This is a genomic window from Streptomyces sp. NPDC000345 (assembly GCF_042898825.1).
Lineage (GTDB): Bacteria > Actinomycetota > Actinomycetes > Streptomycetales > Streptomycetaceae > Streptomyces.
This window is the reverse complement of the sequence record NZ_JBIAZE010000001.1, coordinates 847,346-904,002: the sequence shown is the minus strand read 5'-3', so window position 1 is coordinate 904,002 and position 56,657 is coordinate 847,346. Positions and strand designations below refer to the sequence as shown.

At 71.6% G+C, this 56,657-nt stretch carries 49 protein-coding genes, 1 pseudogene and 1 riboswitch (1 of these 51 cut by a window edge); of the genes and pseudogenes, 32 read left to right on the top strand and 18 right to left on the bottom strand.

Translation table 11 applies throughout. From position 1 onward, the window contains the following. Nucleotides 1-15 precede the first annotated feature (15 nt). The 5 genes from ACFY30_RS04170 to ACFY30_RS04150 all read left to right on the top strand — a co-directional run bounded on the left by ACFY30_RS04170 (nt 16) and on the right by ACFY30_RS04150 (nt 5,074). Nucleotides 16-1,692 carry a serine/threonine-protein kinase gene (locus ACFY30_RS04170; protein WP_390843578.1) on the top strand — a complete coding sequence of 559 codons (1,677 nt, stop codon included), beginning with the start codon at nt 16-18 and terminating at the stop codon, nt 1,690-1,692. A gap of 11 nt (nt 1,693-1,703) precedes the next feature. Continuing rightward, nucleotides 1,704-2,249, top strand: coding sequence for a hypothetical protein (locus ACFY30_RS04165; protein WP_390843577.1), 546 nt, complete (start codon nt 1,704-1,706; stop codon nt 2,247-2,249). 78 nt (nt 2,250-2,327) lie between these two features. Then, nucleotides 2,328-3,188: a prepilin peptidase gene (locus tag ACFY30_RS04160; protein ID WP_390843576.1), complete on the top strand. Its 861-nt coding sequence runs from the start codon at nt 2,328-2,330 to the stop codon at nt 3,186-3,188. 73 nt (nt 3,189-3,261) lie between these two features. Further along, nucleotides 3,262-4,461 (top strand): cyclic dehypoxanthinyl futalosine synthase, encoded by a 1,200-nt coding sequence (gene mqnC / locus ACFY30_RS04155; RefSeq protein WP_390843575.1) that lies wholly within the window; start codon nt 3,262-3,264, stop codon nt 4,459-4,461. 7 nt (nt 4,462-4,468) lie between these two features. After that, nucleotides 4,469-5,074, top strand: a complete 606-nt coding sequence (locus ACFY30_RS04150; protein ID WP_390843574.1) for a hypothetical protein — start codon at nt 4,469-4,471, stop codon at nt 5,072-5,074. A gap of 27 nt (nt 5,075-5,101) precedes the next feature. Here ACFY30_RS04150 and ACFY30_RS04145 read toward each other — a convergent pair whose 3' ends face one another. Next, on the bottom strand, nt 5,102-6,139 hold the full coding sequence (locus ACFY30_RS04145; protein ID WP_390843573.1) for a chitinase: 1,038 nt from the start codon (nt 6,137-6,139) through the stop codon (nt 5,102-5,104). A gap of 405 nt (nt 6,140-6,544) precedes the next feature. Between ACFY30_RS04145 and ACFY30_RS04140 the strand changes: the two genes are divergently transcribed. From ACFY30_RS04140 to ACFY30_RS04125, 4 genes are read left to right on the top strand one after another with little or no spacing between them, the layout of a single operon-like run. Continuing rightward, a complete protein-coding gene (locus tag ACFY30_RS04140) occupies nt 6,545-6,844 on the top strand; it encodes a hypothetical protein (protein ID WP_390843572.1) in 300 nt (99 codons plus the stop codon). 19 nt (nt 6,845-6,863) lie between these two features. Continuing rightward, a complete protein-coding gene (locus ACFY30_RS04135) occupies nt 6,864-9,263 on the top strand; it encodes a bifunctional polysaccharide deacetylase/glycosyltransferase family 2 protein (RefSeq protein WP_390843571.1) in 2,400 nt (799 codons plus the stop codon). Beyond that, the gene (locus ACFY30_RS04130; protein WP_390843570.1) at nt 9,260-10,615 is read left to right on the top strand and encodes an acyltransferase; all 1,356 of its coding nucleotides are present in this window, start codon (nt 9,260-9,262) and stop codon (nt 10,613-10,615) included. The genes ACFY30_RS04135 and ACFY30_RS04130 overlap by 4 nt, the downstream gene beginning before the upstream one ends. 44 nt (nt 10,616-10,659) lie before the next feature. Continuing rightward, a complete protein-coding gene (locus ACFY30_RS04125) occupies nt 10,660-11,355 on the top strand; it encodes a demethylmenaquinone methyltransferase (RefSeq protein ID WP_390843569.1) in 696 nt (231 codons plus the stop codon). 84 nt (nt 11,356-11,439) lie between these two features. Here the strand turns inward: ACFY30_RS04125 and ACFY30_RS04120 are convergent, their stop codons facing one another. Together ACFY30_RS04120 and ACFY30_RS04115 are read right to left on the bottom strand one after the other, a co-directional pair. Beyond that, nucleotides 11,440-11,754 (bottom strand): PASTA domain-containing protein, encoded by a 315-nt coding sequence (locus ACFY30_RS04120; RefSeq protein WP_390843568.1) that lies wholly within the window; start codon nt 11,752-11,754, stop codon nt 11,440-11,442. A 145-nt stretch (nt 11,755-11,899) separates the two neighbouring features. Beyond that, nucleotides 11,900-12,415 carry a GNAT family N-acetyltransferase gene (locus ACFY30_RS04115; RefSeq protein WP_390658028.1) on the bottom strand — a complete coding sequence of 172 codons (516 nt, stop codon included), beginning with the start codon at nt 12,413-12,415 and terminating at the stop codon, nt 11,900-11,902. A gap of 97 nt (nt 12,416-12,512) precedes the next feature. On the opposite strand from ACFY30_RS04115, the gene ACFY30_RS04110 reads away from it, so the two are divergent. Beyond that, nucleotides 12,513-13,832: a geranylgeranyl reductase family protein gene (locus tag ACFY30_RS04110; protein ID WP_390843567.1), complete on the top strand. Its 1,320-nt coding sequence runs from the start codon at nt 12,513-12,515 to the stop codon at nt 13,830-13,832. Between the two features lie 60 nt (nt 13,833-13,892). Here ACFY30_RS04110 and ACFY30_RS04105 read toward each other — a convergent pair whose 3' ends face one another. The 3 genes from ACFY30_RS04105 to ACFY30_RS04095 all read right to left on the bottom strand — a co-directional run bounded on the left by ACFY30_RS04105 (nt 13,893) and on the right by ACFY30_RS04095 (nt 15,588). Continuing rightward, complete coding sequence (locus ACFY30_RS04105) at nt 13,893-14,342, bottom strand: DNA-binding protein (RefSeq protein WP_351920438.1); 450 nt, start codon at nt 14,340-14,342, stop codon at nt 13,893-13,895. Further along, nucleotides 14,336-14,578, bottom strand: a complete 243-nt coding sequence (locus tag ACFY30_RS04100; protein WP_157863495.1) for a hypothetical protein — start codon at nt 14,576-14,578, stop codon at nt 14,336-14,338. The genes ACFY30_RS04105 and ACFY30_RS04100 overlap by 7 nt, the downstream gene beginning before the upstream one ends. A gap of 191 nt (nt 14,579-14,769) precedes the next feature. After that, nucleotides 14,770-15,588 (bottom strand): C40 family peptidase, encoded by an 819-nt coding sequence (locus tag ACFY30_RS04095; RefSeq protein ID WP_390658030.1) that lies wholly within the window; start codon nt 15,586-15,588, stop codon nt 14,770-14,772. 711 nt (nt 15,589-16,299) lie between these two features. Here ACFY30_RS04095 and ACFY30_RS04090 point away from each other — a divergent pair. The 15 genes from ACFY30_RS04090 (at nt 16,300) to recQ (ending at nt 34,526) form a co-directional block, all read left to right on the top strand. Continuing rightward, nucleotides 16,300-16,659, top strand: coding sequence for an NADH-quinone oxidoreductase subunit A (locus ACFY30_RS04090; protein WP_007383963.1), 360 nt, complete (start codon nt 16,300-16,302; stop codon nt 16,657-16,659). Between the two features lie 13 nt (nt 16,660-16,672). After that, entirely contained in the window at nt 16,673-17,227 is a 555-nt protein-coding gene (locus tag ACFY30_RS04085; RefSeq protein WP_055635348.1) for an NADH-quinone oxidoreductase subunit B family protein, read from the top strand. Further along, on the top strand, nt 17,224-17,985 hold the full coding sequence (locus ACFY30_RS04080; protein WP_390843566.1) for an NADH-quinone oxidoreductase subunit C: 762 nt from the start codon (nt 17,224-17,226) through the stop codon (nt 17,983-17,985). Before ACFY30_RS04085 ends, ACFY30_RS04080 begins: the two co-directional genes overlap by 4 nt. Continuing rightward, nucleotides 17,982-19,304 (top strand): NADH-quinone oxidoreductase subunit D, encoded by a 1,323-nt coding sequence (locus ACFY30_RS04075; RefSeq protein WP_390843565.1) that lies wholly within the window; start codon nt 17,982-17,984, stop codon nt 19,302-19,304. The genes ACFY30_RS04080 and ACFY30_RS04075 overlap by 4 nt, the downstream gene beginning before the upstream one ends. Further along, nucleotides 19,301-20,188 (top strand): NADH-quinone oxidoreductase subunit NuoE, encoded by an 888-nt coding sequence (nuoE, locus tag ACFY30_RS04070; RefSeq protein ID WP_390843564.1) that lies wholly within the window; start codon nt 19,301-19,303, stop codon nt 20,186-20,188. Before ACFY30_RS04075 ends, nuoE begins: the two co-directional genes overlap by 4 nt. Next, on the top strand, nt 20,185-21,534 hold the full coding sequence (gene nuoF, locus ACFY30_RS04065; protein ID WP_390843563.1) for an NADH-quinone oxidoreductase subunit NuoF: 1,350 nt from the start codon (nt 20,185-20,187) through the stop codon (nt 21,532-21,534). Before nuoE ends, nuoF begins: the two co-directional genes overlap by 4 nt. After that, nucleotides 21,531-24,035 carry an NADH-quinone oxidoreductase subunit G gene (locus ACFY30_RS04060; RefSeq protein ID WP_390843562.1) on the top strand — a complete coding sequence of 835 codons (2,505 nt, stop codon included), beginning with the start codon at nt 21,531-21,533 and terminating at the stop codon, nt 24,033-24,035. The genes nuoF and ACFY30_RS04060 overlap by 4 nt, the downstream gene beginning before the upstream one ends. Beyond that, a complete protein-coding gene (gene nuoH, locus ACFY30_RS04055; protein ID WP_390843561.1) occupies nt 24,032-25,393 on the top strand; it encodes an NADH-quinone oxidoreductase subunit NuoH in 1,362 nt (453 codons plus the stop codon). Before ACFY30_RS04060 ends, nuoH begins: the two co-directional genes overlap by 4 nt. Beyond that, nucleotides 25,386-26,027: an NADH-quinone oxidoreductase subunit NuoI gene (gene nuoI / locus ACFY30_RS04050; RefSeq protein WP_390843560.1), complete on the top strand. Its 642-nt coding sequence runs from the start codon at nt 25,386-25,388 to the stop codon at nt 26,025-26,027. The genes nuoH and nuoI overlap by 8 nt, the downstream gene beginning before the upstream one ends. Further along, entirely contained in the window at nt 26,024-26,878 is an 855-nt protein-coding gene (locus ACFY30_RS04045) for an NADH-quinone oxidoreductase subunit J (RefSeq protein ID WP_390843559.1), read from the top strand. Before nuoI ends, ACFY30_RS04045 begins: the two co-directional genes overlap by 4 nt. After that, nucleotides 26,875-27,174 (top strand): NADH-quinone oxidoreductase subunit NuoK, encoded by a 300-nt coding sequence (gene nuoK, locus ACFY30_RS04040; protein WP_003974374.1) that lies wholly within the window; start codon nt 26,875-26,877, stop codon nt 27,172-27,174. Before ACFY30_RS04045 ends, nuoK begins: the two co-directional genes overlap by 4 nt. A 15-nt stretch (nt 27,175-27,189) precedes the next feature. Further along, nucleotides 27,190-29,103 carry an NADH-quinone oxidoreductase subunit L gene (gene nuoL, locus ACFY30_RS04035; RefSeq protein WP_390658039.1) on the top strand — a complete coding sequence of 638 codons (1,914 nt, stop codon included), beginning with the start codon at nt 27,190-27,192 and terminating at the stop codon, nt 29,101-29,103. A gap of 5 nt (nt 29,104-29,108) precedes the next feature. Next, nucleotides 29,109-30,680: an NADH-quinone oxidoreductase subunit M gene (locus ACFY30_RS04030; RefSeq protein ID WP_390843558.1), complete on the top strand. Its 1,572-nt coding sequence runs from the start codon at nt 29,109-29,111 to the stop codon at nt 30,678-30,680. After that, on the top strand, nt 30,677-32,335 hold the full coding sequence (nuoN, locus tag ACFY30_RS04025) for an NADH-quinone oxidoreductase subunit NuoN (RefSeq protein WP_390843557.1): 1,659 nt from the start codon (nt 30,677-30,679) through the stop codon (nt 32,333-32,335). Before ACFY30_RS04030 ends, nuoN begins: the two co-directional genes overlap by 4 nt. A 181-nt stretch (nt 32,336-32,516) precedes the next feature. After that, the gene (gene recQ / locus ACFY30_RS04020) at nt 32,517-34,526 is read left to right on the top strand and encodes a DNA helicase RecQ (RefSeq protein ID WP_390843692.1); all 2,010 of its coding nucleotides are present in this window, start codon (nt 32,517-32,519) and stop codon (nt 34,524-34,526) included. Between the two features lie 39 nt (nt 34,527-34,565). Here recQ and ACFY30_RS04015 read toward each other — a convergent pair. The 3 genes and pseudogenes from ACFY30_RS04015 to fahA form a co-directional block, all read right to left on the bottom strand. Further along, a pseudogene (locus ACFY30_RS04015) lies at nt 34,566-35,267 on the bottom strand (HEAT repeat domain-containing protein); the annotation flags it as partial. A gap of 21 nt (nt 35,268-35,288) precedes the next feature. Then, entirely contained in the window at nt 35,289-36,227 is a 939-nt protein-coding gene (locus tag ACFY30_RS04010; RefSeq protein WP_390843691.1) for a M56 family metallopeptidase, read from the bottom strand. Nucleotides 36,228-36,426: 199 nt separating this feature from the next. Continuing rightward, nucleotides 36,427-37,638 carry a fumarylacetoacetase gene (fahA, locus tag ACFY30_RS04005; RefSeq protein WP_390843690.1) on the bottom strand — a complete coding sequence of 404 codons (1,212 nt, stop codon included), beginning with the start codon at nt 37,636-37,638 and terminating at the stop codon, nt 36,427-36,429. A 273-nt stretch (nt 37,639-37,911) separates the two neighbouring features. Between fahA and ACFY30_RS04000 the strand changes: the two genes are divergently transcribed. Continuing rightward, nucleotides 37,912-39,150, top strand: coding sequence for a DegT/DnrJ/EryC1/StrS family aminotransferase (locus ACFY30_RS04000; RefSeq protein ID WP_390843556.1), 1,239 nt, complete (start codon nt 37,912-37,914; stop codon nt 39,148-39,150). Between the two features lie 124 nt (nt 39,151-39,274). Then, on the top strand, nt 39,275-41,416 hold the full coding sequence (locus tag ACFY30_RS03995; protein WP_390843689.1) for a lipopolysaccharide biosynthesis protein: 2,142 nt from the start codon (nt 39,275-39,277) through the stop codon (nt 41,414-41,416). Nucleotides 41,417-41,420: 4 nt separating this feature from the next. Here the strand turns inward: ACFY30_RS03995 and ACFY30_RS03990 are convergent, their stop codons facing one another. From ACFY30_RS03990 to ACFY30_RS03965, 6 genes are all read right to left on the bottom strand, one after another. Then, nucleotides 41,421-42,521 (bottom strand): glycoside hydrolase family 26 protein, encoded by a 1,101-nt coding sequence (locus ACFY30_RS03990; protein ID WP_390843555.1) that lies wholly within the window; start codon nt 42,519-42,521, stop codon nt 41,421-41,423. A gap of 65 nt (nt 42,522-42,586) precedes the next feature. After that, a complete protein-coding gene (locus ACFY30_RS03985; protein WP_390843554.1) occupies nt 42,587-43,120 on the bottom strand; it encodes a hypothetical protein in 534 nt (177 codons plus the stop codon). 33 nt (nt 43,121-43,153) lie between these two features. Beyond that, on the bottom strand, nt 43,154-45,028 hold the full coding sequence (locus tag ACFY30_RS03980) for a hypothetical protein (protein WP_390843553.1): 1,875 nt from the start codon (nt 45,026-45,028) through the stop codon (nt 43,154-43,156). Between the two features lie 92 nt (nt 45,029-45,120). Further along, the gene (locus ACFY30_RS03975; protein WP_390843552.1) at nt 45,121-45,876 is read right to left on the bottom strand and encodes a polysaccharide deacetylase family protein; all 756 of its coding nucleotides are present in this window, start codon (nt 45,874-45,876) and stop codon (nt 45,121-45,123) included. Nucleotides 45,877-46,184: 308 nt separating this feature from the next. Beyond that, nucleotides 46,185-47,459: a glycosyltransferase gene (locus ACFY30_RS03970; RefSeq protein WP_390843551.1), complete on the bottom strand. Its 1,275-nt coding sequence runs from the start codon at nt 47,457-47,459 to the stop codon at nt 46,185-46,187. Nucleotides 47,460-47,547: 88 nt separating this feature from the next. Continuing rightward, nucleotides 47,548-48,612, bottom strand: a complete 1,065-nt coding sequence (locus tag ACFY30_RS03965; protein ID WP_390843550.1) for a GNAT family N-acetyltransferase — start codon at nt 48,610-48,612, stop codon at nt 47,548-47,550. Between the two features lie 347 nt (nt 48,613-48,959). On the opposite strand from ACFY30_RS03965, the gene ACFY30_RS03960 reads away from it, so the two are divergent. Further along, entirely contained in the window at nt 48,960-49,784 is an 825-nt protein-coding gene (locus ACFY30_RS03960) for an HAD family hydrolase (RefSeq protein WP_390843549.1), read from the top strand. A gap of 9 nt (nt 49,785-49,793) precedes the next feature. Here the strand turns inward: ACFY30_RS03960 and ACFY30_RS03955 are convergent, their stop codons facing one another. Beyond that, nucleotides 49,794-50,255, bottom strand: coding sequence for a transglycosylase SLT domain-containing protein (locus ACFY30_RS03955; protein ID WP_390843548.1), 462 nt, complete (start codon nt 50,253-50,255; stop codon nt 49,794-49,796). Between the two features lie 3 nt (nt 50,256-50,258). Continuing rightward, nucleotides 50,259-50,484, bottom strand: a riboswitch (cyclic di-AMP (ydaO/yuaA leader). 400 nt (nt 50,485-50,884) lie between these two features. Between ACFY30_RS03955 and ACFY30_RS03950 the strand changes: the two genes are divergently transcribed. From ACFY30_RS03950 to ACFY30_RS03935, 4 genes are all read left to right on the top strand, one after another. Further along, on the top strand, nt 50,885-51,895 hold the full coding sequence (locus ACFY30_RS03950; RefSeq protein ID WP_390658056.1) for a polyprenyl synthetase family protein: 1,011 nt from the start codon (nt 50,885-50,887) through the stop codon (nt 51,893-51,895). A gap of 221 nt (nt 51,896-52,116) precedes the next feature. Next, on the top strand, nt 52,117-53,364 hold the full coding sequence (locus ACFY30_RS03945) for an outer membrane lipoprotein carrier protein LolA (protein ID WP_390843547.1): 1,248 nt from the start codon (nt 52,117-52,119) through the stop codon (nt 53,362-53,364). Nucleotides 53,365-53,414: 50 nt separating this feature from the next. Beyond that, nucleotides 53,415-54,353: an ABC transporter ATP-binding protein gene (locus ACFY30_RS03940; protein ID WP_390843546.1), complete on the top strand. Its 939-nt coding sequence runs from the start codon at nt 53,415-53,417 to the stop codon at nt 54,351-54,353. Next, nucleotides 54,340-55,227: an ABC transporter permease gene (locus ACFY30_RS03935; RefSeq protein ID WP_390843545.1), complete on the top strand. Its 888-nt coding sequence runs from the start codon at nt 54,340-54,342 to the stop codon at nt 55,225-55,227. Before ACFY30_RS03940 ends, ACFY30_RS03935 begins: the two co-directional genes overlap by 14 nt. Nucleotides 55,228-55,234: 7 nt before the next feature. Here the strand turns inward: ACFY30_RS03935 and ACFY30_RS03930 are convergent, their stop codons facing one another. Then, complete coding sequence (locus ACFY30_RS03930) at nt 55,235-55,819, bottom strand: flavodoxin family protein (protein WP_390843544.1); 585 nt, start codon at nt 55,817-55,819, stop codon at nt 55,235-55,237. Nucleotides 55,820-55,867: 48 nt separating this feature from the next. Beyond that, nucleotides 55,868-56,657, bottom strand: the 3' portion of a protein-coding gene (locus tag ACFY30_RS03925) for an amidase family protein (RefSeq protein ID WP_390843543.1). Its footprint extends 392 nt past the window's final position; the window shows 790 of its 1,182 coding nt (coding positions 393-1,182); its start codon lies beyond the right edge, outside the window; the stop codon is at nt 55,868-55,870.

Genomic DNA, 56,657 nt, shown 5'->3' with positions numbered 1-56,657 from the left:
GGAGAGGGGAACGTCATGCAGCCGCTCGGAGCCGACGAACCCGGTGCCGTCGGGCCCTACCGGCTGCTCGGCCGGCTCGGCGCCGGCGGGATGGGCCGGGTCTATCTGGGCCGCAGTGCCGGAGGACGCACGGTCGCCGTGAAGATCGTGCACCCGCACCTCGCGCTCGACGAGGAGTTCCGCGCCCGCTTCCGGCGCGAGGTCGAGGCCGCGCGCCGGGTCGGCGGGGCGTGGACCGCGCCGGTGCTGGACGCCGACTGCGAGGCCACGGTGCCCTGGGTGGCGACGGCGTACGCGGCCGGCCCGTCGCTCGCCGCGGCCGTCGCCTCCGCCGAGGGGCCGCTGCCCGAGCACACCGTGCGGGTGCTGGGGGCGGGGCTCGCGGAGGCGCTGGCGGCCGTGCACGAACTGGGCCTGGTGCACCGGGACGTGAAGCCCTCCAACGTGCTGCTCACGGTCGACGGCCCGCTGCTCATCGACTTCGGCATCGCCCGCGCCACGGACGGCACGGCGTCGCTCACCTCGACCGGTGTCTCCGTCGGCTCGCCCGGCTACATGGCCCCCGAGCAGATCCTCGGCAAGGGTGTGTCCGGCGCGGCCGACGTCTTCTCCCTCGGCGCGGTGCTGGCCTACGCGGCGACCGGACAGCCGCCCTTCCCCGGCGACTCGTCGGCCGCGCTGCTCTACAAGGTCGTGCACGAGGAGCCGGCCCTCGGCGCGTTGGGCACGGGAGAGCTGCGCGAGGTCGTCGAGGCCTGCCTGGCCAAGGACCCGTCGGCCCGGCCGGCCCCCGGCGAGGTGGCCCGGCGGCTCGCTCCGGAAGGGGCGGCGCGGCTGGTGGCGGCCGGCTGGCTGCCGGGCGCGCTGGTGGAACAGGTGGGGCGCAGCGCCGTACACCTGCTGAACCTGGAGGCGGCCGGGGCCGGGGCGGAGGCCGTCGCGTCCGGGCCCGTCGGGTTCAGCAGCGCGTCGGTGGGGACGGCGGAGCCGTCGGCCGTGGGGCAGTTCGGGCCGCCGCCGGTGATGGACGCGAGCCCGGCGGCCCTGGCGGGCGTGCCCGCGCCGCGGGACGCCGTGCCGGATGCCACGGGCGCCGGACGGCCCGGGAAGATGGCCGTCACCGTGTCGGCCGCCGCCACGCCGGGGGAGGGCGGCCGCGGGCGGCGGCTGAGCTGCACCGTCGCGCTGGCGGTCGCGGGCGCGCTGGCCGCGGTGACGGTCGGTTCGGTCTTCGTGTTCGACCTCCTGCCGGGCGGCGGCGAGAACTCCGACACCGCGAGCGGCGCCCGCCCCCCGACGCCGACGGCCGCGTCGAGCGCCGTCGACGGCGAGGCGCCCACCGCGCTCCCGGCGCGCTACGTCGGCACCTGGGAGGGCGAGGGCAGCGGGCTCGGCGGCACCCTCCCCATGGGCACCTTCCGGGTGACCCTCGAACAGGCCGGCGTGGGCGAGGCGCTGGGCGAACTGCGGCAGACCGATGTGCTCGGCGGGGTCTGCGTCGATGTGCTGACGCTGAAGAAGGTGACGGAGAACGAGGTCGTCGCCGACTCGAAGGGCGCGCCCGGCAACCACGCCGGCTGCAACCCGCAGCCCCACACGATCCGGTTCACCCCGACCGGCGACGATCTGACGTACACCTCGGACAGCAGCGCGGAGGGCAACCCGACGGCGCGCCTGTCCAAGGTGCGGTAGGCGGGCGGCCGATGGGCGGCGGGGAACCCTTCACGGCACGGGACGGCCTGCGGATCGCGGCGGCCGTCCTCTTCGGCGCGGTGGTCCTCGCCGTCGTCGTGCTCACGCTCGGAACGCTGAAACGCCTCGTACGGGCCGCCGCCCCCGCGCTGACGGACCTGCCCGGCGGCGGCTGGACGGCCGGCGCCGTCCTCGGGCTGCTGTCGGTGGCCGGGTGGGCCGGGGGCGTGTGGTGCGCCGCGCCGGAGCGGTCCCGCGGCCGCCGGGCGTACGCGGTCGCCGGCGCGGTCTGCCGGGCGCTGTCCTTCGGACCGGCGCTCCTCGTCCTCGGCGCGCTGCCCGGCCGCACCTGCTCGTCGGGTTCCGCGGTCTGCGCGTACATCCCGGGCACGGGCGGCGTGTTCGTGATGTACGCGGTGACGGTCGGGGTGGCCGTCCGGCTCCGGTACCGGGGGCGCCGGACGCGGACAAAGGCCCGCCGGGCCGAGCGGCAGGCCCGGCTGAGGAGGCTGCGCAAGAAGGGCAGGGGGAAGAGCCGTGCGGCCCGGACGCGGTAGGCGGGAGCCGGGAACGAGCCGCGGACGGCGGGCGGGTGGGCCGGTGGGCGGGCCCCGGGTCTCCTACCATCTCCGGTGATGAGCACACCGCCCAGTGACCTCACGCTGTCCGCCCTCGCCGCCGTGTGGGGCCTGCTGGCCGGGGCGCTGCTGCCCAGGGCCGCCTACCGGTTCTCCGTGCCCGCGGAGGAGGCCGACCGCGGCTGGCGGGACGCCTGTCCGGCCGGGCACCCGGTGCGCGGGTGGCTCGGGCGGGGGCGGTGCGGGCCGTGTGCCGGTGTCCCGGGCGCCCCGGCCGCCGGTCACCTGCCCGGGCCCGGAGCGGTGTCGTGCGCCGACCCCCTCCCCCCGCCCGTGGCCGCCGGCCGGCTCTCCCCGGCGCCCGCCACCCCGTCGTACGCCCCCGGCGCACTCCTCCTTCCCGTCGTCACCGCCCTCCTCTGCGCCGTCCTCGCCGCCGCCACCGGGCTCCGGCCCGAGCTGGCCGTCTGGCTGCTGCTGGCGCCCCTCGGAGTGCTGCTGGCCGTCGTCGACCTGCGCGTGCAGCGGCTGCCCGACCCGCTCACCCTTCCCCTCGCGGCCGCCGCCCTCGCTCTGCTCGGCCCGGTCGCGCTGCTGCCCGAGCACGCCGGGAGCTGGACGACGGCCCTGCTGGGTTCGCTCGTCCTCGGCGGCGGCCATCTGGTCCTGCACCTGGTCAACCCGGCCGGCCTCGCCTTCGGCGACGTCAAACTGGCCCTCGGTACGGGCGCCGTCCTCGGCTGGTACGGCTGGCCCACCGTCATGCTGGGCACCCTGGCCGCCTTCCTGCTCGGCGCGTTGTACGGCGGCGCACTGGTCGTCATGGGACGGGCCGGGCGCCGGACGGCGATCGCGTTCGGGCCGTTCATGCTCGCGGGAGCCTTCACCGGGCTGCTGATCGGCGCGTACGCGGCCTGAGGTGAGCCCCGGGAAAACGCTGGCGTAGGCTGGCTTGGTCCGTCCACAACCCTTGACGAAAGGGACGCTCCCGGTGACCGAGAAGGCCGACCTTCAGTCCGTCCTCGACCGCGCCGCCGCCGGTGGGCGGATCACTCCGGAGGAGGCGCTCGACCTCTACCGCGACGCGCCCCTGCACGCCCTGGGCGCCGCCGCCGACGCCGTACGCCGCCGCAAGTACGCCGGCACCGAGCACATCGCGACGTACATCATCGAGCGGAACATCAACTACACGAACGTGTGCGTCACGGCGTGCAAGTTCTGCGCCTTCTACGCGGCCCCCAAGGACAAGGACAAGGGCTGGACCCGCGACCTGGACGACATCCTGCGCCGCTGCGCCGAGACCGTCGAACTGGGCGGCACCCAGATCATGTTCCAGGGCGGCCACCACCCGGACTACGGCGTCGAGTACTACGAGAAGCACTTCTCCGCCATCAAGGAGGCGTTCCCGCAGCTGGTGATCCACTCGCTGGGCGCGTCCGAGGTCGAGCACATGGCGCGGATCTCCGAGGTGAGCGTGGAGGAGGCGATCACCCGGATCCACGCGGCCGGCCTCGACTCCTTCGCCGGCGCGGGCGCCGAACTGCTCCCCGCCCGCCCGCGCAAGGCCATCGCGCCCCTCAAGGAGTCCGGTGAGCGCTGGCTGGAGATCATGGAGACCGCGCACCGGCTGGGCGTCGAGTCGACGTCGACCATGCTCATGGGCACCGGCGAGACCAACGCCGAGCGCATCGAACACCTGCGGATGATCCGTGACGTACAGGACCGGACGGGCGGCTTCCGCGCCTTCATCCCGTACACCTACCAGCCCGAGAACAACCACCTGAAGGGCCGTACGCAGGCCACGCTCTTCGAGTACCTGCGGATGATCGCCATCGCGCGGCTCTTCATGGACAACATCCAGCACATCCAGGGCTCCTGGCTCACCACGGGCAAGGAGGTCGGACAGCTCTCCCTGCACTACGGCGCGGACGACCTCGGCTCGATCATGCTGGAGGAGAACGTCGTCTCCTCGGCCGGCGCCAGGCACCGTTCCAACCGGCTGGAGATCATCGACCTGATCCGCAAGGCGGGCCGTGTCCCCGCCCAGCGCTCGACCACGTACGAGCACCTCGTCGTCCACGACGACCCGGCGAACGACCCCGTCGACGAGCGGGTCATGTCCCACATCTCCTCCACCGCGATCGAGGGCGGCACCGCCCACCCCGAGCTGAAGCTGCTCGCTTCCAACTAGGGCCGCGTTGCTGACGATTCACGCCGACTCCCGTGGGCGGGCGCTCGTCGTCGACGGCGCCCTGATCGCTGCGGCCGGCCCGCTGGAGGAACTGGCCGCCGGGCGTCCGCGGGCGCGGGTGCGCCAGTGGCCCGGCATCCTCACCCCCGGACTGATCAACCTGCACGGCACCGAGCTGCTGGAGGAGGCGTACCACCCCGATCCGCGCGAGGCGGAGGAACTCGGCACCGCACCGCTGACCGGGGAGGCGCTCGCCGCCCTCGCCATGGACGACGCCCGCTGGGGTGCCGGCGCCCGGCGCGGGGTGCAGCGCATGCTGGCCCACGGCACGGTCGCCGCCGCCTGCGAGGAACTGCGCAACCGGGCCGTACGGGACGCCGTGCACCGCTCCGGCCTGAGGGTCGTGGGCCGGATCGGGCGCCCCGCCGGGGTGCCCTCGCTGGATCCGTACGCCTCCGGCCTGCCGGTGGAGTTCGCGTCCCCGAGAGAGCCCGGCTCCGCCGCCCGGTTCGCCGTGTTCGACGTCGCGGACGAGGCGGACCTCCCGGCGGCGGGCGCGTCCAGCTGCGTGGCCACGGTGGTCGAGGGCAGGCTGGTGTACCGGCGGCGCTGAGCAGCGTCGTATGGGCGGCGCCGAGGGCTAACCCGAGAACGCCTCCGCGAACTCCCCCGAACTCTGCTCCACCCCACTGCAGTTGGTGAGCGGGTCGTCCGTGTCCGTCCCGTCCTCGCACTGCCGGTCGCGGAACGTCGCCCACATCGACACCCACGCCACGCCCTTCTCCTCGGCGAACGCCCGCACCTGCGCCGCGTCGGCGAGGCCGAACGTCTCGTTGTCGACGTCGTTCGTCCCGATCATGGAGGTGAGCGCCATCGCCCCCCACGCGGTCGCGTCCGTCGTGCCGAACACCTCCTTCAACTGGGCCTGCGCGGCCTTCGCCGAGGTGATCGCGTACGCGCCCATGTCTCCGGTGTACGACTCGCCGTAGTTCATCGTCATCAGGTTGACGGTGGAGACCTGGACGTCGAACTTGTTCGCGGACGCCAGCAGGGCGAGGCCGTCCTCGTCCAGCCCGGACGGCATCACCGGGAGGGTGAAGGAGACCTCCAGGCCGGGCCGCTCCTCCTGGAGCAGCCGGATCGCCTCCGAGCGCAGGGCGACCGAGTCCGCGTCGGTCAGCTCGTCGCCCTCGATGTCGAAGTCGGCCTGGGTGGAGCCGGCCGCGTCAAGGGCCTCGCCGTACGCCTCCGCCAGCGCCGACGCGCTGTCACAGGTCGACGCCAGCTCCTTGCCGGAGGCCCCGCCGAAGGAGACACGGACCGTGGCTCCCGACTCCGTCAGCGCCGAGATCCGGGACGTCACCGCCGAGTCGTCGACGGCCTCCGTCCCGTTCCACTCCGGCGTACAGCTGCTGCCGTCGGAGATGACGAACGCCAGGTTGTACGCCGCCGGCGAGCCCGCGGAATCGTTGTCGGAGGCCTCCGTCGCGCTGACGTACGGCGCGTAGGAGGTGCCGGCCGAAGCCGCCTCCGCGGCCGTCGCGGAGGGGGACGCCGCGCTCGGCCCGGTCGACTCGGGTGCTGCGTCCGTACCGCCGTCGGACCCTGCGGAGCACCCCGCCGTGGCCAGGGCAAACAGGCAACTGAGCCCGGCCATCGGCTTCAGGAAACTCCTCATCGCACATGCACCCGCTCTCGTGATTTCTGTCTCAGGGAAAATCTGAGTACGTATTCCAAGTGAAAATGTCTCACACGACGACGTACAAATTTTGAACAGTGAACGCACAGGGCAGCCACGGCCACGTCATGGCAATAACGGACAATCACCCTCTCAAGAGGGGCATTCAACCCTGGCCTACGGGGTGCGGTCCGTGCAGGCTTTCCGGGACACTCTCAGGAAAGAGACAGGTTAAGAGCTTTCTCATGGGCCTCTCACATGGATTTCCGGGTTTCCGACACATAAAGACTCCCTAATATCCGGGGAATGCATTCCGAGTCTTCCGAGTCTGCCGTCGATCGTCGTGACGCCGTTCGCGGTCGCCGTCGCAAACGTGGCAGCAACGCCGCCGACGGGCCCGTGTTCGTGGACAACTCCGGACGCAGGTCCAAGCTGCTGCGCCGGGTCGGCATCCTCCTCGGCGTGGGCTGCCTCGCCTACGCGGCCGTTCTCGGCGCCGCCTTCATGGGCTGGGGCACGTCCCTCACGCCGTCCTCGCTGCTGCCGTTCGGCGGTGACGGCCAGAACGGTCAGGGACCCGGGGGCGGCATCCGCCCGAACGGGGGCATCGGCTACGAGGTCGGCGCGCCCGGCGGCACGGCCCCCTCGTCGCTGCCGACGGGCACCGCCTCCCCGTCCGCCTCCGCCTCCGCCTCCGCCAACTGACGGGACCGCCACCACCACCATGACGACGACGACTCCCTCCCGCGGGCGCCGCCGCGCCCCCACCCGCATGAAGCGGGCGGCGGGCAAGGCCGCTGCGCTGCAGAAACCGCGTGTCATCCTCGCCCTGCTGCTCCTGCTCGCGCTGACCAGCGTGATGCTGCTCGACGGCTATCTGCGCGCCGAGGTCGGCGGCGACCAGCGCGTGCGCACCGGCGCCAGCTCCAGCAAGGTCCCCGACGACGTCCTCGACGGCGGCCCGATCCTCACCTTCCGGGGCGGCCGGGCGACGACGGTCTCCGTCCCCGACAAGACCATCGCGCTCACCTTCGACGACGGCCCGAACCCGACCTGGACGCCGAAGGTCCTCGAGATCCTCGAGGAGTACGACGTACCCGGCACGTTCTTCGTCGTGGGCTCGATGGTCTCCCGCTACCCGGACATCGTGAAGGACATGGTCGACCAGGGGAACGAGGTGGGCATCCACACGTTCACCCACGTCGACCTCTCCTACCAGAGCGACGCCCGCGTCAACCGTGAGATGCAGCAGACCCAGCTCGCGCTCGCCGGCGCGGCCGGCATCACGACCACGCTCTTCCGCGCCCCGTACTCCTCCGAGACGGACGCCATCGACAACTACAGCTGGCCCGTCTACAAGGCGCTCGGCGAGGACGGCTACACCAGCGTCTTCATCGACACCGACAGCGACGACTGGAAGAAGCCGGGCGTCTCGAAGATCATCAAGTGGGCCACGCCGGAGGACGGCGAGGGCGCCTCGGTGCTCTTCCACGACGCGGGCGGCGAGCGGTCGCAGACCATCGCGGCGCTGCCGACGTACATCAAGAAGATGAAGGCGAAGGGGTACTCCTTCACCACCGTCAGCGGCGTGCTGCAGGAGCAGAACGCCGGCGGGCGGAACACGGCCGGCCGGCAGGCTTCCGGTTCCGGTGCGGGGGCCGTGGCGGGACAGCAGCAGGCGGCCGGTACGTCCGGTGCGGGCACCGCCGGCACCGGCGGGCAGTCCGGGGGCGTACCGAACGGTGAGGGCTACGGCGTCGGCGGGAACACCGGCACCGGCGACGGCACGGGCACCGACGCGGCGCGCAGCCCCCTCCAGGCGGCCCACCGCGAGGCCGGCGGCATGACCCTCTACGAGGGCAAGGCGCTCATCGCGGCGGTCGCGCTGGCCGAGTGGACGGTCCCGGCGCTGTCGGTGGGGCTCATGATCGTGGGCGTGGCGGTCATGGGCCGCTTCGGGATGATGCTCCTCCTCGCCCGCCGCCACTACCGGCAGCGCAACAAACGCCGCTTCAGCTGGGGGCCGACGGTCACCCGCCCGGTGAGCGTGATCGTCCCGGCGTACAACGAGAAGGAGTGCATCGCCAACACGCTGGAGTCGCTGGCGCAGAGCACCCACCCGATCGAGATCGTCGTGGTCGACGACGGCTCGACGGACGGCACGTCCGAGATCGCGCGCGCCGCGGCCGACAAGCTCGGCATGCACAACGTCCGGGTCGTCCGGCAGGAGAACGCGGGCAAGCCGGCCGCGCTCAACAACGGCGTCCGCAACGCCAGTTACGACATCGTCATCATGATGGACGGCGACACCGTCTTCGAGCCGGACGCCGTGCACCACCTGGTGCAGCCCTTCGCCGACCCGAAGGTCGGCGCGGTCGCCGGCAACGCCAAGGTCGGCAACCGCGACACGGTCATCGGCGCCTGGCAGCACATCGAGTACGTGATGGGCTTTAACCTCGACCGCCGCATGTACGACCTGCTGCGCTGCATGCCGACCATCCCCGGCGCGATCGGCGCGTTCCGTCGCGACGCCGTGCTGGAGGTCGGCGGCATGAGCGAGGACACCCTCGCCGAGGACACCGACATCACCATCGCCATGCACCGCGCGGGCCGGCAGGTCGTCTACCAGGAGCACGCCAGGGCCTGGACGGAGGCGCCGGGCTCGCTCAAGCAGCTGTGGTCCCAGCGCTACCGCTGGTCCTACGGCACCATGCAGGCGCTGTGGAAGCACCGCAAGTCCCTCACGGACAAGGGGCCCTCGGGCCGCTTCGGCCGGGTCGGCATGCCGCTGGTCGTCCTGTTCCAGATCGTCACGCCGGTCTTCGCCCCGCTGATCGACGTGTTCACCGTCTACTCGATGATCTTCATCGACTTCCAGGCGGCCCTGCTGGCCTGGCTCGCCGTCCTGGGCGTCCAGCTCGGCTGCGCGGCGTACGCGTTCCGGCTGGACCGGGAGAAGTACCGGTACCTGCTGATGATGCCGCTGCAGCAGCTGGCCTACCGCCAGATGATGTACCTCGTCCTCATCCACTCCTGCATCACCGCCCTCACCGGCGGCCGCCTGCGCTGGCAGAAGCTGAAGCGCACCGGCGAGGTCGGCACCCCGGCGGGGGTGAGCGGATGAGCTGGGAGCAGCAGCAGGGGTACGGGTACGGCCACCAGCCGTCGTATCCCCAGGGCCACGACGACGGGTACGGCCAGGAGTACGGGCAGCAGCAGTACGCGCAGCAGCCGTACCCGTACCCGTACCCGTACCCGTACCCGCAGGAGTACGGGAGGTACGGGGAGTACGGGGAGTACGGGCAGAGCGTCGCCGTCGAGGAGACCGCGCCGCTGCCGCTGCCGGTGCCGGAGCCGGAGCCGGAACCGGAACCGGAACCGGAGGCCCCGGCCGGGGTGGCCGCCGAAGAAGAGGAGTCGCCGTCTCCGCCCCGGCCCCGCGCCCCCCAGCGGGACCGCTACTTCGACACCCTCAGAGCCCTGGCCCTCATCAGGGTCGTCACCTACCACACCTTCGGCTGGGCCTGGGCCGGCATGGTCTTCCCCTCCATGGGGATCATGTTCGGCCTGGCCGGCACCCTCATGGCGAAGTCCCTGGAGCGTCCGCCGCTGAAGGTGGTGAAGAGCCGGTTCCGCCGCCTCCTGCCCCCCTTCTGGTTCTGGGGCGTCTTCGTCGTCCTGGCGATGCTGATCCACGGCTGGATGCCGAACTGGGAGATCGTCTACTGGATCGTCCCGCTGGGCGACCCCCCGGGCAACGCCTGGGGCGAGCAGGCCTGGGAGATCCTCTGGTACCTGCGCACGTACCTCTGGTTCGTCCTGCTCTCCCCGCTGCTGCTGCGCCTGTTCCGCCTCGCCCCGCTGCCGGTCCTCGCGCTGTCCCTCACACCGGTCCTGGTGCTGAACTTCGTCTGGTCGGGCCCGGACAACCGGCTCGGCACCCTGCTGTGGGACCTGTCGACGTACCTCTTCTGCTGGATGGTCGGCTTCGCGCACCGCGACGGCGTCCTGGAGCGGATGAAGCCGGCCGCCGTCGTCGGGCTCTGCCTCGCGGCGATCGGCTTCGGCGGCTGGTACGCCCTCGCGCACCAGACCGACTTCGGCACCTACGACCTGGACGAGAACCCGCTCGCGCAGGCCTACTGGTCGGCCGGCTGCGTGATGCTGCTGATGTGGGCGAAGGCGCATTTCCGGATCGACTTCGCCCGGCTCACCCGCTTCCCCCGGGCCGACCGCCTCGTCACCGTCTTCAACGCGCGCGCGGTCACGATCTATCTCTGGCACCAGATCGCGCTCGTTCTGGCCGTCCCCCTGATCGACCAGTTCTGGAACGTGCCCGCCTTCGAGAAGTACCTGCCGCTGGAGAGCCAGTGGTTCATGTTCGGGGTGGCCTGGGTGCTGATCGCGGTCTTCGTCCTGCTGTGCGGGTGGGTGGAGGACGTGGCGGCGAAGAAGAAGCCGCGGCTGCTTCCCTGAGGGTGTGCCGCGGTCCCGTCCGGGCGGGCTGCAACAATGGCGGCGTGACCCGCGCTTCCCTGAACAAGCAGCCCCATGAAGTCGCCTCGATGTTCGACCGCGTGGCGGAACGGTACGACCTGACGAACGACGTGCTGTCGCTCGGCCAGGACCGGAGGTGGCGCAAGGAGGTCGCGAAGGCCGTCGACGCGCGCCCGGCGCAGAAGGTCCTGGACCTCGCCGCGGGCACGGCAACCTCCTCCCTCCCCTTCGCGCAGACCGGCGCGTACGTCGTCCCCTGCGACTTCTCCCTCGGGATGCTCCAGGTCGGCAAGAAGAAGCACACCTGGCTGCCGTTCACGGCCGGGGACGCGACGCGGCTGCCGTTCAAGGACGACACCTTCGACGCCGTCACGATCTCCTTCGGCCTGCGCAACGTCCAGGACACCGACGCGGCCCTGCGCGAGATGTACCGGGTGACCAGGCCCGGCGGCCGCGTGGTGATCTGCGAGTTCTCGCACCCGACCTGGGCGCCCTTCCGCACGGTCTACACCGAGTACCTGATGCGCGCCCTGCCCCCGGTGGCCCGCGCGGTCTCCTCGAACCCGGACGCGTACGTCTATCTCGCCGAGTCCATCCGCGCCTGGCCCGACCAGCCCGCGCTGGCCGAGCGGCTGCGCAAGGCCGGCTGGTCCAAGGTCGCCTGGCGCAACCTCACCGGCGGCGTGGTGACCCTGCACCGGGGCTTCAAGGAGAGCTGACGCCGCGGGCCCGGTGAGGAGAGCCGACGCCGCGGGCCCGGTGAGGAGAGCCGACGCCTCGGCCCTGGGCCCTCGGTGCGGGGCTCATCGGCTGAGCGTCTCGAAGGGATCCCGGGCCTGGTCCAGCTCGCGCTGCAGCCCGCCTCCGCCCGGTTTCGGCACGCGCGGCTCCCGTACGCCGGCGCCTCCGCCGCCCTCGCCCTCGGCGAAGTCGAACCACACGGTGACGACGGCCCCGCGCGGCACCTCCACCCCGGGCGGCGGGTACTGCCGTACGACGTAGTCGACCACGGCTCGGTGGAAGTCGGGCCGGTCCGGAGCGGCCAGCAGCACACCGTGCGCCGCGGCCGCCTCGCGCGCGTCCACGGCCATCAGACCGACGAACCGCGGCACGCGCACTTCGGGTGTTTTGGGTGGTACGAGCACAGATGTCACCCCCAGCGGTACTGGAAGGGTAACCGCACGGGTGTGCCATCCGGAAGCGCTGCGTGGCTTTCCGCGACTTTTCGCTACTCAGCGTCACCGGTTCCGGGGTGGTGGGGTGTCATCGCGGTTCGAGGCCGAGCCGGTAGCAGTGCCCCTGGCGCTTCGACTCCGGGGTCGTGAAGACCTCCGCGAGCCGCATGCCCAGGCGCCGGGTGACGGCGATGGACCGCGCGTTGCGCGCGTCGACCATGGCCACCACCTCGGGCACACCGGCCGCCCGCACCCGCTCCAGCGTCATCTGCGCGGCCGCGGTGACGTACCCCTGCCCCCAGTACTCCCGCCCCAGCCGCCAGCCGATCTCGATCTCGCCCCTGGGCCCCCACTCCGCGGGCCACGGCTGCGCGCCCGTGAACCCGACGACCCTGTCGTCCTGGTCGAGCATCGTCCACAGACAGAAGCCGTGCTCGGCGTCGTGCCGGCGCTGGCGGGCGGTGAGCTCCTCGTAGGCGGAGAGTTCGGCGGACCTCCCGCCGTGGAACTCCATGACGTCCGGGTGGTCGAAGACCCGGTGCCAGGCGACCGCGTCCTCGTCCGTGGGGACGCGCAGCCGTACTACGGGGAGAGCTCGGTTCACGGGGCAGCCCTTCAGCCGGGTGATCAATTGTGCTGCATAGACTGCCCATGTCCAGTGCCGGTCGGCACGTAGATTCCGAACTTGGGGAGATCCCGCCGTGACCGTCGAGACCGAGCCCCACTCCGAGTCCGCCTCCGAGCCGTTCTCCGAGAACACCGCCGACGTCATCGTCGTCGGCGCGGGGCCGGCCGGCTCCACGACCGCGTACTACCTCGCGAAGGCCGGACTCGACGTACTCCTGCTGGAGAAGACCGAGTTCCCGCGCGAGAAGGTCTGCGGCGACGGCCTCACCCCCCGCGCCACCAAGCAGCTCGTGGCCATGGGCATCGACATCTCCGAGGAAGCCGGCTGGCTGCGCAACAAGGGGCTGCGGATCATCGGCGGCGGAGTGCGGCTCCAGCTGGACTGGCCGGATCTCGCCTCCTTCCCCGACTACGGCCTGGTCCGCAAGCGCGACGACTTCGACGAGCAACTCGCCCGCCAGGCCCAGAAGGCGGGCGCCCGCCTCTACGAGCGCTGCAACGTCGGCGCCCCCGTCGTCGACGACCGCACCGGCCGCATCACCGGCGTGCACGCCAAACTGGGCGAGGAGAAGCGCGAAGTCACCTTCCGCGCCCCGCTGGTGGTGGCCGCCGACGGCAACTCCAGCCGGCTGTCGCTGGCGATGGGCCTGCACCGCCGCGAGGACCGTCCGATGGGCGTCGCGGTCCGCACGTACTTCACCTCCCCGCGCCACGACGACGACTACCTGGAGTCCTGGCTGGAGCTGTGGGACCGCCGCGGCCCCGGTGAGGACCGTCTCCTGCCCGGCTACGGCTGGATCTTCGGCATGGGCGACGGGACGAGCAATGTGGGCCTGGGCGTGCTCAACACCTCCGACTCCTTCAAGGAGCTCGACTGGCGCGAGGTCCTCAAGGCCTGGTGCGCGTCCATGCCTCAGGACTGGGGCTACACCCCCGAAAACATGACCGGCCCGATCCGCGGCGCCGCCCTCCCCATGGCCTTCAACCGCAAGCCCCACTACACCAAGGGCCTGTTGCTGGTCGGCGACGCCGGCGGTCTGGTCAACCCCTTCAACGGCGAGGGCATCGCCTACGCCATGGAGTCCGGGCAGATCGCCGCCGACGTCATCGTCCAGGCCCACGCCCGCGCCACCCCCGCCCAGCGCGAACTCGCCCTCCAGCGCTACCCGCGGATCCTCGCCGACACCTACGGCGGCTACTACACCCTGGGCCGTGCCTTCGTGAAGCTCATCGGCAACCCGAAGGTCATGAAGATCGCGACGCAGCGCGGTCTGACCCACCCGATGCTGATGAAGTTCACGCTGAAGATGCTCGCCAACCTCACCGACCCCACGGGCGGCGACGCGATGGACCGCATCATCAACGGCCTGAGCAAGGTGGCACCCCGAGCTTGATGGTTCGACGCCGGGCCGCTCGTTGGACAGTCGAGCGGCCCGGCTCGTGGCGTTTGGCCGTCACACGTTGACGATCTTCACCTTCGGTGAGCCGGGAAGCTCCTCGGCGGCCTTGCACAGCGCCGGGATGTGCGACTTGTCAGAAGTGACGAGTAGTACCGGGGGAGTGCAGAGTGCGGCCGTGGCGACCACGAGGGCGTCCACGAGGCATTCGTGTCCGTCAAGGCCCGAGGCGTCCAGCAGTTTCGCTGCGGCGTCCGTCACCGCGTCGTTGACCGGTTTCACGTCGAACCGGGACAGCAGGAACTGGAGTCGCTTGGCGGCTTCCCCTGTCCGGCGCACCTCCAAGGGTGTCAGTGCGGACAGCGCCACGCGCCGGCCGCTCTGCTGAGCGACCTCGATGCGCGCACGCATCCCCTCGTCACCGTCGACGTGCAGTGAGAGCCCTTGGGCGTCCAGGACGAGCGTGCCCTCGCTCTTTGCCTTGATCTTGAGGCGCTTGCTTACCACTCCTCCTCCGCCTGCCGCCGCGCTTCGGCGGAGACGGGGCCGAACGCCTTGCGGTCGGCGGTCACGACTTCACGGAGCTTCTGCGCGGCGAGCCACTCCTCCAGAGCTTCGGCCACGACGGAGGAGAATCCGCTCTTGCCGGCGCGTTCCTCGACTTCCTTGATCAGTGACTGGGCGAGCGACACGGATCTCTTGCCGGCCCGCTCGACGGCCTGGGGTGCCACGTGACTGCTCATACCTAAAACGTAACACCGCCGGTAGGAAATTTCCCGTCCGATGGTTACCTCGGTGGAACCAAGGTGGCCCCGAAGGCCTGACCGGCGGACCTCCCTCCGGCCGCGGTCGCGGACGCGGGGGCAGCGCGAAGGGCCGCTGCCCCCGAGCGGCTGCGGCCCTTACGCGTGCGTGAGTGCTGTGGCGGCGTGTCTCAGAGGACGCGCACCGCACCCGACGCCGGGTATCCGGACAGGTCCTGGATGACGACGCCCTTGGAGGGGTTGGCCGCGTCCAGGTACTGGCCGTTCCCGATGTAGACGCCCACATGGTAGGCGGAACCCTTGGCACCCCAGTAGAGGATGTCGCCGACCTGGAGGTTGGACAGGGAGACGTCGGTGCCGACCGTCGACTGGTCCTGCGAGACGCGCGGCAGGTCGACGCCGACCTGCTTGAAGGCGGCCTGGACCAGGCCCGAGCAGTCCCACGCGTTGGGGCCGGTGCCGCCCATGACGTATGCGTCGCCCACCTGAGCCTTGAGGAAGGCGATGACCGTGGCCACGCTGCCGCTGGCGGGCGCGGAGACGGTCGTGGTGGACGTGGAGAGGGTGGAACGTCCCGCGGAACGGGAGGCGGCCTCCGCGGCGGCCTTGCGGGCCTCCTCCGCCTTCTTCTTCGCCTCGGCCTTCTTGGCGGCCGCGAGGTCCTTCTTGGCCTCCTTTGCGGCCGCCTCGGCGGCCGCGTCACGCTCGGCATCGAGCTGGTAGTTCGCGGCGGCCTGCTGCGTGGCCTGCGCGGACTGCGCCACCTGGGCGGCCAGGTCGCCCGTGAAGACGGGCAGTTCGAGCGTCTGGGTCACCGGCTCGGCGGCGTTGGCCGAACCGGCCGCCGTGGCGACGGCCAGCGTGCCGAGGACACCACTGGCGACTCCGGCCCGCATCGCGATCGTCGACGCGCTGCGGCGGGGTTTCCGGTGGCTGCGTATGTGAGCGGTGTGGGACATGAGTCCAACCGGTATCAGGGGCTCCTCCATACCTTCAAGAAACGTGTGCTGCGCCACATTTGTTCAATGGAGCCCCCGAACACCCTTCGCGCCACTCTTTATTGACGCCGTAACGGACATTGTGGACACGGGCGATCGGGCCTGTGATCATGGCCTTTCGCTGTTACGTCCGAATTGCCCTCCGCCTACCATCGGTTGGGATCGTTGGCCAAGCCCGGTTCTCAGAGGTCTCTCATCGATGTGGTGGAGGTCACGGAACGGTCACCGGTGGGGCCGCGTCACGCGCGTAGATCGACTTCGTTCCGCTCGTGAACGCGTGCACGCGTCCACATCCGGCCCCGGGCTCCCCCGATGTGTGAACGTGCTCCTCTATCAAGCCCCCGCGTCCACCGCCAATTTGCATGCAAGGGAAGCCTCTTGATATGGAGACGCCCCGCCCGGCCTGCGGTGACGAGCGTAAATGTCACTTCTTGTGATCACTCTGACGCTTCGAGTACGAAGATCACCGCTGATATGACTTCATGATCCTTCGTCAGGTGGTGGAGATCACAAAGCTTGTGCAATACCCCGTGTCGCAGATCACAGAGCGGCGGGCATAAGATGCGAGGCAGTTGGGCTTGTGACCTGCTTCACATGTTCGCGATCTTCGCCGGGACGGGCGGGGTTCGTGGGGCACACGAGGCGGATGTGAGTCCGATGCCATCGCCAGCAGTCAGTGCCGACTGAGAGGAGCGAGGAGCGGTGAACGCGTATGCGCCCATCCTCGTACTGGGAGCCCTCGGGGCAGGCTTTGCGATCTTCTCCGTGGTCATGGCCACGCTGATCGGGCCGAAGCGGTACAACCGCGCCAAGCTCGAGGCCTACGAGTGCGGTATCGAGCCGACCCCCACGCCGGCCGGCGGCGGGCGCTTCCCCATCAAGTACTACCTGACGGCGATGCTCTTCATCGTCTTCGACATCGAGATCGTCTTCCTCTACCCCTGGGCCGTCACCTTCGACGCCCTGGGTGTCTTCGGGCTCGTGGAGATGCTGCTCTTCGTGCTCACCGTCTTCGTCGCCTACGCGTACGTGTGGCGGCGCGGCGGCCTGGAATGGGACTGAGGGGCCTTTAGTCATGGGACTCGAAGAAAAGCTGCCGAGCGGATTCCTGCTGACCACCGTCGAGCAGGCCGCGGGCTGGGTGCGCAAGGCGTCCGTCTTCCCCGCCACGTTCGGCCTCGCCTGCTGCGCCATCGAGATGATGACCACTGGCGCCGGCCGCTACGACCTGGCCCGCTTCGGCATGGAGGTCTTCCGCGGATCCCCGCGCCAGGCCGACCTCATGATCGTCGCCGGCCGGGTGAGCCAGAAGATGGCCCCGGTGCTGAGGCAGGTCTACGACCAGATGCCGAACCCGAAGTGGGTCATCTCCATGGGCGTGTGCGCGTCCTCGGGCGGCATGTTCAACAACTACGCGATCGTCCAGGGCGTCGACCACATCGTCCCCGTCGACATCTACCTCCCCGGCTGCCCGCCGCGCCCCGAGATGCTGATGGACGCGATCCTCAAGCTCCATCACAAGATCCAGAACTCCAAGCTGGGCGTGAACGCCGAGGAAGCGGCCCGCGAGGCGGAGGAAGCCGCGCTCAAGGCCCTGCCCACGATCGAGATGAAGGGGCTGCTGCGGTGAGCGACGCGAACGGCACCCATGGCGCGAACGGGTCGAACGGGGTGAACCCCGAGAAGGACCTCTCCGCCTCCAACCTCCCCGGCCAGCGCGGCCAGGGTGGCGAGGAGGTCCGCGTCCAGCGCGGCATGTTCGGCGCCAACAACGGAGGGGACACCTCCGGCTACGGCGGCCTGGTCCGCTCCGTCCGCCTTCCCGGCCCGGCCGCCCGGCCCTACGGCGGTTGGTTCGACGAGGTCGCCGACGAACTGGAAGGCGCCCTGGAGGAACAGGGTCTCCTCCCCGAGAACGCGATCGAGAAGACGGTCGTCGACCGCGGCGAGCTGACCTTCCACATCGAGCGTGAGCACCTGCTCCGCGTCGCCCGCACCCTGCGCGACGACCCGGCCCTGCGCTTCGAGCTCTGCACCGGCGTGAGCGGCGTGCACTACCCCAACGACAAGGGCCGCGAGCTGCACGCCGTCTACCACCTGCGCTCGATCACCCACAACCGGCTGATCCGCCTGGAGGTCAGCGCCCCGGACGCCGACCCGCACATCCCGTCCCTGGTCACCGTGTACCCGACCAACGACTGGCACGAGCGCGAGACGTACGACTTCTTCGGGATCGTCTTCGACGGTCACCCGGCCCTGACGCGGATCATGATGCCGGACGACTGGCAGGGCCACCCGCAGCGCAAGGACTATCCCCTCGGCGGCATCCCCGTCGAGTACAAGGGCGCCCAGATCCCGGCTCCGGACCAGCGGAGGTCGTACTCATGAGCACGTCACACGCTTCTCCCCGCGAGACCACCGAGGGCACCGTCTACACGGTCACCGGTGGCGACTGGGACGAGGTGGTCCAGTCCGCCGCCCGCGCCGACGACGAGCGCATCGTGGTCAACATGGGCCCCCAGCACCCCTCCACGCACGGCGTGCTCCGCCTCATCCTGGAGATCGAGGGCGAGACGGTCACCGAGGCCCGCTGCGGCATCGGCTACCTCCACACCGGCATCGAGAAGAACCTCGAGTTCCGCACATGGACGCAGGGCACCACGTTCGTGACGCGCATGGACTACCTGACGTCCTTCTTCAACGAGACCGCCTACTGTCTCGCCGTCGAGAAGCTCCTCGGCATCGAGGACCAGATTCCCGAGCGCGCCAAGATCATCCGAGTGCTCCTGATGGAGCTGAACCGGTTGTCCTCCCACCTGGTGTGCATCGCCACCGGCGGCATGGAACTCGGCGCCACCACGATCATGATCTACGGCTTCCGTGACCGCGAGATGATCCTCGACATCTACGAGCTCATCACGGGCCTCCGGATGAACCACGCGTACATCCGCCCCGGCGGACTCGCCCAGGACCTGCCGCCCGGCGCGGTCGACCAGATCCGCGAGTTCGTCAAGAAGATGCAGAAGAACCTCCCCGAGTACGACAAGCTCGCCACCGGGAACCCCATCTTCAAGGCGCGTATGCAGGACGTCGGCTACCTCGACCTGGCCGGCTGCATGGCCCTCGGCGCCACCGGCCCGATCCTGCGCTCCACCGGCCTGCCGCACGACCTGCGCAAGGCCCAGCCGTACTGCGACTACGAGACCTACGACTTCGACGTCCCGACCGCCGACTCCTGCGACTCCTACGGCCGCTTCCTGATCCGCCTGGAGGAGATGCGCCAGTCGCTGAGGATCGTCGAGCAGTGCCTGGACCGGCTGCAGCCCGGCCCGGTCATGGTGGGCGACAAGAAGATCGCCTGGCCCGCCCAGCTCGCCCTGGGACCGGACGGCCTGGGCAACTCCCTCGACCACATCAAGAAGATCATGGGCACCTCCATGGAGGCCCTGATCCACCACTTCAAGCTGGTCACCGAGGGTTTCCGCGTCCCGCCCGGACAGGCGTACGCGGCGGTCGAGTCGCCCAAGGGCGAACTAGGGGTGCTCGCCGTCTCCGACGGAGGCACCCGTCCCTACCGGGTCCACTTCCGGGACCCGTCCTTCACCAACCTGCAGGCCATGGCGGCGATGTGCGAGGGCGGCCAGGTCGCCGACGTCATCGTCGCCGTCGCGTCCATCGACCCCGTGATGGGAGGCGTCGACCGGTGACCACCTCTTCTTCCGAGCGGGGCGTCAGCCTGGGCATGCCCGAACTGCCCGCGCCCGCCTACCCGGACGACGTCCGGGCCCGGCTGGAGACGGACGCGCGCGCGATCGTCGCCCGCTACCCCGACTCCCGGTCCGCGCTCCTGCCGTTGCTGCATCTCGTGCAGTCGGAGGAGGGCCACGTCACGCGCACCGGGATGCAGTTCTGCGCGGACGTCCTGGGCCTGACCACGGCCGAGGTCACCGCGGTCGCCACCTTCTACACCATGTACCGCCGCCGGCCGAGCGGCGACTACCAGGTGGGGGTCTGCACCAACACCCTCTGCGCGGTGATGGGCGGCGACGCGATCTTCGAGTCCCTCCAGGAGTACCTCGGCGTCGGCAACGGCGAGACCACCGACGACGGAAAGATCACCCTGGAGCACATCGAGTGCAACGCGGCCTGCGACTTCGCGCCGGTCGTGATGGTCAACTGGGAGTTCTTCGACAACCAGACCGTGCAGAGCGCGAAGCGCCTGGTGGACGAGTTGCGGACCGGCCGCACGGTGTCGCCCACGCGCGGGGCGCCACTGTGCACCTTCAAGGAGACCGCCCGCATCCTGGCGGGCTTCCCCGACGAGCGGGACGGCGCCGTCGAGGCGAGCGGCAGCGCGGGACCGGCCTCGCTGACGGGCCTCCGCCTGGCCAGGGGAGAGACCGCACCCGCGCGCGTGGTCCACCCGCGTGACGGCGGGCCGCACGACGAGCCGCAGGACAGGGCGCCGAGCGGCGCGGCCGCGCGCGACGCGTCGCCGGCCGAGCACCTCAGTTCACATGACGCGCCGCAGGAGACATCGGCCTCCGACCCCGCCCACCCGGCAGGGCCTGCCGCCGAGGAGGGGGAGTGATGACCTTGGCACCCGAGCTGAAAGGCAGCAGCCCCGAGAAGCTGCTCGCACCCGTGCTGTCGGCCTTCTGGGACGAGGAGAGGTCCTGGTCGCTGGACGTCTACCGCAGGCACGAGGGGTACGAGGGGCTCCGCAAGGCGCTCCGCATGTCCCCGGACGAAGTGATCGCGTACGTCAAGGACTCCGGTCTGCGCGGGCGCGGCGGCGCGGGATTCCCGACGGGAATGAAATGGCAGTTCATCCCCCAGGGTGATGGAAAGCCGCACTATCTAGTTGTCAACGCCGACGAATCGGAGCCGGGAACCTGCAAGGACATCCCGCTCCTCTTCGCGAACCCGCACAGCCTCATCGAGGGCATGGTGATCGCGTGTTATGCCATCAGGTCTTCGCATGCCTTCATCTATCTGCGCGGTGAAGTCGTCCCTGTGCTGCGGCGGCTGCACGAGGCCGTGCGTGAGGCCTACGCGGCGGGCTACCTCGGCGAGAACATCCTGGGCAGCGGACTCGACCTCGAACTCACCGTGCACGCGGGCGCGGGTGCGTACATCTGCGGTGAGGAGACCGCGCTGCTGGACTCCCTCGAAGGCCGCCGTGGTCAACCGCGGCTTCGTCCCCCCTTTCCTGCGGTCGCGGGCCTCTATGCGTGCCCGACTGTCGTGAACAACGTCGAGTCCATCGCCTCGGTTCCCGCGATCCTGAAAAACGGGAAAGAATGGTTCAGGTCGATGGGCAGCGAGAAGTCCCCGGGCTTCACGCTCTACTCCCTCAGCGGCCATGTCGCGGGCCCCGGCCAGTACGAGGCCCCGCTCGGCATCACCCTCCGTCAGCTCCTCGAGATGAGCGGCGGCATGCGGCCGGGCCACCGCCTCAAGTTCTGGACACCGGGCGGTTCCTCGACCCCGATGTTCACCGACGAGCACCTCGACGTCCCTCTCGACTACGAAGGAGTGGGTGCCGCGGGTTCCATGCTCGGCACCAAAGCTCTGCAGTGTTTCGACGAGACGACCTGCGTGGTGCGGGCCGTCACCCGCTGGACCGAGTTCTACGCCCACGAGTCCTGCGGCAAGTGCACGCCCTGCCGCGAGGGCACCTACTGGCTCGTGCAGCTGCTGCGCGACATCGAGGCCGGCAAGGGCGTGATGTCCGACCTCGACAAGCTGAACGACATCGCCGACAACATCAACGGCAAGTCGTTCTGCGCCCTCGGCGACGGCGCCGCCTCGCCGATCTTCTCCTCGCTCAAGTACTTCCGCGAGGAGTACGAGCAGCACATCACCGGCCGGGGCTGCCCCTTCGACCCGGCGAAGTCGACGGCCTGGGCCGACCGCCCGGAGGTGAACGCATGACCGTGACCACCAGCGCTCCCTCGGGAGGGGGAGAGGCGGCGGTCCCGCCGGAAGATCTCGTGACGCTGACGATCGACGGCGCGGAGATCAGCGTGCCCAAGGGCACCCTGGTCATCCGGGCCGCCGAGCAGCTCGGCATCGAGATCCCCCGCTTCTGCGACCACCCCCTCCTCGACCCGGCCGGCGCCTGCCGCCAGTGCATCGTCGAGGTCGAGGGCCAGCGCAAGCCGATGGCGTCCTGCACGATCACCTGCACCGACGGCATGGTGGTGAAGACCCACCTCACCTCACCGGCCGCGGAGAAGGCCCAGCACGGTGTGATGGAGCTGCTCCTCATCAACCACCCGCTGGACTGCCCGGTCTGCGACAAGGGCGGCGAGTGCCCCCTGCAGAACCAGGCGATGTCGCACGGCAACGCCGAGTCCCGCTTCGAGGGCCGCAAGCGGACGTACGAGAAGCCCGTGCCGATCTCCACGCAGGTGCTGCTCGACCGCGAGCGGTGCGTGCTGTGCGCCCGCTGCACCCGCTTCTCCCACCAGATCGCCGGCGACCCGATGATCGAGCTGATCGAGCGGGGCGCGCTGCAGCAGGTCGGCACCGGTGAGGGCGACCCGTTCGAGTCGTACTTCTCCGGCAACACCATCCAGATCTGCCCGGTCGGCGCCCTCACCTCGGCGGCGTACCGATTCCGCTCCCGCCCCTTCGACCTGGTCTCCTCGCCCTCGGTGTGCGAACACTGCTCCGGCGGCTGCGCCACCCGCACCGACCACCGGCGCGGCAAGGTCATGCGCCGCCTGGCGTCGAACGACCCCGAGGTCAACGAGGAGTGGATCTGCGACAAGGGGCGGTTCGCGTTCCGGTACGCGCAGCAGCGCGACCGGCTCGACACGCCCCTGGTGCGCAACGCCGAGGGCGACCTGGAACCGGCGTCCTGGCCGGAGGCGCTGCAGATCGCCGCACAGGGACTGCTCGCCTCGCGCGGCAGGACCGGTGTGCTGACCGGCGGCCGCCTCACCATCGAGGACGCGTACGCGTACAGCAAGTTCGCGCGCGTGGCCCTCGGCACCAACGACATCGACTTCCGCGCCCGCGTGCACAGCACCGAGGAGGCCGACTTCCTCGCGGCCCGGGTGGCCGGCCGGGGCCGTGACCTCGACGGGACGGGCGTCACGTACACCTCCTTGGAGAAGGCGCCCGCCGTTCTGCTGGCCGGGTTCGAGTCCGAGGAGGAGGCGCCCGGCGTCTTCCTGAGGCTGCGCAAGGCCTGGCGCAAGCACGGACAGAAGGTGTTCTCGCTGGCCACGCACGTCACGCGCGGCCTGGAGAAGGCGGGCGGCACCCTGCTGCCGGCCGCTCCGGGCACCGAGACCGAGTGGCTGGACGCGCTCGCCGGTGGCGTCGGCCTGGACGAGGCGGGCAGCACGGCCGCCGCGGCGCTGCGCACCGAGGGCGCGGTGATCGTCGTGGGAGAGCGGCTGGCGGCCGTGGCCGGCGGCCTGACCGCCGCCGTACGGGCCGCCAACGCCACCGGGGCCTCGCTGGTGTGGATCCCGCGCCGGGCGGGGGAGCGGGGCGCGATCGAGGCGGGTGCGCTGCCGTCGCTGCTGCCGGGCGGCCGCCCGGCCACCGACCCGCGCGCGCGGGAGGAGGTCGCGGCCCTCTGGGGGCTCGCCGAACTCCCGCACCGCTACGGCCGTGACACGGGCGCGATCGTCGAGGCCGCCGCGTCCGGCGAACTGCAGGCGCTGCTCGTCGCCGGCGTGGAGGTCACCGACCTGCCCGATCCGGCACGCGCGCGTGAGGCGCTCGCCGAGGCCGGCTTCGTGGTGTCGCTGGAGCTGCGGCCCAGTGAGATCACGCGGCAGGCGGACGTCGTCCTTCCGGTGGCCGCGGTCGCCGAGAAGGCGGGCACCTTCCTCAACTGGGAGGGCCGGGTCCGCTTCTTCGAGGCCGCGCTCAAGCCCGACCAGATGACCCGCCGCCCGGCACCGTCCGACGCGCGCGTGCTGCAGATGCTCGCCGATGCGATGGACGTCCACCTGGGCCTGCCGGACCTGCGCACCGCGCGTGCGGAGCTGGACCGGCTCGGCGCCTGGGACGGCCCGCGCGGCACCGAACCCCTGGAGACCGCGGGGGTGCTGCCGAGGCCCGCCGCGGGGGAGGCGGTACTGGCCGGGCACCGGCTGCTGCTCGACCAGGGCGTCCTCCAGCAGGGCGACGAGGCGCTCGCCGGGACGCGGCACGCGGCACACGCGCGCGTGTCGGCCGCCACGGCCGCGGAGGCGGGCGTCGAGGACGGCGACGTCCTCGCCGTCACCGGCGCCCACGGAGTGGTCGAACTCCCGCTGCGGGTCACCGAGATGCCCGACCGGGTGGTCTGGCTCCCGCTGAACTCCGCCGGCGCGGGTGTCGCCTCCGACGCCGGGGCCACACCCGGCTCCCTCGTCCGCATCGGTCCGGCGACGCCGGCCGCCGAAGCCCCCAAGGAGGTGGAGGCATGAACCCGTATCTCGCCGCTGAAGACCTCTCGATGTTCGGCCGCGATCCCTGGTGGCTGGTCGTCGTCAAGGCCGTGTTCTGCTTCGCCTTCCTGATGCTGACCGTGCTGTTCTCCATCGTGTGGGAGCGCAAGGTCGTCGCCTGGATGCAGCTGCGCATCGGACCCAACCGGCACGGCCCCTGGGGCATGCTCCAGTCGCTCGCCGACGGCATCAAGCTGATGCTGAAGGAAGACCTCATCGTCAAGCGCGCCGACAAGGTGGTGTACGTCCTCGCGCCGATCGTCGCGGCCATCCCGGCCTTCATGGCGATCGCGGTGATCCCCTTCGGCCCGGCCGGCAACGAGATCTCGATCTTCGGCCAGCGCACCACGATGCAGCTCACCGACCTGCCGATCGCGGTGCTCTACATCCTCGCGGTCGCCTCGGTCGGCATCTACGGCATCGTCCTGGCGGGGTGGAGCTCCGGATCCACCTACCCCCTGCTGGGCGGTCTGCGCTCCTGCGCCCAGATGATCTCGTACGAGATCGCCATGGGTGCCGCGTTCGCCTCGGTGTTCCTCTACTCGGGGTCGATGTCGACGTCGACGATCGTCGAGCAGCAGCAGGACCGCTGGTACGTCATCCTGCTGCCGGTCTCCTTCGTCCTCTACATCATCACGATGGTCGGCGAGACCAACCGCGCCCCCTTCGACATGCCGGAGTCCGAGGGCGACCTGGTCGGCGGTTTCAACACCGAGTACTCGTCGATCAAGTTCGCGATGTTCATGCTCGCCGAGTACGTGAACATGGTGACGGTCTCGGCGGTGGCGACCACCCTGTTCCTCGGCGGCTGGCGGGCACCCTGGCCGGTCAGCGCCTTCTGGGAGGGCGCGAACCACGGCTGGTGGCCGATGCTCTGGTTCGTCGTCAAGGTCCAGCTGCTGCTGTTCTTCTTCATCTGGCTGCGCGGCACGCTCCCCCGCGTCCGCTACGACCAGCTGATGAAGCTCGGCTGGAAGGTCCTCATCCCGGTGTCGGTGACGTGGCTGATGCTCGTCGCGACCGTGCGGACCCTGCGCAACGAGAACTACGACTTCGCCGACATCGCCCTCTACGTCGGCGGCGGTGTCCTGCTCCTGCTGCTGCTCTCCTTCGTCGTGGACATGTTCCGCGGCGGCGGGAAGGAGGCGCAGGCTCCCGCCGAACCCGCCGGCTTCGACCCGATGGCGGGCGGGTTCCCCGTCCCGCCGCTGCCCGGACAGGAGCTTCCGCCGGTGCCCAGGCGCCGTCCGCGCCGGGAGCGGGAGCTGATTGTCAGTGGCGGGTCGGACACTGTCAGTGACGGATCGCTGGATGGAAAGGAGGCGTCCGATGGCTGAGGAGCCCCAGGAGACCAAGCCCGGTTTCCAGAACCCCGTGGCCGGCTTCGGCGTGACCTTCAAGGCCATGTTCAAGAAGCGGCTGACCGAGCAGTACCCGGAGCAGCAGAAGACCACGGCTCCGCGGTTCCACGGACGGCACCAGCTCAACCGCCATCCGGACGGCCTGGAGAAATGCGTCGGCTGCGAGCTGTGCGCCTGGGCCTGCCCCGCCGACGCGATCTACGTCGAGGGCGCGGACAACACCGACGAGGAACGCTACTCGCCGGGTGAGCGGTACGGGCGGGTGTACCAGATCAACTACGCCCGCTGCATCCTGTGCGGTCTGTGCATCGAGGCCTGCCCCACCCGCGCGTTGACGATGACGAACGAGTTCGAGCTCGCCGACTCCAGCCGCGCCAACCTGATCTACACCAAGGAGCAGCTGCTGGCCGGCCTCGACGAGGGCATGGTCGACACGCCGCACGCGATCTACCCGGGGACGGACGAGCAGGACTACTACCGGGGGCTGGTCACCGAGGCCGCGCCCGGTACGGAGCGCCAGGTGGCCGTCTCCAAGGGAGAGGTGCCCCAGGAGGCCGCCTCCACCTCCGGTGAGGGCGAGCCCGCCTCGGAGGAGGTGATCCGCCGATGAGCGCGCAACTCGCCGCCTACTCCACCTCCACCGGCGAGGCCTTCCAGTTCTGGGTGCTCGGCACCGTCGCCGTGCTCGGCGCCCTGTGCACCGTCTTCATGAAGAAGGCCGTGCACAGCGCGCTCTGTCTCGCCGGCACCATGATCATCCTGGCGATCTTCTACCTCGCCAACGGCGCCTACTTCCTGGGCATCGTCCAGATCGTCGTCTACACGGGCGCGATCATGATGCTGTTCCTGTTCGTGGTGATGCTCGTCGGCGTCACCGCTGCGGACTCCCTGAAGGAGACCATCAAGGGACAGCGCTGGCTGGCCCTGGTGTGCGGCCTCGGCTTCGGCATCCTGCTGATCGCCGGCATCGGCAACGCCTCCCTGACGGAGTTCACCGGTCTCTCCCAGGCCAACGCGAACGGCAACGTGGAGGGCCTCGCCGCCCTGATCTTCACCAAGTACGTCTTCGCCTTCGAGATCACCGGCGCCCTGCTGATCACGGCCGCCGTCGGCGCCATGGTGCTCACCCACCGCGAGCGCACCGAGCGCGCCAGGACCCAGCGGGAGATGGCCGAACAGCGGGTCCGGGAGGGCAAGCACGTACCGCCGCTGCCCGCGCCCGGCGTGTACGCGCGGCACAACGCCGTGGACGTCGCGGGCCTGCTGCCCGACGGCACCCCGTCGGACCTCACGGTCAGCAGCACGCTGCGCGAACGCGGTCAGATCCGGGACGTGTCCACCGAGGCGCTGAACGACCTCAAGGCGCTGCAGCGGCGCGCCGAGGAGCGCCTCGAGCGTGACGCGATCGAACCGCCGCAGCTCAAGGGGAACTCCCGGCGGACCGAGGAGGCGTCGAAGTGAACCCGGTCAACTACCTCTACCTCGCCGCCCTGTTGTTCACGATCGGCGCGACCGGCGTGCTGATCCGGCGCAACGCGATCGTCGTGTTCATGTGCATCGAGCTGATGCTCAACGCCTGCAACCTCGCGTTCGTCGCCTTCTCCCGGATGCACGGCAATCTCGACGGCCAGATCATCGCCTTCTTCACGATGGTCGTCGCCGCCGCGGAGGTCGTGGTGGGACTCGCGATCATCGTGTCGCTGTTCCGTTCCCGCCACTCGGCCTCGGTCGACGACGCCAGCCTGATGAAGCTGTAAGGGGTCGGAAGAATCGTGGAGAACCTGATTGCGCTGCTGATCGCGGCGCCCCTGCTCGGAGCGGCCGTCCTTCTGGTCGGCGGCCGCCGGCTCGACGCCGTCGGCCACTGGATCGGCACGCTCCTGTCGGCCGTCTCCTTCGTGTTCGGCCTCGTCCTCTTCGGCGACCTGCTCAGCAGGAGCGCCGAGGACCGCACGCTCACCCAGCACCTGTACTCCTGGATCCCGGTCGAGGGCTTCCAGGCGGACGTCGCCTTCCGCCTGGACCAGCTGTCGATGACCTTCGTGCTGCTGATCACGGGCGTCGGCTCGCTGATCCACCTGTACTCGGTCGGGTACATGGAGCACGACGAGCGGCGCCGCCGCTTCTTCGGCTACCTCAACCTGTTCCTCGCGGCGATGCTGCTGCTCGTCCTCGCCGACAACTACCTGCTGCTGTACGTCGGCTGGGAGGGTGTCGGTCTCGCCTCCTACCTGCTCATCGGCTTCTGGCAGCACAAGCCCAGCGCGGCCACCGCGGCGAAGAAGGCCTTCCTGGTCAACCGCGTCGGCGACATGGGCCTGTCGATCGCCATCATGCTGATGTTCACCACCTTCGGGACCTTCGCCTTCGGCCCGCTGCTCGGGACGGAAGGAGAACCCGGCATCGCCGGGGACGCGACCGAGGGCAGGCTCACCGCCATCGCCCTGATGCTGCTGCTCGCCGCCTGCGGCAAGTCCGCCCAGGTGCCGCTGCAGTCCTGGCTCGGGGACGCCATGGAGGGCCCGACCCCGGTCTCCGCCCTGATCCACGCGGCGACGATGGTGACCGCCGGTGTGTACCTGATCGTCCGCTCGGCGGCGATCTTCAACGGCGCCCCCGACGCCCAGCTCGTCGTCACCGTCGTCGGAGCCGTCACGCTCCTGTTCGGTGCGATCGTCGGTTGCGCCAAGGACGACATCAAGAAGGCGCTGGCCGGTTCGACCATGTCGCAGATCGGCTACATGGTGCTGGCCGCGGGCCTCGGCCCCATCGGCTACGTCTTCGCGATCATGCACCTGGTGACGCACGGCTTCTTCAAGGCCGGGCTGTTCCTCGGCGCCGGCTCGGTCATGCACGGCATGAACGACGAGGTCGACATGAGGAAGTACGGCGGCCTGCGCACGTACATGCCGATCACCTTCGTCACCTTCGGCCTCGGCTACCTCGCCATCATCGGTTTCCCGGGCCTGTCCGGCTTCTTCTCCAAGGACAAGATCATCGAGGCGGCCTTCGCCAAGGGCGGCACCGAGGGCTGGATCCTCGGCGCGTGCGCCCTGCTGGGCGCGGCCATCACCGCGTACTACATGACGCGCGTGATGCTGATGACGTTCTTCGGCGAGAAGCGCTGGCAGCCCGACGCCGACGGCCATGAGCCGCACCCGCACGAGTCGCCCAAGGTCATGACGATCCCCATGATCGTGCTGGCCTTCGGCTCGGTCTTCGCGGGCGGCTTCTTCAGCATCGGCGACCGCTTCCTGCACTGGCTCGAGCCGGTCACCGGCCACTCGCACGGCGACTCTCCGGTCAGCGCCCTCACCGTCACCCTCTCCACGATGGTGGTCCTGGTGATCGGCGTGGCCGTCGCCTACGCCCAGTACGGCCGCCGCCCGGTCCCGGTCGTCGCCCCCCGCGGGTCGTTGCTCACCCGGGCCGCCCGCCGCGACCTCCTGCAGGACGACTTCAACCACGTCGTCCTGGTCCGCGGCGGCGAGCACCTCACGCGCTCCCTGGTGTACGTCGACCACACCCTGGTCGACGGCGTCGTCAACGGCACGGCGGCCTCGGTCGGCGGCCTCTCCGGACGGCTGCGCCGACTGCAGAACGGCTTTGCGCGGTCGTACGCGGTCTCGATGTTCGGCGGTGCGGCGCTTCTCATCGCCGCGACCCTGCTGATGAGGGCGGTCTGATACCGATGTCCTTTCCCCTGCTGACAGCGACGGCGGCGCTCCCGGCGATCGGGGCGGTCGCCACGGCCGCCGTCCCGGCCGCCCGGCGCAACGCCGCCAAATCGCTGGCCCTGCTCGTCTCGCTCGGCACCCTCGCCCTGGCGGTCGCCGTCCTGGTCCGCTTCGACCCGGACGGCAGCCGCTACCAGCTCACCGAATCCCACTCCTGGATCAAGGACTTCGGGGTCCGCTACGAACTGGGCGTGGACGGCATCGCGGTGGCCCTCGTCGCGCTCACCGCGCTGCTGATCCCGTTCATCATCCTGGCGGGGTGGCACGACGCCGACCCGCTGGAGACCGGCAGCCGCCGCTGGCGGCCCACCCAGGGCTTCTTCGCCCTGATCCTGGCCGTCGAGGCGATGGTGATCCTCTCCTTCGAGGCCACCGACGTCTTCCTCTTCTACATCTTCTTCGAAGCCATGCTGATCCCGATGTACTTCCTCATCGGCGGCTTCGGGGACCGGGCCCACGAGCACGGCGAGGAGACGGCGTCCACGCAACGGTCGTACGCGGCCGTGAAGTTCCTGCTCTACAACCTGGTCGGCGGTCTGATCATGCTGGCCGCGGTGATCGGGCTGTACGTGGTGGCCGGGAGCTTCTCGCTCACCGAGATCGCCGAGGCCCGCGCGAGCGGTTCGCTGGACATGGCGACGAACACCGAACGCTGGCTGTTCCTCGGCTTCTTCTTCGCCTTCGCGGTGAAGGCGCCGCTGTGGCCGCTGCACACCTGGCTGCCCAACGCCATGGGTGAGGCCACCGCCCCGGTCGCCGTCCTCATCACGGCGGTCGTCGACAAGGTGGGCACCTTCGCGATGCTCCGCTTCTGCCTCCAGCTCTTCCCGGAGGCCAGCAAGTGGGCGACACCCGCCATCCTCGTGCTGGCGGTGATCAGCATCATCTACGGCGCGCTGCTCGCCGTCGGCCAGCGCGACATCAAGCGGCTGGTGGCGTACGCGTCGATCTCGCACTTCGGCTTCATCATCATGGGCATCTTCGCGATGACGAGCCAGGGCCAGTCCGGCGCCACGCTCTACATGGTCAACCACGGCATCTCGACGGCCGCCCTGATGCTGGTCGCCGGGTTCCTGATCTCCCGGCGCGGCTCGCGGCTCATCGCCGACTACGGCGGAGTGCAGAAGGTGGCCCCGGTGCTCGCCGGCACCTTCCTGATCGGCGGTCTGGCGACGCTGTCGCTGCCCGGCCTCGCGCCGTTCGTGAGCGAGTTCCTGGTCCTGGTCGGCACGTTCGCGCGCTACCCGGCGATCGGCATCGTCGCCACCTTCGGCATCGTGCTCGCCGCGCTCTACACCCTCGTCCTCTACCAGCGGACGATGACGGGACCGGTGAAGCCGGAGGTCTCCGCGATGCCCGACCTCCGCGCGCGTGAGCTGGCGGTCGTCGCCCCGCTGATCGTGCTGCTGATCTTCCTGGGCGTCTACCCGAAGCCCGTCACGGACATCGTCAACCCGGCGGTCAAACAGACCCTGTCCGACGTACACGAGAAGGACCCCCGGCCCGAGGTGGAGGCGGCCAAGTGAGCGCATCAGCCGTCCACAGCCTGTGGACAACAGCGGCCGGCGCGGCCGACCCGATCGCGAAGATCGACGCGCCCAAGATCGAATACGGGCAATTGTCGCCCACCTTGATCGTCGTGGGCGCGGCGATCGTCGGGGTGCTCGTCGAGGCGTTCGTGCCGCGCAAGCACCGCTACTACGCACAGCTGTTCGTGTCCGTCGTGGCGCTGGCCGCCGCGTTCGCCGCGGTCGTCGCCCTCGCCGCGGACGGGTACGGCACCACCAAGGCGCGCATCGCCGCGATGGGTGCGATCGCGGTCGACGGACCCGCCCTCTTCCTTCAGGGCACGATCCTGCTGGCCGCCCTGGTCGGCCTGTTCACCTTCGCCGAACGCCGCCTCGACCCCGAGACCCACGGCAACCGGGTCGACTCCTTCGCCGCCCAGGCCGCCTCCGTGCCCGGCAGCGACAGCGAGAAAGCCGCGGTCAAGGCCGGTTTCACCACCACCGAGGTCTTCCCGCTGCTGCTGTTCGCGGTCGCCGGCATGCTGGTCTTCCCGTCGGCCAACGACCTGCTGACCCTCTTCATCGCGCTGGAAGTCTTCTCGCTCCCGCTGTACCTGCTGTGCGCCCTGGCCCGCCGCAAGCGGCTCATGTCGCAGGAGGCCGCGGTCAAGTACTTCCTGCTCGGCGCGTTCGCCTCCGCGTTCACCCTCTTCGGCATCGCCCTGCTGTACGGCTACGCGGGCTCCGTCTCGTACGCGACCATCTCGCAGGTCGTCGACGGCACCGTCAAGAACGTCAACCCGGCGCTCGCCGACACCATGGGCAACGACGCGCTGCTGCTCATCGGCACCGCGATGATCGTCATGGGCCTGCTGTTCAAGGTGGGCGCGGTGCCCTTCCACATGTGGACGCCCGACGTCTACCAGGGCGCGCCCACGCCGGTCACCGGCTTCATGGCCGCGGCGACCAAGGTGGCCGCGTTCGGCGCGCTGCTGCGCGTCCTCTACGTCGTCCTGCCCGGCCTGCGCTGGGACTGGCGGCCGGTGATGTGGGGCGTCGCGATCATCACCATGCTGGGCGGCGCGATCGTCGCGATCACCCAGACCGACATCAAGAGGCTGCTGGCGTACTCGTCCATCGCGCACGCCGGATTCATCCTCGCGGGTGTCATCGCGACCACCCCCGACGGCGTCTCCTCCGTCCTCTTCTACCTGGCCGCGTACTCCTTCGTGACGATCGGCGCGTTCGCGGTGGTCACGCTCGTCCGCGACGCCGGCGGCGAGGCGACCCACCTGTCGAAGTGGGCCGGGCTCGGCCGGCGCTCCCCGCTGGTGGCGGCCGTGTTCGCGGTGTTCCTGCTGGCCTTCGCCGGTATCCCGCTGACCTCCGGGTTCGCCGGGAAGTTCGCCGTCTTCAAGGCGGCCGCGGAGGGCGGGGCCGCGCCGCTGGTCGTGGTCGGCGTGATCTCCTCGGCGATCGCCGCGTTCTTCTACATCCGCGTGATCGTGCTGATGTTCTTCAGCGAGCCGCGGCCCGAGGGCCCGACCGTCGCCGTCCCGTCGCCGCTGACGATGACGGCGATCGGCGTGGGCGTCGCGGTCACGCTGGTGCTGGGTGTGGCGCCGCAGTACTTCCTGGACCTGGCGAACCAGGCCGGGGTGTTCGTGCGCTGAGTCGCGCGGTGCCCGCGCGGTGGGCCCGGTCCTTGGGAGGGGGCCGGGCCCACCGTCGTGTCCGGTGACCGGAGTTTTACACAGGGTGACCGGGCCGGGTCTGTGGATAACTCCGGCCCTGTCAGTCCGGGCCCCTATCGTGGAGGCAGTGGTCGAGGGACGACGTACGGGGGACGAGGCGATGGGCGGGACGGGTGGGATCAGCGAGATGACAGGGATCACCGGGGCACCGGGGCGGACGGAGAGCGAGGCCCTGGCCGCGCTGCACCGGGTCTTCGGGTACGAGGCCTTCCGGGGCGAACAGGAAGCGGTCATCGAGCATGTGGTGGCCGGCGGGGACGCGGTCGTCCTCATGCCGACCGGCGGCGGCAAGTCGCTCTGTTACCAGATCCCCGCCCTGGTCAGACCCGGTACGGGAGTGGTCGTCTCCCCGCTGATCGCGCTCATGCAGGACCAGGTGGACGCGCTCCGCGCGCTCGGCGTGCGCGCCGGGTTCATGAACTCCACGCAGGACTTCGACGAGCGGCGCGTGGTCGAGGCCGAGTTCCTCGCGGGCGAGCTGGACCTGCTGTACCTGGCTCCCGAGCGGCTGCGCCTGGACTCCTCGCTGGATCTGCTCTCCCGCGGCAAGATCTCGGTGTTCGCGATCGACGAGGCGCACTGCGTGTCCCAGTGGGGCCACGACTTCCGGCCGGACTACCTGTCCCTCTCCCTGCTGGGAGAGCGCTGGCCGGAGGTCCCCCGTATCGCGCTCACGGCGACGGCCACGCGCGCGACGCACGAGGAGCTCACCCAGCGGCTGAACATGCCGGCCGCCCGGCACTTCGTGGCGAGCTTCGACCGGCCCAACATCCAGTACCGGATCGTGCCCAAGGCCGATCCCAAGAAGCAGCTGCTGGCCTTCCTGCGCGAGGAGCACGCGGGCGACGCGGGCATCGTGTACTGCCTCTCGCGCAACTCGGTCGAGAAGACCGCCGAGTTCCTCACCCGCAACGGCGTCGAGGCGGTCCCGTACCACGCGGGCCTGGACGCGGGCACGCGCGCGGCGCACCAGTCCCGGTTCCTGCGGGAGGAGGGCCTGGTCGTCTGCGCGACCATCGCCTTCGGCATGGGCATCGACAAGCCGGACGTCCGTTTCGTCGCCCATCTCGACCTGCCCAAGTCGATCGAGGGCTATTACCAGGAGACGGGCCGGGCCGGCCGCGACGGCCTCCCGTCCACCGCGTGGATGGCCTACGGCCTCAACGACGTCATACAGCAGCGCAAGCTGATCCAGTCCGGTGAGGGCGACGAGGCGTTCCGCAGGCGGGCCGCCGCCCATCTGGACTCGATGCTGGCGCTGTGCGAGACCGCCCAGTGCCGTCGCGGTCAGCTCCTCGCCTACTTCGGGCAGGAGCCGGACCCGGCGGGCTGCGGCAACTGCGACACCTGTCTCGCCCCGCCGGAGACCTGGGACGGCACGGTCGCCGCTCAGAAGGTGCTGTCGACGGTGGTGCGGCTCCAGCGGGAGCGCGGCCAGAAGTTCGGCGCGGTGCAGATCGTCGACATCCTGCTCGGCAAGCGCACGGGCAAGGTCATCCAGTTCGACCACGACCAGCTGTCCGTGTTCGGCATCGGCGAGGAGCTCACCGAGGGCGAATGGCGCGGCGTCGTCCGCCAGTTGCTGGCGCAGGGGCTGCTCGCGGTCGAGGGGGAGTACGGCACCCTGGTACTGACCGAGGCCAGCGGAGCGGTACTGCGGCGCGAGCGCGAGGTGCCGCTGCGCAAGGAGCCGAAGAAGCCGGTCGCACCCAAGGCGTCCGGCTCGTCCTCCTCCGGCAAGGGCAAGGCCAGGGCGGCCGTCGCCGAGCTGCCGGAGGACCTGCTCCCCGCCTTCGAGGCCCTGCGCGCCTGGCGCGCCGAACAGGCCCGCGAGCAGGGCGTCCCGGCATACGTCATCTTCCACGACGCGACGCTCAGGGAGATCGTCACCGCCTGGCCGACCTCGGTGCAGCAGCTCGGCGGCATCAGCGGCGTCGGCGAGAAGAAGCTGGCCACGTACGGCGAGGGCGTCGTCGCGGTCCTGGCGGAACTGAGCGGCGGGCCGGGCGCGGGCGGCGAGAAGGACGCCACCCGGGCACAGGCCGGCGCCGCAGACGACGACCACTGGCCCGAGATGGACGCGGAGCCCGAGCCGGACGACTGGATATAGACGCCGGGCGACGGGACGGGCGAGGAGGCGGAGGCACCCTCACAGCGCCTGTGCCGCGTACGCCCTGACGTCCGCGTCCGCGTCCGAGTCCGCGGTGGCCGTGGCGAGGGCTGGACGCGCCGCTGCCGCCGCCCCGCGCGGGGCGTCGCCGGTGCGGCGGTGGCGGGTCAGGGCCAGGACGGCGGCCTTGCGGACATCGGCGTTCGGGCCGGCGAGGGCCTTGGCGAGGGCCTTGGCGAGGGCGGCCACCGCGACATCGGGCAGGGCCGCGGACAGCGCCGTCGCGGCGCCGGCCCGCACCTGCCAGGCCGGGTCGGACAGGGCGGCCGCGGCGCGGGCGGCGGGCGGGGCCGGGCTGCCGGTGCTGCCCAGCACGGCGTGGGCGGCACCCCGGACCAGGGCGTCGGCGTCCTCGGTGAGCCGGCCCCGCGTGGTGGTGACGGGGGCCTCCGGCGTCGCGTCGACCCCCGCCGGGCCCTTGGCCAGCGCTACACGGACCTCCCGGGAGGGATCGTCCGCGGCCCGGGACAGAGGGGCGGCCGCGTCCACCGACACCAGGGCGCGCACGGCCTCGATCCGGACGGCGACGTCCGGGTCGTCCAGGGCACCGCCGAACAGGTCCGGGCCGCCCAGACGCAGTGCCCGCAGCACGTCGAGGGCGGCGGCGCGGACGACGGGGTCGGGCTCGGCGAGCGCGGCGACGAGGCCGTCGCGCAGGGCGGGCTCCGGCGGCAGGATCTGCCACCGTCGCGCCGGCCGGCCCTACGAGAGCGCGGTCAGCCCCGGCGCGAAGGCGATCAGCAGTGGGAGCAGCGGCACCAGGCCCGCCACGGCCGTCGTCAGCGCCCGGTGCCTGCGGCCCAGCCGGGGCGGCGGCTCGAGCAGACGCTCGACGCGTTCGCCGAGGAGGCGGTGGCTGGAGGCGCAGGACAGGACACCCCGGTGCTGGTTCAGCTCGATCAGCGCCAGAGCGGTGGTCAGGTGGCCGCAGCGCCGGGAGGCGGTGTCGTCGGCGGCGAGTTCGACCAGCCGGTGGGTCTGGTCACAGAAGTGGGAGAAGAGCGGAATGCGGGGGAATCCGGTGGCAAGGGCGGTCGAGAGGTGGAGCAGCCAGTCGTGGTGGGCGCGGGCGTGGCCCCGCTCGTGGGTGAGGACGGCGTCCAGCTGGTGGGAGGTCAGGCGGTGCAGGGCGCCGGTGGTGACGACCAGCTGGGGCGGGTTGCCCGGCATCCACCAGGCGTCGGGATACTCGTCCTCCAGCACGAGCAGCGGGCCGCGGGCGGACGGCAGGCCCGCGGGCAGGTCGGGGGCGCGTTCCCGCAGGTGGGCGCGGGCCTGGCCGCGACGGCGGCGCGCGTCGAAGAGTTCGCGGGCCAGCATCGCGGTGGTCCAGGCGGCCCCGCAGGCCAGCAGCAGGGTCAGCACGGCCGCCCAGGGCGGGGCGGCGGACAGGTCGTACGCCTCGGTCACCGCCGGCGGCGCCGGGGCGAAGACGTGGGCGCGGACCGTGTGGAAGACGGCGGCGGCGCCGAGCACCAGCGCCGTCAGGCAGCACAGCAGGACCGTGGCGACCAGGCACTGCCACACCCACAGCGCCACCACCGGCTCCCGCTCGGGCCACTCGGCCCGGGTCAGCGCGCGCGGGGCCGGCACGGCGGCCGTGAGCGCGACGGCGCTCAGCAGGAGCAGGCAGACGGTCATGCCATCGGTCATGCCATGGGCTCCGGATCCTGGTCGGCGAGGACGGACAGAGGGCGTGAGGGGACGTGCGGGGCCGCACCCCGGGCACGGCGGTCCGGCCGGTGGTGCGACGGACGTGCGGCGGGCCCGGCACGAGGACCGTGCCCGCCGACAGTATGACGGCGGTCACCGCCGGAGTCAGCCTGCTGGAAGCAGGCGGTCAGCCCGCCACGATCCGCCCGCTCACCTCGCCCAGGCCCACGCGCAGGCCGTCCGGCCCCGGGGCCCACGCCGTCAGGGTCACCTCGTCGCCGTCCTCCAGGAAGGTGCGCTTGCCGTCGGGGAGTTCGAGGGCGTCGCGGCCGTTCCACGTCAGCTCCAGCAGGGAGCCGCGCTGGTTCTCCGCCGGGCCGCTGACCGTGCCCGAGCCGTACAGGTCGCCGGTGCGCAGGGAGGCGCCGTTGACGGTCATGTGGGCGAGCTGCTGGGCGGCGGTCCAGTACATCGTCGAGAAGGGGGGTTCGGACACGACGTGGCCGTTGATCGCGATCGAGATGCGCAGGTCGTAGCCGCCGGGTTCACGGTCCGCGTCGTCCAGGTAGGGCAGCAGGGGGTGCGTGCGCCGCGGCGGGGCCACGCGCGCCTCCTCCAGCGCCTCCAGCGGAGTGATCCAGGCCGACACCGAGGTGGCGAAGGACTTCCCGAGGAACGGCCCGAGGGGGACGTACTCCCAGGCCTGGAGGTCCCGCGCGGACCAGTCGTTGAGCAGGCAGAGGCCGAACACATGGTCCCGGAAGGCGTCCGCGTCCACCGGCTCCCCCATCGCCGACGGCACGCCGACCACGAAGCCGACCTCGGCCTCGATGTCGAGGCGGACGGACGGGCCGAACACCGGCGCGGGATCGGCGGGGCCCTTGCGCTGCCCCGACGGGCGTACGACGTCCGTGCCGGAGACGACCACCGTGCCCGACCGGCCGTGGTAACCGATCGGCAGGTGCTTCCAGTTCGGGGTGAGGGAGTCGGCCGCGTCGGGGCGGAAGATCTGTCCGACGTTGCGGGCGTGGTTCTCGGAGGCGTAGAAGTCGACGTAGTCCGCCACCTCGAAGGGGAGGTGCAGGGTCACCGAGGACAGGGGGTGGACGAGCGGTTCGAGGGCGGCGCGGTGCGCGGGACCGGTGACCGCCTCGGTCAGCGTGCGGCGGACCTCCGACCAGGTGGTGCGGCCCGCAGCCAGCAGGGGGTTGAGGGTCGGCCGGGCGAGCAGGGGGGCGTGCGGCGAGCCGAGCGCGCGGGCCGCCGCGCCCGCGTCCAGGACGTGGTCGCCGAGCCGTACGCCGACGGTCCGCTCCGCCGCACCGGGGAGGGAGAAGACGCCGTACGGAAGGTTGTGCGGACCGAAGGGATCATCCTCGGAAAGGTCGAAGGGGGGCATCGGGTACTGCCTCTCTTTCGTGCTCGCCATGTCGTGCTCGCGTGGGCTCCGCGGGTGCGGGGAGCCGCGCCACACGTTACGGCCGACCTCGTCCGGGAGGCACGGGGTGCGGCCGCCGGGGTGCCCGGAGGAAACTCTCCGCTTCCGCCCGCTCACCGGAAGTCGCCCAGGGACGGTCCGCAATCTTGACGGAGCGGTGCGAAAGGGGACACTCTGAGCGGGTGCTGGAAGGCCTCGGGGAGGGGGCGTTCCCGCGGCACACCTGGGGGGCGGATGGCCAAAGGGGAGGCCGGCCTCGGGTCGGCGCGGCGTGGTGCACGGCCGAAGCGGCTGGAAGAGACCATGCGCGGCAGACTCGGCCGGGAATGCGTGTACGTACCGTCGTGCAGATTCGGGCTGTTCGTGGCCTTGCGTCACTGGTGCCCGCCCGGCGGCAGAGTGCTGATGTCACCGGTCAACGACGATGTCATCCTCTTCGTGGTGCTCGCGGCCGGACTCAGGCCCGTGCAGGCGCCGCTGAACCCGCTGGACGCGTCGATCGACGTCGACGCCGTGCCCGACGAGGTGTGGGGCTCGCTGTCCGCCGTGCTCACGACGAATCTGTACGGCAACCCGGACGACGCGCCGAGCCTGCGGGACAAGTGCGACGCCCTGGGCATCCCGCTGTTCGAGGACGGCGCGCATGCGATCGGCAGCGAGGTGGGCGGGAGACCGGTCGGAGCCTGGGGGGACGCCTCCGTCTTCAGCCTTTCCAAGCACGTCGGCGCCAAGGCCGGGGGCTTCCTGTCCTTCGCCGACCCGGGACTGCGCGACGCGCTGGAGAAGACCTGCGAGGACCTGCTGCTGCCGAGCAGGCTCACGGCGGAACTCGCCTACACGGTCCGGCCGTACGCGGAGGCCGCCGTGCGCGGACTGCGGCTGCGGCGGGCGGCCTGGGCCACCATGCGGCTGCTCGGGCTGACGGAGCGCGAGGAGATCCGGATGCCGTTGCGCGCGCGGGAGCTGGCCCGGGCCGTGGAGGCGGCCCCGGACCTGAGCGCGCACGACTCCTGGGTGCGGGTCGACATGCACGACTACCGGCTGCGTTCCGGTCCGCCGCGGCTCGCGCGGATCGGGCGCCGGCTGGACCGCCTGGGCGGGGTGCTGGCCGCCTGCCGGTCCGGTACGGAGCTGCTGCTGTCCACGCCGTGGGCGAGACCGCACAGCAAGGCCGGCCCGGTCCCCGTCCAGCCCCTCTTCCGGGTCCCCCTGTTCGTGGCCGACCGGGACGCCGCGAGAGCGGCGCTCGCGCGGCGGGGCCTCGTCGTGGGCTACCTGTACGACCCGCCCCTGGACGACTACGCGGGGGAGCGGTTCACCGATCCGTCGCCCGACCCGGCCGGGGCCCGCTGGTTCGCGCGGCACGCGCTGCCCGTGGACCCGCTGCGGGCCCGGCAGGTCGTGGAGGTGCTGGACGACGCCAAGGTGCGGCCGGCGGAGGGACCGGGAGGGCTGGGACCCACCCGTGGCTGAGACACAGGCCGGGATCCAGGTGCCCGGACGCCCGGCGCCGGCCGCCGGGAGGGAGACGAACGGCCCGGCACCGGCCGACGCGAGCCACGGCAGCGACTCGCTGTTCAAGAACGCCTACTTCCTGATGCTCAGCACCGGCGTCTCCGCCGTGCTGGGCCTCGGGTTCTGGCTGGTGGCCGCCCGCTACTACGCGGAGGAGGCCGTCGGCCAGGGCTCGGCCGCGATCGCCGCGATGCGGCTGCTCGCCAGCATCACGGCGACCACGATGATCGGCGCCGTCGTCCGCTTCGTCCCGCGCGCGGGACGGGCGACCGGGTCGCTGGTGTGGCGGGCCTACGCGGCGAGTTCGGTGGTCGTGGCCGTCGCCGCCGCAGGCTTCCTGCTCACGCTCGACCTGTGGGGGGCGTCCTACGCGCCGCTGGGCACACCGGCCGCGGGGGCCGCGTTCGTCGTGGCGTGCGTGGCCTGGGCGCTGCTCACCCTCCAGGACGGGGTGCTCACCGGGCTGCGCAGATCCGGCTGGGTGCCGGTCGGCAACGCGGTGTTCTCCCTCGGCAAGCTGGTCCTGCTGGTCGTCTTCGCGACCGCGCTGCCGGTGCTGGGCATCTTCGTGTCCTGGGCCGTGGCGATCGCGTTCTCGACACTGCCGCTGGGCTGGCTGATCTTCCGCAGGCTCATCCCGCGTCAGGCCGCCGCCGACCGCGATCTGGAGCCGCCCCGGCTGCGGGAGATGGGCCGTTTCCTGGCCGGGGACTCGCTGGGCGCGCTGTTCAGCCTGGCGATGATCAACCTGCTGCCGGTGATGGTCGCGGTCCGCTTCAGCGCGGCGGAGAACGGCTACTTCTACGTGGCGTACACCGTCGGCGGCACGATGGAGTTCATGGCCATCAACATGGCCTCCTCGCTCACCGCCCACGCCTCGCACGACCCGCGCCAACTCGCCGAGGGCGTCCGCGGGGCGCTGCGCCGCATGACCCTGCTGCTGGTGCCGGTGGTGCTGGTGCTGGTGGTGTTCGCGCCGCAGATCCTCACGCCGTTCGACGAGGACTACGCCGAGCACGGCACCACCGTGCTGCGGCTGCTGGCCGCCGGGGCGCTGCCCCGGGTCGTGGTCGAGCTGTACATCGGGGTGCTGCGGGTGCAGGGCCGCACCGGAGTGCTCGCAGCGCTCCAGGGCGCCATGTGCACGCTGGTACTGGGCGGTGCGGCCGTGCTGTTCGCGCCGGCCGGGATCGCGGGCGCGGGCTGGGCGGTGCTGCTCGGCATGACGCTGATCGCCGCGGTGTCCGTCGTCGGCCTGCGCAGCGCGCTGCGCCGCACCGACCGCCTCCCCACCGACCGCCTCCCCGCCGGCCCGCCCTCCGCCGACCCGGCCCACGGCACCCGCTGGGCGAGGCTGAACGCCACCGCCGGGTACGGCACGACCTGGGCGCGCCGGGCGGCCTACGAGCGGGAGGGCATCGACGAGAACACGGTCGCCCTGTTCATCGGACGTCCCGGGTACGAACGCGAGGCGCTGCAGGCGGACACCCTGGCGCTGATCACCCGGCCGCACCCCTCCGGAGCGGGGCAGGGCACCGACAGGAGCCAGGCGCCGGCGGCGGCCCCGCGGGGCGGGCGGGAGCGGTCCGCGCCGGCCGGCCCCCGGGAGCGCTGGACCGAGGGCGCCCTGTGGGTGCTGCTCGGCCTCGCCACCGCGGTCTTCTGGGCGGCGTTGAACGGGCTGCCCTGGTCCGGCGGCCCCTACGACGACGTACGGACCGGGCGTCACATGCTGGCGGCGCTGCCCCCCGCGGCGCTGGTCGCGGGCGGCCTGCTGCTGGTGGGGTTCGTCGGCTCGGTGACGCTGCGCGCCGCGCGCGACGTGCGGTTGCCGGGGGCGGCACTGGGGTCCGTGCTGCTCGCCCTGCACGCCGTACCTCCGGCCTTCGGCTGGGAACCGCGGCCGGTCGGCGGGGAGATGGCCGCGCGGACGGCCGGTTTCCTCGCGGACGGCGTGGGGCTGGACGGGCCCGAGCCGCTGCTGCGGTGGGCGCCGGCGGTCGTGCACCTGCTGTGTCTCGTACCGTTGTGGCTGCTGCTCGCGCGGCTCGGCGGGCGGCTGACCTGGCCGGGGCGCTGGGGGGTGCTGTACCTCCTCGCGGTGGGCGGCTGGGTGTGGCGGCAGGAGCTCGCGCCGGTGGTGCTGCCCCTGCTGGGCGGCCTCGTCCTCGCCGTCCTGTTCCTGTCGCTCCACGGGCGAGCCGTGCGGGCCCGCCACCCCTGAACCGTCAGCGGGGCGGCACGGGCTGGTGGAAGTAACCGTTCCGGCCGGCCTCCCGGTAGCCCTCCAGGCCCGGACCGTCGTTGACGGTCAGATCGCAGGCGGCCTCCTCGGAGGTGGGCCGGTTCCAGTGGACCAGCGCCTTCACCTCGGGGAGCTTCTTCACGGCGGCGGGGATCCGGGTGTACCAGTCGCGCTGGCGCACCGGGTCGTCCGCGTCGGGCGCGGTGGCGTACTCCGCGAGCATCACCGGCTTGTCGTCGGTGACGTTCGCGCGCAGCCACTCGTAGCTGGGCCGCTGGCTGCGCAGGAAGTCCTTCCAGTCGCTGGTGCCGTGGCACTCGTAGTAGTTGTACTGGTCCATGGCGATCCAGTCGACGTAGTCGTCCCCGGGGTACAGCGCCTTCATGTCCTCGGCGCTGCCGAGGTAGCCGGAGACGGTCCACACCCACACGACGTTGTCGGCGCCCAGTTCCCGGAAGCGGTCGCGCAGATGGCGGTACGCCGCGACGAACTCCTCCGGGGTGCCGGCGCCTTCCTCGATTCGGGCGTCGGTCTCCTGGTCGAAGGAGAGGAAGACGCGTTTGCCGTAGGCCTTGATGCGCCGGATCTGCGGATCGAGGATCTTTTCGTCGAACTTCCCCGAGGCGATGTTCTTCCAGCCCAGCTGGGTCTCCGTCCAGTTCTCGTGGTGCGGCTCGGTCCAGACGGTGGACTCCCAGGCCAGCATGAGCAGCCTGTCCTTGCCGAGTTCCTGCTCGTCGGGGGTGAGGAGTTCCCCGTCGAGCCGGGTGCCCGACATGTCGTGGTAGTTGTAGACGAGGTCGAGCCTGCGGCCGATCCTCTTCTCGAAGCCGAGCACGGCGTCCTTGAGCGAGCCGTTCCCGGCGTACGGAACGGCGGCTCCCCACCAGGCGCCGCAAGGCGGGACCAGCGTGTCGGTGGGAGCGCAGGCGCCGGTGGGCAGCTCGCCCGAGGCGGCGTCGGCCGGCAGGGGGTCCCCGGGCTCCTGGTCCTCGGGGCGGCTCACCCAGAGGCCGAGCCCGGCGAGCAGCGCGGCCACCGCCACCAGGACGACGGCCGTGTAGCCGCGCCTCACGCCCCCCACGTCACCCTCCAAGCCCCTCTTCGCAGAGCTGCCCCTGCCGACTCCCGTACCGCGCCCTCGTCCTGTCATGGCGCGCCACCGCCGGGCGGCCTGCGCCTGGCGGGCTCGACCGCGCCGCGCCGCGCGGCCGGCAGCGGCAGCCCCGGCAGGGCCGCGGTGACCGTGGTGAACGCGGCGAGCGAGACGAGGAAGGCGATCATCGAGAAGCCCTCCACCAGGAACAGCGAGGTGGCGGTGAGCACACCGAGCGACAGGCTGATGGGCGCGGCGAGCGCGACCGCCTCCAGCCGCGCCCCGGCGGCCGGCGCTCCCGGCCGCGGACACAGCGCCGCGCAACCGGGGCCGAACAGGACGAAGAGCAGCACCGGGATCCAGCGCAGGGGAGAGGGGCCGGGGACGGTCGTGGCGGCCAGCGCGAGCCAGCCCGAGACCCCGACGAGGACTCTGAGCCGCGTCGAAGCGCCCCGGAGACCTCCTGTCTCCCGGGCGTGGCCGGTCTCCGTGCCACCGGTCCCCGCCTCACCCGTCTTGTCGCGGCCGGTGTCCTCGTCGCGGCCGGTGTCCTCGTCGCCGAGGTCCGCGGAGTCTGTGGTCGTCACGTCGATCACCTCGGGGTCCTGCGTCGTGGTCGGTCATCGGGCGGCCGGGCGGTACTCCAGGACGACGCCGTACGGACGGCTTTCGACGGTCCTGAAGAGCGGCGAGGCGGACAGCTTCGACCGCAGGGCCGCGAAGCCGCCGGCCGGCAGCAGGCCCTCTCCGGCGGCGTAGACGTCCTGGGTGCGGGTGAGGACGACGTACGCCCTGGTCCCCCGGGGGATGCCGGCGGCGAGATAGGAGACCGGGTCCTTCAGCATCTTCTCGTTCTCGGAGAGCGCCTGTTCGGCGAAGAACCAGTGTTCGAGCCGGTCGTAGCGGTGGAGCGCCTGCGGGAAGGAGCCGCTGGTGGCGAGGATCAGCGAGCCGTCGGGGGCGTGGTCCAGGGCTCTGGTGACCAGCGCGGTCTCCTCGGGCGGCGTGTAGAACATCTTCTCCTTGCCGTAGTACGACGGCAGGAAGCCGGCCAGCAGCACCAGCAGCACCGCCGGCAGGACGAACGCCGAGCCCTTGCGCCACAGCGCCCTCGCCCGGGTGCGACGGCTTCCCGCGACGGCGGGCACCAGCGCGGCGGCGGCGAAGAAGGCCGCACCGGGCAGGGCGAACAGATACACCCGGAAGAGCATCTCGCCGCCGTAGTCGTTGACGGCGAACAGCGGCACCGGGGCGACGGACACCAGCAGCAGCGGCAGCGCACCGCGGGTCAGCCGGCGCCGCAGCACCACGGCCGCCCCGGCGAGGACGGCGACCGCGAGCACCATCACCACGTTGGCGGTGCCCGCGAGTTCGGGTCCGGGGCCGGTGAGCCGGCCCGTGTAGCCCGCGCGGGAGTTCTGCGTCAGCTCGCCGATCGACGAGCGGACGGTGGAGAGCGTCTCGACGAACAGCGGCCGCCCCATGGTCAGGTCCCAGGTGAGCATCAGCAGCGCGGCGACGACCAGCAGCCCGTAGTTGCGGTAGCGGCGGGTGCAGTTGAGCGCGAGCAGACAGATGGTGAGCATCACCGGGGTGAGCTGGTGCGTGGCGTTGACCGCGGCGATCAGCGGGGCGAGGACCACCACGCAGACCGCGCGCTGTCTGCTGCCCGTCGGCGGCGGCACGGGGGCGGCGACCGGGTCGAGGAAGGTGCGGTCGCGCAGCCGTCCGGCGGAGCCGGGCCGCACGAAGTGCCGCAGCACCACCGCGAGGACCGTCAGATGCAGCAGGTAGGCGAGGGCCTGGGGGGCGAAGTAGTCCTGGCCCACCCAGTTGGCGAGCTGGAAGATCCAGACGGCGGTCCAGATCAGCCGCCAGTCCTCGCAGAACGTGCGGTAGATCAGCACGAGCACCGGGATCATCAGCAGACCGAGGACGACCGGCGCCCAGTTGGCGTACGCGGCGGCGCTCTCCACGCCGAAGGCGCGCACCAGACCCGCGTCGAGCGTGAAGAAGCCCGGCCACTGGTCGTACGCGGACATGTTGCCCGACAGCGCCGCGCCGGGCCGCAGCTCACCGTTGGCGAGCAGCGTGTCGACGACGGCGTCGTGCTTGGACGCCCACGGGTAGCGCACCGCGTCGTACAGGATCGCCGGGGGCGCCTTGAGCGCGAACAGCAGCGCGACACAGTGCGCGGCGGGCCACCACGGCGCGGTGCCCGCCCGTCGCAGACTGAGGACGAAGCCCGCGGTGAGGACCAGCAACGACAGGTAGTAGGTGGCCGGGAGGCGGTCCAGCAGGCCGTAGTCGCCCATCTCCCGGAAGCCGGTGCGGGGCAGTGCGTACAGCCACAGCGCGGCGGCCGGCAGCAGCGTCAGCAGGCCGGTGTCGGGCACGCGGCGCGGGATCCGCCAGGGGTGCCGGTCGCCGGCGGCGGGGCCGGGAGGGGGCGGCACGCTGCTCTCCGTGCTCGGTACGGACACATGGTGCTGCATGCCGAGGCTCCCTCCCCCAGGCCAACTATAGGAATTACCTCTGCTTTTCATGCCAAAACAGTCAGATCGATCTTCGACGGGCCGCCGGCGGCTCAGCCGGCGAAGACGGGGCCGCGTACGACGGCGCGGGCGAGGCGGTACCACCGCCAGCCGACCGTCTTCGGCCCGTCCCGGTACGGGGCGACCCGCGCCCCGCGTCCCGCCAGCCAGCCCTCGACGTCGGCGACGGTGTGGCTCCGCCGCACGATGAGCCGGGCGATGCGGTAGCGCTCGTCGCGGTCCGAACTGAGCGCGTGGCGCACGGCGGTGGCCGTCTCGTAGCCGGCGGCGGCCGCCATCCGCCGCACCCGGCCGCTGTTGTAGCCGTGCGGGTAGGCGAGATGCCGGACGCGGTGCCCGAGCGCGTCCTCCAGCACCGCGCGCGACGCCCGCAGTTCCCGCGCGAGCGCCCGCGGCGCGAGGGTGTCCAGCTGGGCGTGGGTGACGGTGTGGCTGCCGACCTCCATGCCGTACTGCTCCAGCCGTGCCGCCTGCGCCAGCGTCATCATCGGCGCGGGCGGCAGCAGACTGCGCCCGCCCGCCGTGAGGGCGCCGGTGGTGAGGTAGGCGGTGGCGGGCAGTCCCCGCCCGGCCAGCGCCTCGGCCGTCGGACCCGCCAGGTCGGCGAACCCGTCGTCGAACGTGAGCAGCACCGGCCGGGGCGGCAGCGGCGCCCGCCCGGCGAGGTGGTCGGCGAGCGCGCTGATCGTGACGGGCGTACGGCCGCTGCCGACGACGGCGTCCAGGTGCGCGCCGAACTGCTTCGGGCTGACGGTGAACTCGGCGATCCACTCCGGCGGCTCCTCCATCACGGCGTGATACAGGAACACGGGGATGCCGCCGAGCCCCCCTCCACCCCCAACCGGACCGCCCCCGCCGGGGCCGCCACCGGCTCCACCGCTCCGCCGGCCACCGCAGGGCTCGCCGCTCCCGCCGGCCCCGCCGCCCCGGCGGCCACCGGTCTCGCCGCCCGGGCCGCCGCCGCTCCGACGGCTGTCATCGATCCCGCCGCTCCGGCTGTCGCCATCGACCCCGCCGCCCCGGCTGCCCCCGCCGAGGCTCGCGCCGCCGGCCCCGCCGCCGCCTTGCTCCGTCTCGTCTCTCTGCGCCCCCGCCGTCATCGTGTGACCCCCCGCAGTGCGCGTCGGGCCCGTAGATAGCCGAGCGGGCCGTACAGCATGCCCCGGCGCTGGAGGCGGGACAGCCGGGCGGGCCAGGCGTGCGTGCGGTCGTCGTGTCCGCCGGGCGCGCCGTCCGTCGCCGGCCCGGCCTCCCGGCTCGCGGTCAGGGTCCGCGCGTACGCCAGCCCCCGGGGCAGCCGGGCCAGGAACGCCGGGAGCAGGCCGGGACGGTTGACCAGGAGGGCGGTGAGGCAGGCGGTGAGGCCGGCGCCGTACCCGTACGCCTGGGTCTCCAGGTCGCGCCAGGTCTCCCGGTGGTGGTGCCAGACCAGGGCGTACGGGGTGTAGTGCAGCCGGTGGCCCTGGGCGAGGACGCGGACGAACCCGTAGAGGTCGTCGCCGCCCCGGGCGGGCGTGCCGGCGCCGGTCGCCGGGTCGAAGCCGCCGACCGCGCGCAGGACGTCCGTACGGAAGGCCATGCTGGCGCCGGAGCCGAAGCGGCCCGCGGTGAACGGGAACAGCGGCTCGTCGGCGGGCGGGTCGGCGGGGTCGTACGTGCACGGCGCGAAGCCTTTCGCGAAGCCGCCGTGGCTCTCCAGGAGGACCTGGGCCGGCGTGCGCAGCCGGGCCGGAAGGATCAGCCCGGTGACGCAGCCGAGGCCCGGGTCGGCGGCGAAGGGCGCGGTGAGTTCGGTGAGCCAGCGCGGGTCGGCCACGACGTCGTCGTCGGTGAAGGCGATCACCCCGCCCCGCGCGGCCTCGACGCCCTTGTTGTGCGCGACGGCGAGACCGGGCACCGGCTCGGTCAGGTACCGCACGCGCTCGGCGTACTTGCGCGTCACCAGGTCCCGGGTCGCGTCCGTCACGGGCGCGTTGTCGACGACGACGATCCCGAAGTCCGGGTGGTCCTGGGCGAGGAGGGAGTCGAGGGCGCGGGCGAGCTGCTCGGGGCGTTCGCGGGTGGCGACGACGACGGTGGCCGGTACCACGGCCGATCCGCGGACCGCGGGAGCGGGCGCCGCCGCCAGGTGGGCGGCCGCCCCGGCGAGGACCGCCCGCGGGTCGGCGCCCTCCGGCACGTGGCCGAGCAGCGTCCCCACCGGCCGGCCGCCCCTGCGCACCAGCACGAACACCTCGCCGTGCGTGACGGGCGGGCTGCCCGGACCGGGTCTCACCCCACCGCCGTCCTCCAGCTCCAGCTCGGCGACCTGCACCGGTCTGATGCCGAGGAACCCCTGGATCTCCTGCTGTGCACGTGTCGCACGGAACATGAACCCCCCCCTTGTTCCCCCTGTGTCATGGCCGTCGGAGCCGTCGGAGCCGTCGGAGCCGTCGGAGCCGTCGCAGCCGTCGCAGCCGTCAGGGACGGCGCAGCCTGCCCGCGCTCCTCAGGGCCCGTGCGGCCAGCGCGGCGAGCCTCGGCCGGCCGCGCACGAAGTGGTGCGCGCGACGGGACGGCTCACGGCTGAGCCAGTGGAGCGCGGCGCCCACCCCCGGACGCGTCCACGCTCCCTCGTACACGGGAAGCTCCCCGGTCCTCAGCGAGTCCTTGTACTCGGCCGCGCCCCGCCCCAGGTCGAGCAGGCCTATCCCCTCGGCGGCGGCCGCCTCGGCCATCCGCAGATGCAGCACGAGACCCGGCGAGTACTTCGAGAAGGCCGTCTCGTACGACGGGAACCAGCAGGCCAGGACGGTCGCCGAGCGCAGCCCGAAGTGGGCGGCGACCGGCTTGCCGCCGGCGTAGAGGACGGACAGCGTGCCGGAGCACTCCGGCGCGCGCGTCTCGTGGAGCGTGTGCACGAGCCGGGTGATCCAGTCCTGTGCGAACCGGTCCCGGCGGCCGGTCCTGCGGTACTGCGCCGACTTCCAGGCCATGAGCGTGCGCAGCGCGGCCGGGTCGCGTTCGTCGAACACGAACCGCAGCTCGCCGACCTGGCGGCCGAGCCTGCGCTCCTTGGCGAGGGTCGTCTTCAGGAACTTCGGCGACTGGGCCCGCAGGACGGACTCGTACGTCTCGTAGCCCTTCTCCACGTCGATCACGTAGGACGTGTACTCCGCGGCCGCGTGCGGTACGAGCAGACCCTGTTCCGCCTCCAGGTTGTCGAAGGCGAAGCTGGACAGGGAAGCGGCCCGCATCAGTTCGTCGGCGTTCAGCCCGAGGCCCGGGGCCAGTACGGCACCCTGCGCGTCCGAGACGCCGTACGCGAGGGCCTGGCCCCGGCCGAGCCGGCCCCGTTCATGGGGCAGGAAGCCGACCGGCTCGCGCCCCTCGTACACCACCGCCACCCGTGCGTGTGGCCGCACGCGGCCCACGGCGTCGGTGAACTCCGGTTCCATGAACGGGTTGCGCGGCGCTGTCGACGCGGCGCGCAGTGCGCGCCACCGCTCCCGCTCCCCCTCGCCGAGATCAGCCGGCCTCAGCACACGGATACGCCCACTGCTCAACCTGACCCCCCGATCAAGTCCCCCCTGGACACATGGACGGTACCGTCCCAGACCGGGCGCGCGGTAGGGAGCGGAGCATGTTGTTGCCAACCGGTGCAGAGGCCTTCAACCGGTCGCTACCCGGCGATACGGCGGAAACCCGTTTCTCGCCGTTTCCGGCCGCTCCCGGCCCTTTCCCGTCGTTTCCCGCCGTGCCGATCCCCACCATCCCGGTCATCAACAGCGATCGGTCAACAAAAGAAGGGGAGTTGACACAAGAGGGCCGGACTCCGTCCTGGTCCGGTTCGCGTCGAGTCCGGCGGGTGCGGGATCCGTATTCTCTGATCATGGCCGCACCCACCGCATATGCCGAGCGCATCGCGTATTCCCTCATCGCCACGGACCTGGACGGAACGCTGCTGCGCGGCGACGACACGTTCTCCGACCGGTCGCTCGACGCGCTCGCGCGGGTCGCGGCCGCCGGCGCGCGCCACCTGGTGGTGACCGGCCGCCCCGCGCCCCGTGTGCGCCCGCTGCTCGACCGCCTGCACGGCACAGGGCTCGCGGTGTGCGGACAGGGCGCGCAGCTGTACGACGCCGCCGCGGACCGCCTGCTGTGGTCGGTCACCCTGGACCGGGAACTCGCGGAGACCGCCCTGGAGAAGATCGAGGCCGAGGTCGGGCCGGTGTACGCGGCCGTGGACCAGGACGGCGTCGACGGGCTGACGCTCATCGAGCCGGGCTACCGGATGCCGCACCCGACCCTGCCCGCCCTGCGTGTCGAGCGGCGCCGCGACCTGTGGTGCGAGCCGATCAGCAAGGTGCTGCTGCGCCACCCCACCCTGTCCGACGACGAGTTGGCGGCGACGGCCCGGGCGGTGGCCGGCTCGCTCGCCACCGTCACCATGTCGGGGCCCGGCACGGTGGAGCTGCAGCCGTGCGGGGTCACCAAGGCGACCGGACTGGCCCTGGCCGCGGACCACCTGGGCCTGCGGCCCGAGGACACCCTGGCCTTCGGGGACATGCCCAACGACATCCCGATGTTCGACTGGGCCGCCCGCGGTGTCGCGATGGCCAACGCCCACCCGGAGCTCAAGGCGGTCGCCGACGAGGTGACGACGTCGAACGAGGACGACGGCGTCGCCGTCGTCCTCGAACGTCTCTGTCCCTAGCGGCTCGGCTCAGTACGCGCCGAACACGTTGTCGATCGAGCCGTACCGCGCAGCCGCGTAGTTGCAGGAGGCGGTGATGTTCGCGACCGGGTCGTACGGGTCCCAGGAGGTGCCGGACACGTGGTACGCGTTGAAGGTCGGGTCGATGATCTGCAGCAGGCCCTTGGACGGGGTGCCGGCGGCAGCGTTGGAGTCCCAGAGGTTGATGGCGGACGGGTTGCCCGAGGACTCGCGCAGCACGTTGCGGTAGATGCCGTTGTAGGTGCCCGGGATCCCGTGCTGCGCCATGACCTGGAGCGACGCGCGGATCCAGCCGTCGAGGTTGTTGGCGTAGCCGAGGCTGGTGGCGGTGGCCACGGTCGGGGTCGCCGCGGAGGCGGTGGTCGCGCCGAAGAGCGGGAGGGCGAGCACGGTGACGCCGGTGGCGGCGACGGCGAGCGCGCGGGCGAGGCGGCGGGGCTGAGCGGGCATGGCGAAGTTCCTCTCCGTCGCCTGCGAGGTGAGCTGTCGGGTTCGGGCGGGAGCTGCCCGGCCGGTCCTCGCGGACACGACTTCACCCCAAGCCGTCCCGGTATGTCCTGAACATGCCCACAGACATGTCCGGGTCCGCCCGGTGCGGCGACTTACCTGGTTCCCCCGCTCCTGCCCTGGTGTTCTCGGTGGGTGCCGGGGCGGTGGCAGGATTCGGCGTCCGCCCGACAGGCCGGGAACGTATGCGAGAGCACATGTCCGGAACAAGTGGCGGATTCACAGTTCGGCCCTATTGACCTTGGTCTGCGCTCTATGGGGTGCTTGATCCTTTGTGGCTGCAAACGTCAACTCGCTTGAGCGGGAAGAGGAATCGGAATGGGGCGGAGGGGAACCTGTTTCCCGGGGGAGTGAGCCAACTCACCGGCATCCACAAGAGGGGCTAATCGGGCAATAGCCTCAACGGGTTATTAAGGGGCCGATGCCGAGGGGGGACCCTTATACGGCCGGGCTGTAACCGTGGGGGCTCGCGGTGATCGAAACATGACCGGATACGCTGACTTGAGTGAGCGCAGAGACCTATCGACAAACCGCGTAGTCGCCAGTAGACACCAGCAGACAGGAGACCCCTCGTGACCGTCGTCGAGCCGTTTGGGCTGAGCGTGCGGGACCAGGCTCTGGAAGCCGATGTCCAGGCCGGACTGGCGGCTGTCGAGGAAGGCTTGCTCGAGGCCACCAAGAGTGAGGTGCCGTTCATCACCGAGGCGGCCCAGCACCTGCTGCGGGCCGGCGGGAAGCGGTTCCGCCCGCTGCTCGTGATGCTCGCGGCACGCTTCGGCGACCCCTACGCGCCGGGAATCGTCCCCTCGGCCGTCGTGGTGGAGCTCACCCATCTGGCCACCCTCTACCACGACGACGTCATGGACGAGGCCGCGGTGCGGCGCGGGGTGCCCAGCGCGAACGCCCGCTGGGGCAACTCGCTCGCCGTCCTCACCGGCGACTTCCTCTTCGCGCGCGCCTCGCACATCCTGGCCGACCTCGGCCCGGAGGCGGTGCGGGTGCAGGCGGAGGCGTTCGAGCGGCTGGTCACCGGCCAGATCCTGGAGACGGCCGGCCCGGTCGACGGCCGTGACCCGGTCGAGCACTACCTCGACGTCCTCGGCGGCAAGACCGGCTCCCTGGTGGCGGTCTCCTGCCGGTTCGGCGCGATGATGTCGGGCGCCGACGAGACCGTCGTGGACGTGCTGACCCAGTACGGGGAGCGGCTCGGCGTCGCCTTCCAGCTCGCCGACGACGTCCTCGACATCGCCTCCGACTCCCACGAGTCGGGCAAGACGCCGGGCACGGACCTGCGTGAGGGCGTCCCCACGCTTCCGGTGCTGCGGCTGCGCGAGCGCGCGGCCCAGCAGGCCCTGCCCGAGGACGTCGCGCTGTGCGAGCTCCTCGACTCCGACCTGAGCGACGACGCGAAGCTCGCCGAGGCGGTCGCCGCGCTGCGCGCCCACCCGGCGCTGGAACAGGCCCGCCGCGACACGGTGCGCTACGCCGAGGAGGCCCGGGCCGCGCTGGCGCCGCTCGTGGAGTGCGACGCGAAGGCCGCGCTCATGGGCCTGTGCGACGCGGTGGTCCACCGGGCCGGCTGACCCCGACCCCTACGGGTCGGAGGACTCCGTCGTCGCTCCGTGTCATACCGCAGGTGTACGCGGAGTTGAGTCCGTGGGGTGACGCCTCATCACGCCGTATTTGGTCAGATGGACATCACGGAAAACACCACTCCTCACCGATTCGGGTGAGAATGGCGGCACGGGGTGGGACGTTCAACGTGAGATGACCAGCCGCCGCCGACGACGGAGGTAAGGCACACATGGCACCGAACGCAACCGACGACAGCATGACCGCCGGGGAGACGGACGACTTGCGCGTCGGGCGGCGCAAGGCCGTGCGGTACGTCGTCCCGGTCACCGTGATCGGCGTCGCCGCGGCGACGATCGGCCTGGTCCCGGCGCTCGCCGACTCCGGTGACCCGGACCTGCCGAAGATCACCGCACAGCAGCTCCTCGACAAGATCGCGGCCTCGGACGTGCAGCGGCTGTCCGGCACCGTGAAGATCAGCACCGACCTGGGCCTGCCCGACCTCGGCGGGCTGGAGAGCGGACTGCTCTCCGGGGCCGCGGGCGGCGGTGACGGGTCGTCCGCCGACCCCTCGGCCAAGCTCACCGAACTCGCCTCCGGCACCCACACCCTGCGCGTCGCCGCCGACGGCCCCGACCGGCAGAAGCTCTCCCTGCTGGAGAACGCCGCCGAGTACAGCCTCGTCCACAACGGCAAGGACGTGTGGGGCTACGACAGCTCCTCCAACGAGGTCTACCACTCCACCACCGACGAGAGCGCGGAGGACGGGGCGCAGACCCCCGTACCCGCCACGCCCGAGGACCTCACCGAGGACGCCCTCAAGGCGGTCGACGACACCACGTCCGTCACCGTCGACGGCACCGTGCACGTCGCGGGCCGCGACGCCTACAAACTGCTGATCAAGCCGAAGCAGTCCGGTTCCACGGTCGGCGCGATCAGCGTGGCGGTGGACGCGAAGACCGGCATGCCGCTGAAGTTCACGCTGACCCCGGCGAGCGGCGGCGCCGCCGTCGTGGACGCGGGCTTCACCCAGGTCACCTTCGCCGCGCCGGCCGCCTCCACCTTCGACTTCACCCCGCCCAAGGGCGCGAAGGTCACCGAGGGTGGCGACGCCGAGGCGGCACCGGGGCACTCCGGCGCCTCCGACGAGGACCTCGAAGGCCTCGGCGGCCTCACCGGCGCCGAGGAGGCCGAGGGCTTCGACGTCCTCGGCAAGGGCTGGACCTCCGTCGCCGTCCTCAAGACCGGCGGCGAGGGCGTCCCCTCGGACGCCGAGCTCAACTCCGAACTCGGCTCCGACGCCGGCGGTGCCCTCAGCGGCTTCCTCGGCTCGTTCGGCGACAAGGTGAGCGGCAAGTTCGGCTCCGGCACCGTGTTCTCCACCCGCCTGATCAACGCCCTGGTCACGGACGACGGCAAGGTCTACGTCGGCGCGGTGACCAAGGACGCCCTGGTGAAGGCGGCCGACTCGGCGAAGTAAGTACCCTACGGAGCCTGTCCGTTCCCAGCACGCGTGCGAAGGGGGAGCCCATGGATGACGAACCCGTCATCCACACCCATGCCCTCACCAAGCGCTACCGTGGCGGCCAGCTCGCCGTGGACCACCTGGATCTCACCGTCCCGGCGGGCAGCGTCTTCGGCTTCCTCGGTCCGAACGGCTCCGGCAAGACCACCACGATCCGCATGCTGATGGGCCTCATCGAGCCCACGTCCGGCGCCGCGCGCGTCCTGGGGCAGCCCGTGCCCCGGGCCGCGCGCACCGTGCTCCCGCAGGTCGGCGCGCTGATCGAGGGACCCGCCCTGTACGGCTTCCTCTCCGGCCGCGACAACCTCCTCCGCTACGACGCCGCCGACCCGACCGCCGACCCGCGCACCCGGCGCATCCGCGTCGCCGCGGCGCTGGAGCGGGTCGGGCTGACGGCCGCGGCCGGCAAGAAGGCGAGGGCGTACTCGCTCGGCATGAAGCAGCGGCTGGGGCTGGCCGCCGCTCTCCTCCAGCCCCGCCGGCTCCTCGTCCTCGACGAGCCGACCAACGGTCTCGACCCGCAGGGCATGCGGGAGATCCGGTCCCTGGTGCGGGAGCTGGCCTCGGACGGCACCACCGTGTTCCTGTCCTCCCATCTCCTCGACGAGATCGAGCAGGTGTGCACGCACGCCGCGGTGATGGCGCAGGGCCGCCTGATCACCCAGGGCGCGGTGGCCGAGCTGGCGGCGGGCGCGCGCGGCCGGCTCGTGGTGACCACGCCCGACACGGCCGAGGCGGCGCGGGTGCTGAAGGAGCAGGGCGCGGCGGACGTCGCCGTCGCCGAGGACCGGGTCACCGCCGAGCCCCCCGAACGCGATCCCGCGGAGGTGAACGCCGCGTTGGTGACGGCCGGTGTCCGCGTCCGCGGCTTCGCCGTCGAGCGGGCCTCCCTGGAGGACGCGTTCGTGGCACTCACCGGGGAGGGGTTCGATGTCGCAGGCTGACGCGGTACGGGAGGCGCGGGCGCCCAGCCCTCTGTGGTCCCTCGGTCTCCTCCGCAGCGAACTCCTCATCACCTTCCGCCGCTGGCGCACGCTCGCGCTGCTGGGTGTCCTGGCGGCCGTGCCGGTCCTGGTCGGTATCGCCGTGAAGATCGAGACGGGTGACGGCTCACCCGCCGGACCGGGCGGCGGAGGGGGCGAGGGCGGCCCGGCCTTCATCGCGCAGGTCACCAACAACGGTCTGTTCCTGGTCTTCACCGCGCTGGCCGCCACGCTGCCGTTCTTCCTGCCGATGGCGATCGGTGTCGTCGCGGGCGACGCGATCGCCGGCGAGGCCAACGCCGGCACCCTGCGCTACCTGCTGGTCGCCCCCGCCGGCCGCACCCGCCTTCTCCTCGTCAAATACGCGACCGTGCTGGCCTTCTGCCTGGTGGCCACCCTCGTCGTGGCGGTGTCGGCGCTGACCGTGGGGGCGTTGCTCTTCCCCCTGGGCGACCTCACCACCATCTCCGGCACGACCATCGGCTTCGCCGACGGTCTGGGCCGGGCCCTGCTGATCGCCCTGGTCGTCGCCGCGTCCCTGACCGGCGTGGCGGCGCTGGGGCTGTTCGTCTCCACGCTCACCGCCAGCGGCATCGCGGCGATGGCGACCACGGTGGGCCTGCTGATCACGGTGCAGATCCTCGACCAGATCCCCCAGCTCCACGCGATCCAGCCGTACCTCTTCTCCCACTACTGGCTGTCCTTCGCCGACCTGGTGCGCGACCCCGTCTACTGGGACGACCTGGTGAAGAACCTCGGTCTCCAGGCCCTGTACGCGGCGGTGTTCGGCTCGGCGGCCTGGGCGCGGTTCACGGCGAAGGACATCACGGCGTGAGCCGCGCTCAGGCGGCCTGGTGGGGGAAGCGGGCGAGCGGGGTCTCCCGCGCGAAGAACGACTTCGCGCGTGCCAGCGCCTCGGTGTCGCCGAGCACGTCACCGGGCTTGCTGCCGTTGCCGAGCAGGACTCCGCCGAAGCGCATCCCCAGGTAGGCGGCCGAGTTGTTGAGCGTGCCGACCAGCGGGTCGGCGACCGAGGCCTCCGGGTCGGCGAGCACGGTCACGCCCCAGAGCGTGCGCCCGGCCATCGTCGCCTTGAAGTCGAGGCCGGGGATGCGCAGCCAGCCCGACCAGTGGTCCAGGTAGCGCTTGGCGTGGGTGGAGACCGAGTACCAGTACAGCGGTGAGGCGATGACGACGTCCGTCGCGGCGAGGGTCGCGTCGAGCAGCAGCCCGAGGTTCCCCTCCGTGGGGCGGACGTGGTCGCTGTCGTGCCGCAGGTCCTCGAACTCGGGCAGCGGATGCTCGGCCAGGCTGATCCACGTCTGCTCGACGCCGGGGTCCAGCTGTTCGGCGGCCCGGCGGGCGAGCGCCTCCGTGTTGCCGTCCGTACGGCTGCTGGCCAGCACGAAGAGAAAACGGCGGTCCATGGAAAGATCCCCCAGGTAGTCGGCGTACGGTGATAATGCGCATCTGCATTATATGCGCACGCAATCAATTCTGGGAAGGGCGCTCCCGGCCGCCCGCGACACGGCCAGCAGCAGTTCCTCCCGCCCGTGCGCCGCGACGACCTGCACCCCCACCGGACAACCGTCGGCGCCGACGCCCGCCGGAAGGCTGGCCGCCGGATGCCCGCTCAGGTTGAACGCCCAGGTCAACGCGGTCGAGTACCGCTCGCCGGGGCCTTCGTGACCGTGCGCCGCGGTCGGCGTGGCCGGCGTCAGCAGGAGGTCGGCCCGGGCGAAGAAACCCGCCAGCCGGGCGTCGTTCACCTCCCGGATCCGCCCGGCCGCCCCGCCGGGATCGTCTGCCGGCCGCCCCCGCAGCGCGAGCCACGCGGCTGCCGGATCCTCCAGCCGCGGCGGCGCCTCGCCCGGCAGCAGCCGTACGACACCGGCCTCGGCGAGCCTTTCGGCGGCGGCCCGGGCGAGGGCCACAGGCTCGGGATCGGGGACGGAGGAGGCGAATCCGAGATCGGGGGAGAAGACGGCGGTGACCGGGAGTGCCGCCGGCCCGGCCGAATCCCGGTGGGTCGTCGGCCCGGCCCAATCCCGGTGGGCCGTCGGCGCCATCACCCGCCAGTACGCCTCCGCGTCCGCCGCGGACCGCACGAGCACCCCGGGGGCGGCGAGCCCCGTACGGTCCGCGGACGGCAGCCGCCCGTTCGTCGTCTTCAGGCCGATCACCCCGCACCAGGCCGCCGGGATCCGTACCGAGCCCGCGCCGTCGCTGCCGGTGGCCAGCGGCACCAGCCCGGCCGCCACCGCC

What these genes read in the sequence shown, in the direction of transcription:
- ACFY30_RS03940 (WP_390843546.1), top strand. Translation starts at nt 53,415, where the DNA reads ATGGATGACGAACCCGTCATCCACACCCATGCCCTCACCAAGCGCTAC.
- ACFY30_RS04010 (WP_390843691.1), bottom strand. Translation starts at nt 36,227, where the DNA reads ATGACCGTCTGCCTGCTCCTGCTGAGCGCCGTCGCGCTCACGGCCGCC.
- ACFY30_RS03935 (WP_390843545.1), top strand. Translation starts at nt 54,340, where the DNA reads ATGTCGCAGGCTGACGCGGTACGGGAGGCGCGGGCGCCCAGCCCTCTG.
- ACFY30_RS03955 (WP_390843548.1), bottom strand. Translation starts at nt 50,255, where the DNA reads ATGCCCGCTCAGCCCCGCCGCCTCGCCCGCGCGCTCGCCGTCGCCGCC.
- ACFY30_RS04085 (WP_055635348.1), top strand. Translation starts at nt 16,673, where the DNA reads ATGGGACTCGAAGAAAAGCTGCCGAGCGGATTCCTGCTGACCACCGTC.
- ACFY30_RS03930 (WP_390843544.1), bottom strand. Translation starts at nt 55,819, where the DNA reads ATGGACCGCCGTTTTCTCTTCGTGCTGGCCAGCAGCCGTACGGACGGC.
- ACFY30_RS04135 (WP_390843571.1), top strand. Translation starts at nt 6,864, where the DNA reads ATGACGACGACGACTCCCTCCCGCGGGCGCCGCCGCGCCCCCACCCGC.
- ACFY30_RS04145 (WP_390843573.1), bottom strand. Translation starts at nt 6,139, where the DNA reads ATGAGGAGTTTCCTGAAGCCGATGGCCGGGCTCAGTTGCCTGTTTGCC.
- ACFY30_RS04165 (WP_390843577.1), top strand. Translation starts at nt 1,704, where the DNA reads ATGGGCGGCGGGGAACCCTTCACGGCACGGGACGGCCTGCGGATCGCG.
- ACFY30_RS04060 (WP_390843562.1), top strand. Translation starts at nt 21,531, where the DNA reads ATGACCGTGACCACCAGCGCTCCCTCGGGAGGGGGAGAGGCGGCGGTC.
- ACFY30_RS03975 (WP_390843552.1), bottom strand. Translation starts at nt 45,876, where the DNA reads ATGGAGGAGCCGCCGGAGTGGATCGCCGAGTTCACCGTCAGCCCGAAG.
- ACFY30_RS03995 (WP_390843689.1), top strand. Translation starts at nt 39,275, where the DNA reads ATGCTCAGCACCGGCGTCTCCGCCGTGCTGGGCCTCGGGTTCTGGCTG.
- ACFY30_RS03960 (WP_390843549.1), top strand. Translation starts at nt 48,960, where the DNA reads ATGGCCGCACCCACCGCATATGCCGAGCGCATCGCGTATTCCCTCATC.
- ACFY30_RS04170 (WP_390843578.1), top strand. Translation starts at nt 16, where the DNA reads ATGCAGCCGCTCGGAGCCGACGAACCCGGTGCCGTCGGGCCCTACCGG.
- nuoH (WP_390843561.1), top strand. Translation starts at nt 24,032, where the DNA reads ATGAACCCGTATCTCGCCGCTGAAGACCTCTCGATGTTCGGCCGCGAT.
- ACFY30_RS04095 (WP_390658030.1), bottom strand. Translation starts at nt 15,588, where the DNA reads ATGGAGGAGCCCCTGATACCGGTTGGACTCATGTCCCACACCGCTCAC.
- ACFY30_RS04030 (WP_390843558.1), top strand. Translation starts at nt 29,109, where the DNA reads ATGTCCTTTCCCCTGCTGACAGCGACGGCGGCGCTCCCGGCGATCGGG.
- ACFY30_RS04100 (WP_157863495.1), bottom strand. Translation starts at nt 14,578, where the DNA reads ATGAGCAGTCACGTGGCACCCCAGGCCGTCGAGCGGGCCGGCAAGAGA.
- nuoI (WP_390843560.1), top strand. Translation starts at nt 25,386, where the DNA reads ATGGCTGAGGAGCCCCAGGAGACCAAGCCCGGTTTCCAGAACCCCGTG.
- recQ (WP_390843692.1), top strand. Translation starts at nt 32,517, where the DNA reads ATGGGCGGGACGGGTGGGATCAGCGAGATGACAGGGATCACCGGGGCA.
- ACFY30_RS04000 (WP_390843556.1), top strand. Translation starts at nt 37,912, where the DNA reads ATGGCCAAAGGGGAGGCCGGCCTCGGGTCGGCGCGGCGTGGTGCACGG.
- ACFY30_RS03980 (WP_390843553.1), bottom strand. Translation starts at nt 45,028, where the DNA reads ATGCAGCACCATGTGTCCGTACCGAGCACGGAGAGCAGCGTGCCGCCC.
- ACFY30_RS03945 (WP_390843547.1), top strand. Translation starts at nt 52,117, where the DNA reads ATGGCACCGAACGCAACCGACGACAGCATGACCGCCGGGGAGACGGAC.
- ACFY30_RS04160 (WP_390843576.1), top strand. Translation starts at nt 2,328, where the DNA reads ATGAGCACACCGCCCAGTGACCTCACGCTGTCCGCCCTCGCCGCCGTG.
- ACFY30_RS04130 (WP_390843570.1), top strand. Translation starts at nt 9,260, where the DNA reads ATGAGCTGGGAGCAGCAGCAGGGGTACGGGTACGGCCACCAGCCGTCG.
- ACFY30_RS04075 (WP_390843565.1), top strand. Translation starts at nt 17,982, where the DNA reads ATGAGCACGTCACACGCTTCTCCCCGCGAGACCACCGAGGGCACCGTC.
- ACFY30_RS04045 (WP_390843559.1), top strand. Translation starts at nt 26,024, where the DNA reads ATGAGCGCGCAACTCGCCGCCTACTCCACCTCCACCGGCGAGGCCTTC.
- ACFY30_RS03970 (WP_390843551.1), bottom strand. Translation starts at nt 47,459, where the DNA reads ATGTTCCGTGCGACACGTGCACAGCAGGAGATCCAGGGGTTCCTCGGC.
- fahA (WP_390843690.1), bottom strand. Translation starts at nt 37,638, where the DNA reads ATGCCCCCCTTCGACCTTTCCGAGGATGATCCCTTCGGTCCGCACAAC.